45 protein-coding genes are annotated in these 55138 nt (G+C 64.9%); 22 read left to right on the top strand and 23 right to left on the bottom strand.

Annotated features, from left to right (window positions below):
* Positions 1–238: 238 nt before the first annotated feature.
* The 3 genes from ACM42_RS15200 (at position 239) to ACM42_RS15190 (ending at position 6471) form a co-directional block, all read left to right on the top strand.
* Positions 239–1933 (top strand): methyl-accepting chemotaxis protein, encoded by a 1695-nt coding sequence (locus ACM42_RS15200; RefSeq protein ID WP_271528688.1) that lies wholly within the window; start codon positions 239–241, stop codon positions 1931–1933.
* Positions 1934–2102: 169 nt separating this feature from the next.
* Positions 2103–5282 carry an efflux RND transporter permease subunit gene (locus ACM42_RS15195; RefSeq protein ID WP_271528687.1) on the top strand — a complete coding sequence of 1060 codons (3180 nt, stop codon included), beginning with the start codon at positions 2103–2105 and terminating at the stop codon, positions 5280–5282.
* Positions 5269–6471: an efflux RND transporter periplasmic adaptor subunit gene (locus tag ACM42_RS15190; protein ID WP_271528686.1), complete on the top strand. Its 1203-nt coding sequence runs from the start codon at positions 5269–5271 to the stop codon at positions 6469–6471. The genes ACM42_RS15195 and ACM42_RS15190 overlap by 14 nt, the downstream gene beginning before the upstream one ends.
* A 132-nt stretch (positions 6472–6603) precedes the next feature.
* Here ACM42_RS15190 and ACM42_RS15185 read toward each other — a convergent pair whose 3' ends face one another.
* Positions 6604–8109, bottom strand: a complete 1506-nt coding sequence (locus ACM42_RS15185; RefSeq protein WP_271528685.1) for an acetyl-CoA acetyltransferase — start codon at positions 8107–8109, stop codon at positions 6604–6606.
* Between the two features lie 135 nt (positions 8110–8244).
* The gene (locus ACM42_RS15180; RefSeq protein WP_271528684.1) at positions 8245–9378 is read right to left on the bottom strand and encodes a nitronate monooxygenase; all 1134 of its coding nucleotides are present in this window, start codon (positions 9376–9378) and stop codon (positions 8245–8247) included.
* 252 nt (positions 9379–9630) lie between these two features.
* Between ACM42_RS15180 and ACM42_RS15175 the strand changes: the two genes are divergently transcribed.
* Positions 9631–11286 (top strand): flavin-containing monooxygenase, encoded by a 1656-nt coding sequence (locus ACM42_RS15175; protein ID WP_271528683.1) that lies wholly within the window; start codon positions 9631–9633, stop codon positions 11284–11286.
* 181 nt (positions 11287–11467) lie between these two features.
* On the top strand, positions 11468–12343 hold the full coding sequence (yghU, locus tag ACM42_RS15170; RefSeq protein WP_028178342.1) for a glutathione-dependent disulfide-bond oxidoreductase: 876 nt from the start codon (positions 11468–11470) through the stop codon (positions 12341–12343).
* 73 nt (positions 12344–12416) lie between these two features.
* Here the strand turns inward: yghU and ACM42_RS15165 are convergent, their stop codons facing one another.
* The 4 genes from ACM42_RS15165 to ACM42_RS15150 all read right to left on the bottom strand — a co-directional run bounded on the left by ACM42_RS15165 (position 12417) and on the right by ACM42_RS15150 (position 15953).
* Positions 12417–13034 (bottom strand): flavin reductase family protein, encoded by a 618-nt coding sequence (locus ACM42_RS15165; protein ID WP_271528682.1) that lies wholly within the window; start codon positions 13032–13034, stop codon positions 12417–12419.
* Positions 13035–13099: 65 nt separating this feature from the next.
* Positions 13100–14377 carry an acyl-CoA dehydrogenase family protein gene (locus ACM42_RS15160; protein WP_271528681.1) on the bottom strand — a complete coding sequence of 426 codons (1278 nt, stop codon included), beginning with the start codon at positions 14375–14377 and terminating at the stop codon, positions 13100–13102.
* A gap of 285 nt (positions 14378–14662) precedes the next feature.
* A complete protein-coding gene (locus ACM42_RS15155) occupies positions 14663–15043 on the bottom strand; it encodes a VOC family protein (RefSeq protein ID WP_271528680.1) in 381 nt (126 codons plus the stop codon).
* A 130-nt stretch (positions 15044–15173) separates the two neighbouring features.
* Positions 15174–15953, bottom strand: a complete 780-nt coding sequence (locus ACM42_RS15150) for an SDR family NAD(P)-dependent oxidoreductase (protein ID WP_271528679.1) — start codon at positions 15951–15953, stop codon at positions 15174–15176.
* Between the two features lie 179 nt (positions 15954–16132).
* On the opposite strand from ACM42_RS15150, the gene ACM42_RS15145 reads away from it, so the two are divergent.
* The 3 genes from ACM42_RS15145 to ACM42_RS15135 are packed head-to-tail and all read left to right on the top strand — an operon-like array spanning position 16133 to position 18285.
* Entirely contained in the window at positions 16133–16921 is a 789-nt protein-coding gene (locus ACM42_RS15145) for an enoyl-CoA hydratase/isomerase (protein WP_271528678.1), read from the top strand.
* Positions 16918–17904 carry a phosphotransferase family protein gene (locus ACM42_RS15140; protein ID WP_271528677.1) on the top strand — a complete coding sequence of 329 codons (987 nt, stop codon included), beginning with the start codon at positions 16918–16920 and terminating at the stop codon, positions 17902–17904. The genes ACM42_RS15145 and ACM42_RS15140 overlap by 4 nt, the downstream gene beginning before the upstream one ends.
* A gap of 3 nt (positions 17905–17907) precedes the next feature.
* A complete protein-coding gene (locus ACM42_RS15135) occupies positions 17908–18285 on the top strand; it encodes a DUF6285 domain-containing protein (RefSeq protein ID WP_271528676.1) in 378 nt (125 codons plus the stop codon).
* A gap of 249 nt (positions 18286–18534) precedes the next feature.
* On the opposite strand, the gene ACM42_RS15130 is transcribed toward ACM42_RS15135, so the two are convergent.
* Positions 18535–19314: an enoyl-CoA hydratase-related protein gene (locus ACM42_RS15130; protein WP_271528675.1), complete on the bottom strand. Its 780-nt coding sequence runs from the start codon at positions 19312–19314 to the stop codon at positions 18535–18537.
* A 213-nt stretch (positions 19315–19527) separates the two neighbouring features.
* Here ACM42_RS15130 and ACM42_RS15125 point away from each other — a divergent pair, with 213 nt between their 5' ends.
* Positions 19528–20802: an acyl-CoA dehydrogenase family protein gene (locus tag ACM42_RS15125; protein ID WP_271528674.1), complete on the top strand. Its 1275-nt coding sequence runs from the start codon at positions 19528–19530 to the stop codon at positions 20800–20802.
* A 143-nt stretch (positions 20803–20945) separates the two neighbouring features.
* On the opposite strand, the gene ACM42_RS15120 is transcribed toward ACM42_RS15125, so the two are convergent.
* Positions 20946–22523 carry a fatty acid--CoA ligase gene (locus tag ACM42_RS15120; protein WP_271528673.1) on the bottom strand — a complete coding sequence of 526 codons (1578 nt, stop codon included), beginning with the start codon at positions 22521–22523 and terminating at the stop codon, positions 20946–20948.
* 282 nt (positions 22524–22805) lie between these two features.
* Positions 22806–23678 carry an SDR family oxidoreductase gene (locus ACM42_RS15115; RefSeq protein ID WP_271528672.1) on the bottom strand — a complete coding sequence of 291 codons (873 nt, stop codon included), beginning with the start codon at positions 23676–23678 and terminating at the stop codon, positions 22806–22808.
* 105 nt (positions 23679–23783) lie between these two features.
* On the opposite strand from ACM42_RS15115, the gene ACM42_RS15110 reads away from it, so the two are divergent.
* The 5 genes from ACM42_RS15110 to ACM42_RS15090 all read left to right on the top strand — a co-directional run bounded on the left by ACM42_RS15110 (position 23784) and on the right by ACM42_RS15090 (position 28303).
* Positions 23784–24593: a crotonase/enoyl-CoA hydratase family protein gene (locus ACM42_RS15110; RefSeq protein WP_271528671.1), complete on the top strand. Its 810-nt coding sequence runs from the start codon at positions 23784–23786 to the stop codon at positions 24591–24593.
* Between the two features lie 138 nt (positions 24594–24731).
* Entirely contained in the window at positions 24732–26276 is a 1545-nt protein-coding gene (locus ACM42_RS15105) for an acyl-CoA synthetase (RefSeq protein ID WP_271528670.1), read from the top strand.
* A 97-nt stretch (positions 26277–26373) separates the two neighbouring features.
* Positions 26374–27177, top strand: a complete 804-nt coding sequence (locus ACM42_RS15100) for an enoyl-CoA hydratase/isomerase family protein (RefSeq protein ID WP_271528669.1) — start codon at positions 26374–26376, stop codon at positions 27175–27177.
* Positions 27178–27349: 172 nt separating this feature from the next.
* Positions 27350–27754 carry a YccF domain-containing protein gene (locus tag ACM42_RS15095; protein ID WP_028178328.1) on the top strand — a complete coding sequence of 135 codons (405 nt, stop codon included), beginning with the start codon at positions 27350–27352 and terminating at the stop codon, positions 27752–27754.
* Positions 27755–27925: 171 nt separating this feature from the next.
* Positions 27926–28303, top strand: a complete 378-nt coding sequence (locus ACM42_RS15090; RefSeq protein WP_271528668.1) for a hypothetical protein — start codon at positions 27926–27928, stop codon at positions 28301–28303.
* A gap of 142 nt (positions 28304–28445) precedes the next feature.
* Here the strand turns inward: ACM42_RS15090 and ACM42_RS15085 are convergent, their stop codons facing one another.
* From ACM42_RS15085 to ACM42_RS15070, 4 genes are all read right to left on the bottom strand, one after another.
* Complete coding sequence (locus ACM42_RS15085) at positions 28446–30944, bottom strand: hypothetical protein (RefSeq protein WP_271528667.1); 2499 nt, start codon at positions 30942–30944, stop codon at positions 28446–28448.
* 483 nt (positions 30945–31427) lie between these two features.
* Positions 31428–31937, bottom strand: coding sequence for a hypothetical protein (locus tag ACM42_RS15080; protein ID WP_271528666.1), 510 nt, complete (start codon positions 31935–31937; stop codon positions 31428–31430).
* A 284-nt stretch (positions 31938–32221) separates the two neighbouring features.
* Complete coding sequence (locus ACM42_RS15075) at positions 32222–32692, bottom strand: hypothetical protein (protein ID WP_271528665.1); 471 nt, start codon at positions 32690–32692, stop codon at positions 32222–32224.
* A gap of 319 nt (positions 32693–33011) precedes the next feature.
* On the bottom strand, positions 33012–33656 hold the full coding sequence (locus ACM42_RS15070) for a cation transporter (RefSeq protein ID WP_271528664.1): 645 nt from the start codon (positions 33654–33656) through the stop codon (positions 33012–33014).
* 1081 nt (positions 33657–34737) lie between these two features.
* On the opposite strand from ACM42_RS15070, the gene ppc reads away from it, so the two are divergent.
* Entirely contained in the window at positions 34738–37536 is a 2799-nt protein-coding gene (ppc, locus tag ACM42_RS15065; RefSeq protein ID WP_271528663.1) for a phosphoenolpyruvate carboxylase, read from the top strand.
* 155 nt (positions 37537–37691) lie between these two features.
* Here ppc and ACM42_RS15060 read toward each other — a convergent pair whose 3' ends face one another.
* From ACM42_RS15060 to ACM42_RS15045, 4 genes are all read right to left on the bottom strand, one after another.
* Positions 37692–38855, bottom strand: a complete 1164-nt coding sequence (locus tag ACM42_RS15060) for an SMP-30/gluconolactonase/LRE family protein (RefSeq protein ID WP_271528662.1) — start codon at positions 38853–38855, stop codon at positions 37692–37694.
* A 116-nt stretch (positions 38856–38971) separates the two neighbouring features.
* Positions 38972–39886, bottom strand: a complete 915-nt coding sequence (locus ACM42_RS15055) for an SDR family oxidoreductase (RefSeq protein WP_131867235.1) — start codon at positions 39884–39886, stop codon at positions 38972–38974.
* Between the two features lie 158 nt (positions 39887–40044).
* Positions 40045–41184, bottom strand: a complete 1140-nt coding sequence (locus tag ACM42_RS15050; RefSeq protein ID WP_271528661.1) for a thiolase C-terminal domain-containing protein — start codon at positions 41182–41184, stop codon at positions 40045–40047.
* 3 nt (positions 41185–41187) lie between these two features.
* Positions 41188–41601 (bottom strand): Zn-ribbon domain-containing OB-fold protein, encoded by a 414-nt coding sequence (locus ACM42_RS15045; protein ID WP_271528660.1) that lies wholly within the window; start codon positions 41599–41601, stop codon positions 41188–41190.
* 178 nt (positions 41602–41779) lie between these two features.
* Here ACM42_RS15045 and ACM42_RS15040 point away from each other — a divergent pair, with 178 nt between their 5' ends.
* The 5 genes from ACM42_RS15040 to ACM42_RS15020 all read left to right on the top strand — a co-directional run bounded on the left by ACM42_RS15040 (position 41780) and on the right by ACM42_RS15020 (position 46666).
* Positions 41780–43129, top strand: coding sequence for an amidase (locus tag ACM42_RS15040; RefSeq protein WP_271528659.1), 1350 nt, complete (start codon positions 41780–41782; stop codon positions 43127–43129).
* Positions 43122–43808: a DUF2848 domain-containing protein gene (locus ACM42_RS15035; protein WP_271528658.1), complete on the top strand. Its 687-nt coding sequence runs from the start codon at positions 43122–43124 to the stop codon at positions 43806–43808. Before ACM42_RS15040 ends, ACM42_RS15035 begins: the two co-directional genes overlap by 8 nt.
* Positions 43809–43957: 149 nt before the next feature.
* Complete coding sequence (locus ACM42_RS15030; RefSeq protein ID WP_271528657.1) at positions 43958–44704, top strand: 2OG-Fe(II) oxygenase; 747 nt, start codon at positions 43958–43960, stop codon at positions 44702–44704.
* 9 nt (positions 44705–44713) lie between these two features.
* A complete protein-coding gene (alkB, locus tag ACM42_RS15025; protein WP_271528656.1) occupies positions 44714–45367 on the top strand; it encodes a DNA oxidative demethylase AlkB in 654 nt (217 codons plus the stop codon).
* 54 nt (positions 45368–45421) lie between these two features.
* Positions 45422–46666, top strand: coding sequence for an MFS transporter (locus ACM42_RS15020; RefSeq protein ID WP_271528655.1), 1245 nt, complete (start codon positions 45422–45424; stop codon positions 46664–46666).
* Here the strand turns inward: ACM42_RS15020 and ACM42_RS15015 are convergent.
* The 6 genes from ACM42_RS15015 to hpaH all read right to left on the bottom strand — a co-directional run bounded on the left by ACM42_RS15015 (position 46644) and on the right by hpaH (position 53195).
* On the bottom strand, positions 46644–48272 hold the full coding sequence (locus ACM42_RS15015) for a thiamine pyrophosphate-dependent enzyme (RefSeq protein ID WP_271528654.1): 1629 nt from the start codon (positions 48270–48272) through the stop codon (positions 46644–46646). The genes ACM42_RS15020 and ACM42_RS15015 overlap by 23 nt on opposite strands.
* A 25-nt stretch (positions 48273–48297) precedes the next feature.
* Positions 48298–49167 (bottom strand): fumarylacetoacetate hydrolase family protein, encoded by an 870-nt coding sequence (locus ACM42_RS15010; protein WP_271528652.1) that lies wholly within the window; start codon positions 49165–49167, stop codon positions 48298–48300.
* A gap of 169 nt (positions 49168–49336) precedes the next feature.
* Complete coding sequence (hpaD, locus tag ACM42_RS15005; RefSeq protein ID WP_271528651.1) at positions 49337–50320, bottom strand: 3,4-dihydroxyphenylacetate 2,3-dioxygenase; 984 nt, start codon at positions 50318–50320, stop codon at positions 49337–49339.
* Positions 50321–50427: 107 nt separating this feature from the next.
* Positions 50428–51966 carry a 5-carboxymethyl-2-hydroxymuconate semialdehyde dehydrogenase gene (hpaE, locus tag ACM42_RS15000; protein ID WP_271528650.1) on the bottom strand — a complete coding sequence of 513 codons (1539 nt, stop codon included), beginning with the start codon at positions 51964–51966 and terminating at the stop codon, positions 50428–50430.
* Positions 51959–52357 carry a 5-carboxymethyl-2-hydroxymuconate Delta-isomerase gene (locus ACM42_RS14995; RefSeq protein WP_271528649.1) on the bottom strand — a complete coding sequence of 133 codons (399 nt, stop codon included), beginning with the start codon at positions 52355–52357 and terminating at the stop codon, positions 51959–51961. Before ACM42_RS14995 ends, hpaE begins: the two co-directional genes overlap by 8 nt.
* Positions 52358–52388: 31 nt before the next feature.
* Positions 52389–53195 carry a 2-oxo-hept-4-ene-1,7-dioate hydratase gene (hpaH, locus tag ACM42_RS14990; protein ID WP_271528648.1) on the bottom strand — a complete coding sequence of 269 codons (807 nt, stop codon included), beginning with the start codon at positions 53193–53195 and terminating at the stop codon, positions 52389–52391.
* A 111-nt stretch (positions 53196–53306) separates the two neighbouring features.
* Between hpaH and hpaR the strand changes: the two genes are divergently transcribed.
* Both hpaR and ACM42_RS14980 read left to right on the top strand, forming a co-directional pair.
* Complete coding sequence (gene hpaR, locus ACM42_RS14985; protein WP_271528647.1) at positions 53307–53837, top strand: homoprotocatechuate degradation operon regulator HpaR; 531 nt, start codon at positions 53307–53309, stop codon at positions 53835–53837.
* 117 nt (positions 53838–53954) lie between these two features.
* A complete protein-coding gene (locus tag ACM42_RS14980) occupies positions 53955–55040 on the top strand; it encodes a malate/lactate/ureidoglycolate dehydrogenase (RefSeq protein WP_271528646.1) in 1086 nt (361 codons plus the stop codon).
* The last annotated feature ends 98 nt before the right edge of the window (positions 55041–55138 follow it).

Below are 55138 nucleotides of genomic sequence, written 5' to 3'. Positions count from 1 at the left end.
TGCGTAAAGCGCGGTCCATCTATCAAGCCCCCGAGCGGCGCCGAAAGCGCCGCTCTTCCTTTCGGTAGCATGATGTCGCTTGAAGGAAGCATTCTGCGCCTTTGCCAGTAATCTTACGGGCGCGCCGTTTCATGGACGGTTAAACTGAATTTACGAATGTTGGGCGAGGGCAGCCCAGCAAGGGGCGGGGTTCCCATTGAAATGATTTCACACTGAATCGGTCTTTTTGGGGGATCCGATGCGCAAGAATTTTCCGGTCACGGCCGTCGAATATCCCGTCAGTGACGAGACGCTGATCGTTTCGCGAACCGATCTCAAGGGCAAGCTCACCTACTTCAATGAGGATTTCATTGCCGCTGCCGGTTTCACGTCAGCGGAACTCATGGGCCAGCCGCACAACATCGTCCGCCACCCCGACATGCCGCCGGAGGCGTTCGACAATCTCTGGGACACGCTGAAGGCCGGCAAGCCCTGGCTCGGCGCAGTGAAGAACCGTCGCAAGAACGGCGACTTCTACTGGGTGCTGGCGACGGCCTCGCCGATCCGCGAGAACGGTCAGGTCAAGGGCTATACCTCGATCCGCACCAAGCTGCCGGCCGACCAGCGCAAGCTCGCCGAGGAGGTCTACGCTGCAATCCGCGAGAAGAAGCCGCATGGCTATCGCATCGACGCCGGCATCATCCGCCGCCGCTCGCTGCTCGACCGCTTCAGCATCTTCACCGGGACGCTGAAGGCGCGCCTGGTCACGACGATGGTGCTCCAGGCGCTGTTCATGCTCGTGCTCGGCATCGGCGGTGCGCTCTCCACCGGCGGCTCGACCGGTCTGATCCTGTCGCTGCTGGCTGTCGTCGGTGCCGCCATCGTCGGCTTCACCGGCCTTGCAACCATGCGTGCGATCGGGGGGCCGATGCGGCAGCTCAATGACACTTTGATCAACCTCGTGCAGGACAAGTTCGACAACCGCATCGTGATCGAGCGCGACGACGAGATCGGCGAGGCGCTGCGCAACCTTCAAACCGTGCAAACCATCATCCGCTTCAGCCGCGACGAGGTGCAGGCGGTGCAGCGCCGGGCCGAAGGACAGCGCAAAGCCGACATGACGAAGCTTGCCGACGGTTTCGAGGCCGCGATCGGCGAGATCGTCGAGACCGTGTCGTCGGCCGCAACCGAGCTCGAGGCCTCGGCCTCGACGCTGTCCTCGACCGCGGGCCGGGCGCAGGAATTGGCGACGGCGGTCGCGACCGGCTCGGAAGCAGCGTCGACCAATGTCCATTCGGTCGCTTCGGCCGCCGAAGAGATGTCGTCCTCGGTGCGCGAGATCGGCCGGCAGGTGCAGGATTCCTCCCGGATCGCGAACGAGGCGGTCAGTCAGGCCCACGCGACCACCGAACGTGTCAGCGAATTGTCGCGGGCCGCATCGCGGATCGGCGACGTCGTGGAGCTCATCAACGCGATTGCCGGCCAGACCAACCTGCTGGCGCTCAATGCCACGATCGAGGCGGCGCGCGCGGGCGAGGCCGGTCGCGGCTTCGCGGTGGTGGCCTCCGAGGTCAAGGCGCTGGCCGAGCAAACGGCCAAAGCCACCGGCGAGATCGGCCAGCAGATCGGCGGCATTCAGGCGGCGACGCAGGATTCCGTCAGCGCCATCGGCGAGATCAGCGGCACCATCGCGCGTCTGTCGGAGATCGCCTCGGCGATCGCAGCGGCCGTCGAGCAGCAGGGCGCGGCGACGCAGGAGATCGCGCGCAACGTTCAGGAAGCGGCCCGGGGAACGCAGCAGGTGTCGTCCAATGTCGGCGACGTCCAGCGCGGTGCGTCCGAAACCGGCTCGGCGTCGTCGCAGGTGCTGACTGCGGCGCAGATGCTGTCGCGTGACTCCAACCGCCTCAAGCTCGAGGTCGGCAAGTTCCTGAACTCGGTCCGCGCCGCCTGAGGCGCGCGGCCGCATGGCTGCGATGTCGGTTTCGCAGTGCGGTAGCAGGGAAGTGAATGCGGGATAGCCGGCGGGGATTAGCGTTTCCGGCGGTGCTCAGGTAAAGGGGGAAGGGGATCGCCGTGGGGGCGGATTCCATATCCTCGCTTGACCTGGAATTGCCTGGCGCATGATTGCTCTGGTCCGTATTGCCCTGAGCCGGCCTTATACATTCGTGGTGCTGGCGCTGCTGCTGCTGATTATCGGACCGCTCGCGGCGCTGCGAACCCCGACTGACATCTTCCCGGATATCCGTATTCCCGTCATCGGCGTGGTCTGGCAGTACACCGGGCTGCCGCCGGACCAGATGTCCGGCCGCATCACCACCCCGTTCCAGCGCGCGCTGACGACCACGGTCAACGACATCGAGCATATCGTCGCCAATTCCTACAACGGCTTTGGCATCATCAAGATCTTCTTCCAGCCCAACGTCGACATCCGTACCGCCAACGCGCAGGTCACCGCGATCTCGCAGACGCTGCTCAAGCAGATGCCGCCGGGCGCGACGCCACCCTTGATCCTGAACTACTCGGCGTCCACCGTGCCGATCATTCAGGTGGCCCTGTCGGGCGACGGGCTCACCGAGCAGAATCTCGCCGATATCGGCATCAACCAGCTTCGTACGCCCTTGGTCACGGTGCCGGGCGCGGCGATTCCCTATCCGTTCGGCGGCAAGCAGCGCCAGGTCCAGATCGACCTCAATCCTACCGCGCTCCAGGCCCGCGGCCTCTCGGGCCAGGACGTCGCCAACGCGCTGGCCGCCCAGAATCTGATCACACCGGTCGGCACCCAGAAGATCGGCCAGTTCGAGTACAACATCCAGCTCAACAACTCGCCGCTCCGGATCGACGAACTCGGCAATCTGCCGATCAAGACCGTCAACGGCGCCATGGTCTATGTGCGCGACGTCGCCACGGTGCGCGATGGCAATCCACCGCAGACCAACATCGTCCATGTCGACGGCAACCGCTCGGTGCTGATGATGGTGCTGAAGGCGGGCGCGACCTCGACGCTCGATATCATCGCCGGCATCAAGCAGAAGGTCATCGACGTCAAGGATCAGCTGCCCGACGCACTGAAGATCGGCTTCATCGGTGATCAGTCGGTGTTCGTTCGCGGCGCGATTCAAGGTGTCGCCTTCGAGGGCGTGATCGCGGCGTTGCTCACCAGCGTCATGATCCTGCTGTTCCTCGGCAGCTGGCGCTCGACCATCATCATCGCGGTCTCGATCCCGCTGTCGGTGCTGGGCGCCATCATCATGCTGTCGGCGATCGGCGAGACGCTGAACATCATGACGCTCGGCGGCCTCGCGCTCGCCGTCGGCATCCTCGTCGACGACGCCACGGTCACGATCGAGAACATCAACTACCATCTGGAGCAGGGCAAGCCGGTCGAGCAGTCCATCCTCGACGGCGCCAACCAGATCGTGACGCCGGCCTTCGTTTCGCTGCTCTGCATCTGCATCGTGTTCGTGCCGATGTTCTTCCTCACCGGCGTCGCGCGCTTCCTGTTCGTGCCGATGGCGGAAGCCGTGATGTTCGCGATGATCTGGTCGTTCATCCTGTCGCGCACGCTGGTGCCGACCATGGCGAACTATCTGCTCAAGGCGCATGTCCATCACGAGGGCGGGCCGCCGAAGTCGCGCAATCCGCTGGTCTGGTTCCAACGTGGCTTCGAGACGCGGTTCGAGCGCATCCGCGGTGGTTATCGCGGCCTCCTTGGCCTGGCGTTGGCGCACCGGCCGGTGTTCGTCATCGGTTTCATCTGCATCGTCGGCGCGTCCTTCGCGCTGGTGCCGTTCCTCGGCCGCAACTTCTTCCCATCCGTCGATGCCGGCAACATCCTGATGCATGTCCGCACCCAGGTCGGCACCCGAGTCGAGGAGACCGCGAACCAGCTCGCCGATGTCCAGAAGGCGGTGCGCAAGCTGATCCCGGGCGAGATCGAGACCATGACCGACAACATCGGCATGCCGATCTCCGGCATCAACATGACCTACAACAACACCGGCGTGATCGGCCCGCAGGACGGCGACATTCAGATCAAGCTGAAGGAAGGCCACAAGCCGACCGAAGAGCATGTCCGCGTGCTGCGCGAGCAATTGCCGCGCCTGTTTCCCGGCGTGAGTTTCGCGTTCCTGCCCGCCGACATCGTCAGCCAGATCCTGAATTTCGGCGCGCCGGCGCCGATCGACCTGCAAATCCGCGGCGCCAATGTCAGCGCGAATTTCGCTTATGCCAACAGCCTGCTGGCGAAGGTCCGCAAGATTCCCGGCGTTGCCGATGCGCGCATCCAGCAGTCGCCGAACAACCCGACCTTCAACATCGATGTCGACCGCACCCGCGCGCAATATGTCGGCCTGACCGAGCGCGACGTCACCAACAGCCTGGTGGTCAATCTCGCCGGCTCCTCGCAGGTGGCGCCGACCTACTATCTCAACCCCGATAACGGCGTGTCCTACTCGATCGTGATGCAGACGCCGCAATACCAGATCGACTCGCTCAGTGCGCTGCAGACCCTGCCGATCACCGCGGCCGGCAACGCGCAGTCGCCGATTCTCGGCGGCATCGCCGACATCAAGCGCTCGACCTCGAGTGCGGTCGTCTCGCAATACGACATTCAGTCCATGGTGCAGATCTTTGCGACGACCTCGGGCCGCGATCTCGGCGCGATTGCCACCGACATCCGCCAGCTGATCGCCGACACCGCCAATGAGGTGCCGAAGGGCTCGTCCGTGGTGCTGCTCGGCCAGGTGCAGACCATGAACAGCGCCTTCACCGGCCTGCTGTTCGGCCTGCTCGGGGCCGTCGTGCTGATCTACTTCCTGATCGTCGTGAACTTCCAGTCCTGGTCCGACCCGTTCGTGATCATCACCGCGTTGCCGGCCGCGCTCGCCGGCATCGTCTGGATGCTGTTCATGACCGAGACCACGTTGTCGGTGCCGGCGCTGACAGGCGCCATCATGTGCATGGGCGTTGCCACCGCCAACAGCGTGCTCGTGATCTCCTTTGCCCGCGAGCGTTACGAGGACCTCGGCGATCCCATCGCCGCCGCGCTCGAAGCCGGCTTCGTCCGGTTCCGCCCGGTGCTGATGACCGCGCTCGCCATGATCATCGGCATGGCGCCAATGGCGCTGGGGCTGGGGGAGGGCGGCGAGCAGAATGCACCGCTCGGCCGCGCCGTGATCGGCGGCCTGATCTTTGCAACATTCGCCACGCTGATGTTTGTTCCCGTGGTGTTCAGCATGGTTCACAAGAAACAAGGCGCCAAAGCCGCCGCCTCATTGGAGACTCCGCATGTCGCCCACTGAACCCCGCTCCCCGGTGTCGCACCGGAAACTGGGCATCTTCGGCGTGGTGGCGCTGATTGCGGCAGGCCTTGTCGTCGGCACCGGCATCCGTGCCCGCGAGGAGCAGGGCTCCAAGCTGAAAGAATGGACCGACGACCAGGCCGTTCCCAGCGTGGCGGTGACGCTGCCCAATGCCAAGGACCTCAATGCCACCATCGAGCTGCCGGGCCGGCTGGAAGCCTACTACCGGGCTCCGATCTTCGCGCGCGTGTCGGGCTATTTGAAGAGCTGGAGCGCCGACATCGGCGCGCGCGTCAAGGCCGGCCAGGTGATTGCCGAGATCGAGGCGCCCGATCTCGATCAGCAGCTGCTGCAAGCCCGCGCCGACCTCGCCAGCCAGCAGGCCAGCGCCAGGCTGTCGGAAGCAACGCTGAACCGGCGCAAGACGCTGGTCGCCTCCAACTTCGTCTCCGCGCAGGAGATCGACGAGCGCACTGCCGATCTCTCCAACAAGAAGGCCGCCGTCAATTCGGGGCAGGCCAATGTCGAGCGGCTGGAAGCGCTCGCCGGCTACAAGAAGATCACAGCGCCGTTCGACGGCGTCGTCACCGCGCGCGACACCGACGTCGGCGCGCTCATCAATGCCGGCGGCGGCTCGGGCCCGGCGATGTTCGTGATCTCGGACATCACCAAGCTGCGCGTCTACGTCAACGTGCCCCAGAATTACGTGCCGGCGATCAAGATCGGGGCCAAGGCGATCATCACGCTGCCGGAATATCCCAACCGGACTTTTCAGGCGACGGTGGAGGCTTCATCGCAGGCCGTCGACGTCGCCTCCGGGACGACGCGCATGCAGCTCGGGCTCGACAATTCCAGAGGAGAGTTGATGCCCGGCGGCTATGCCAGCGTGAAGCTCAGCCTCCAGCGCGACTCCGCGCCGCTCAGCATCCCCGCCAGCGCCCTGATCTTCAACGGCAGCGGCCTGCGCGTCGCGACGGTCGGTGCGGACGACAAGGTGCTGTTCAAGCCGGTCACCATCGCGCGCGATCTCGGCCGCGAAATCGAGCTCGCGTCGGGTATCGCGCCGGACGATCGCGTCATCGCCGCCCCGCCGGATGGTCTGTCGGATGGCGACGCGGTTCGCGTCGTCGGGGCCGGCGCCAAAGGCAAGCCGGCAACGGCGTCCGAGAAGCAGGCGCCGAGGAGCTAGGACGGTCCGTGCCCCGGACGCAGCGCACCACGAAGTGGTGCGCTGCTGAGCCGGGGCCCATCTCTCCTCGAAGCTGGATCCCGGCTCTGCGGAGCGGCACTTCGCGCCGCACCGCGTCCGGGACACGAGAGCTTACGCCAGCCGCCACTCCGGCACGCCATCCGCGGTCATCGCGATCTCGCCGATTGAGCCGACCGGCGTGCGATCCATGTCGAGCAGGTGCGCCAGCGTCGCCGCATCGCTCGCCGGAATCCGCGCCAGCGTGCGCCGGTCATCTTCGGTGCGCAGCATCACCACGCCGTGCTCGACATCGCCGCCGCGCCCATAGAGCACCGTAAAGCTCTCGACCTTGCCTTTGCCTCCGGCTTCGGTGACGAACTCCGGCACCGCGCGCTTGTTGCGGTCGGCCTCGGCCTGCACGCTCGTCTCCTGAATCAACGCTTCGCGTGGCGCCGTCTTCGAAACAACGAGCGCATGGTGCTTGGTGACGAAGCCGCCCTGGCCGTAGAGCAGGCCGAGCCCGGCGCCGTCGCGCAGCCGCCGCACCATCGCGCAGGCCGCATGCGTCATGTAGGTGTTGAGCGGCGCCCCGAAGAAGGTGAGCCCGCCGGTCACGGTCGGCTGCACGTCCGCGCCCAGGCCAAGCGTCCGCCGCGCCATCTTGGGCACGCAGGGGAAGCAGCTATAGAGCTCGATCGCGTCGAACTGTCTGCCGTCGCCGCCGGCGAGGTCCATCACGGCCTTCAGCACCGCGTTCTGCGGATGGCTCTCGTAGAACTGGTCGCGCAGGAGATAATCACGCGGTTCTTCGGCCGAGGCGCCGCCGAGCGGGTAGACCAGCCTGTTCTCGGGAATCCCGGCCGCGCGCGCCTTGGCAAGGCTGGTGAGCAGCAGCGCGCCTCCCATGTTGACGCTCGGGTTGGCGACCATGAGCTTGTTGTAGGGCCAGGCGATCAGGCGGTTGGCGGCGGTCGGCGTCGTGATCTCTTCAGGCGCATAGCGCCGCTTCAGCCAGGCATTCGGATTTTGCGCGGCGGCTTCCGAATAGCGCGACCACAGCACACCGGACTCCGCCATCGCCTCACGCGGCGTCTGGCCCCAATGCGCGGAGGAGGCCGCCTCATAGAACGGATAGACCGTGACGGGGCGGAATACGCCGAGCTTGACCGCCAGCGGCTTCTGGAACGCCGCGCCGCGCTTGGGCTCCTCGACATCATGCGCGAACGGGGTCCATGGCAGCTTGACGCTCGCACGTTCCGCCTTGGTCGCGGTCGACTGCGCCTCCGCCCCGCAGACTGCCGCGACGCTGCATTCGCCGCGTGCGATGCGCTTTGCCGCCTCGTGGATATAGCGGATCGGGCTCTCGCCGCCGACCGGACCGTAATAGCAGTGCGCAGGCGCGATCCCGAGCCGTTGCGCCAAAAGCTGCTCCGGATCGCGATAACGCCAGCTCAGGAAGTTGACGACGTCGAGCGACTGCACCTCGCCGAGCAGTTTTGCGCCCGCATCGGCCTCGGCGCGCCGGAGCGCCTGTTCGAGCAGATCGAGCGGTTCCAGGCCTTCCGTGATCTCCTTGGGGCGGTCGACGATCTCGCCGATGCCGACGATGACGGGGATGCGGTCTGGGGAAATTGTCATTGTTCTTGCTTCTTCTCTCTCAGATATATTCGACCTCATCCAGGAGCCTGCGAAGCAGGCGTCTCGAAGGATGGGCCGCGGGCTCTCATGGTTCGAGACGGCGCTTGCGCGCCTCCTCACCATGAGGGTCTGCACCTACTCCGCCACCAGCGCATTCATGTGCTCGACGGCCTCCGCAAACTCTTCCTTGAACTCCTGCACCACGCTGCCTGCCGACTTCACGCTGTCGACCAGGCCGACGCCCTGGCCGACGAAGTAGCTCACGAGATCGCGCGCTTTGGCGTTGCCGCCTGCCGCCGCGCGGTCGATCGAATGGAAGGCGTCGCGGCTGATGATGCTTTGCAGCGGCATCGGCAGCGCACCGGGGCTTTCGGGCGCACGGTCCCAGGCATCGGTCCAGACCGAGCGGAGTTGCCGGGCCGGCTTGCCGGTGCGGCCCTTCGAGCGCACGGCGTCGCGCGAGGAGGCCGCGATCATCTTCTCGCGAAAGATCTCCGTGGTCTCCGCCTCGACGGTCGCAAGCCACACCGAGCCTGTCCAGGCGCCGGCCGCGCCCATCGCCATGCAGGCGGCCATCTGCCGTCCCGTCATGATGCCGCCGGCCGCCAGCACCGGCACGTCGCGGATCGTCTTGATTGCCTTGATCACCTCCGGCACCAGCACCATGGTCGAGACCTCGCCGCAATGGCCGCCGGCCTCGGTGCCCTGCACCACGAGGATGTCGACGCCGGCTGCGACCTGGCGTAGCGCGTGCTCCTTGGCGCCGACCAGTGCCGCAACGGGGACGCTGTGTTTCCTGCCCATCTCGATCATCGCCTTCGGCGGCACGCCCAGCGCGTTGGCGATCAGGCGGATCGGATGACGAAAAGAGACTTCGAGCAGCTCAAGCGCCGTCTTCGCATCGAACGGCTGCGGCTGGTCGTCCGCGACCTCCGTGGTGGTGAGTTCGATGTCGTACTTCTTCAGGAGATCGCGCGTATAGTTGCGATGCTCTTGCGGTACCCGCGCTTCCAGGCTCTTCCAAGTGACGTCCTTCTCGCCCGCGGTCGAGATGTTTTCGGGGATCAGCACGTCGATGCCGTAGGGCTTGCCGTCGACATGCGCGTCGATCCATGTCAGCTCGCGTTCGAGCGTCTCCGGCGTGTGCACGGTCGCGCCCAGCACGCCAAAGCCGCCGGCGCGGCTGACGGCGGCAACGACGTCGCGGCAATGGCTGAAAGCGAGCAGCGGGAACTCGATGCCCAGCATGTCGCAGATCGGCGATTTCATGACCCTCTCCCGGCAGCAGCCTTCGCGTTGCTGTTCTTGCTTTGCGTGCGAAGCCGCTCGACGCTAGCGCATCGCCATCCGCGATGCCAAGCAGGATTTGGTCGCGCATCTTGCGTGCAGGCGCCGCGAAGCGGACGAGCCATTCCGCTGCATAAAATAAGCGGCCCAGAGCCGCCCGATTTGCCTCTTGCGCTTTCGAGAGCGACAGCAAATGCTGGCTGATAACAACAGAAAATCAGGGAGCGCCAGCCAATGTCGTCAGCGCAATCGAACCCGGCCCGCGCCGCCGAAGCTTACGACGTGGTCGTCGTCGGCGCCGGCTTTGCCGGCCTGTACATGCTGCATCGCCTGCGCGGGCTCGGCTTCTCCGCACGCGTCTACGAGCAGGGCGGCGGCGTCGGCGGCACCTGGTACTGGAATCGCTATCCCGGCGCGCGCTGCGACGTCGAGAGCATGCAATATTCCTACTCGTTCTCCGAGGAGCTCCAGCAGGAATGGGACTGGAGCGAGCGCTATGCGCCGCAACCAGAGATCCTGAAATATGCCAACCACGTCGCCGACCGCTTTGATCTGCGCCGCGACATCCAGTTCAACACGCGCGTCGAGCGCGCCGCGTTCGACGAGTGCGCGACATGCTGGTCGGTGACGACCTCGGACGGCAAGACGGTCGAAGCCAAATTCGTCGTGCTTGCCACAGGTTGTCTCTCGAACGCGCGCAAGCCGGACATCAAGGGCCTGGAGAGCTTCAAGGGGCCCGTCTACCACACCGGCAACTGGCCGCATGAAGAGGTCGACTTCACGGGCCTGCGCGTTGGCCTGATCGGGACGGGATCATCGGGCATCCAGTCGGCTCCCATCATCGCCGAGCAGGCGAGACATCTCACGGTGTTCCAGCGCACCGCGAATTTCTCCGTTCCCGCCCGCAACGCCGCGCTCACGTGTGAGGAGCGCAGCGCGTTCCGCAAGAACTATCCGGAGATCCGTCGCTTCGCCCGCAAGGTCGCCCGCAATGGCATCTATACCGAACATCCAGATCGTGGCGCGCTCGATGACAATGACGATGTCAGGCGCGCCAAGTATTCGGCGCGCTGGGAGCGGGGCGGGCTCACCTTCATGTATGCCTATAACAATCTCGGCCTCGACCGGGCCGCGAACAACACCGCGGCGGATTTCGTGCGCGGCAAGATCGCCGAGATCGTGAAGGATCCCGGCACCGCGAAGCTGCTTCAGCCGAACAGCCACCCGATCGGCACCAAGCGCATCTGCGTCGACACTGATTATTTCGCGACCTTCAACCGGCCCAACGTTTCGTTGGTGGACATCAAGACCAATCCGATTCAAGAGATCACCGCAAATGCCATGCGTGTCGCCGGGAAGGACCACGAGGTCGATGCGCTGGTGCTGGCGACCGGCTTCGACGCCATGACCGGCTCGGTCGCCAGGATCGACATTCTGGGCCGCGGCGGGCAGACGCTGAACCAGAAATGGGCGGAAGGCCCCAAGACCTTGCTCGGCCTGATGAGCGCGGGCTTTCCGAACCTCTTCATCATCACCGGGCCCGGCAGCCCGTCGGTGCTCTCGAACATGATCGTGTCGATCGAGCAGCATGTCGACTGGATCGCCGAGTGCCTGACCCACATGCGCATGCGCCGCCTCACGACGATCGAGGCGAGCGGGGAGGCCGAGGACAAATGGGTCGCGCACGTCAACGAGGTCGCCGAGGGCACGCTCTATCCGCAGGCCAATTCCTGGTACATGGGCGCCAACATCCCGGGCAAGCCGCGCATCTTCATGCCCTATATCGGCGGCGTCGGCGTCTACCGGCGGATCTGCGACGAGGTCGCGGCGAAGGGATATGAAGGATTTGTGATGGAGCACGGGCAGCAGCCGCAGGCGGCGGCGTCCTAGATGACGCTCGTCATTCCGGGGCCGCGGAAGCGAGAAACCCCGGCGCCCCGGAATGACGTCGGGGAGGGGGTGCCATGACGAAACGTAGAGTTGCCCCGCCGGGCAATGCATTTCCGGGGCCTTGTCATCGGCCGTTCGCGGTCTAATTAATGCAGACGCATCTTTTTGCCGGAGTCCTCGCATGACCGACGCCCCCGCCTACGTGCCGCCCAAAGTCTGGACCTGGAACAAGGAGAATGGCGGGCAGTTCGCCAGTATCAATCGCCCGATCGCCGGCCCGACCCACGACAAGGAGCTGCCGGTCGGCAAGCACCCCTTGCAGCTCTATTCGCTGGCGACGCCGAACGGGGTGAAGGTGACGGTGATGCTGGAGGAGCTTTTGGCGCTCGGCCACAAGGGCGCTGAATACGACGCCTGGCTGATCAAGATCGGCAACGGCGATCAGTTCGGCAGCGGCTTCGTCGATATCAATCCGAACTCGAAAATCCCGGCGCTGATGGACCGCTCCGGTCCGGAGCCGATCCGCGTGTTCGAGTCCGGCTCGATCCTGTTCTACTTGGCCGAGAAGTTCGGCGCCTTCCTGCCGAAGGACATCAAGACACGCACCGAGGCGATGTCCTGGCTGTTCTGGCAGATGGGCAGCGCGCCCTATCTCGGCGGCGGCTTCGGCCATTTCTATGCGTACGCGCCGTTCAAGATCGAATACGCCATCGATCGTTTCGCGATGGAGGTCAAACGCCAGCTCGACGTGCTCGACCGCCGCCTCGCCGACAACGAATATCTCGCAGGCAAGGAATACACCATTGCCGACATCGCGGTGTGGCCCTGGTATGGCGCGCTCGCCAAGGGGCTGGTCTATGGCGCTGGCGAATTCCTTTCGGTGCAGGACTACAAGAACGTGCAGCGCTGGACCGACCAGATCGCCAAGCGCCCAGCCGTGAAGCGCGGCCGCATGGTCAACCGCATCTCCGGCGATCCCGCCAGCCAGCTCCACGAACGCCACGACGCGAGCGATTTCGAGACCAAGACACAGGACAAGCTCGCGCCTGCGACGTAAGGCGGCGCGCTCTTTCTTCACCTCGCCCCGCTCGCGGCAGGGCGAGGGGCGCACCTCGTGCGCAGCGCGACGGCTACTTCCCCTTCACGCCCTCCGCCGCCGGGAACACCACGCGATCATCAGTACGGCAATAGCGGTCGGCGAACATGCGGCCGATCGGGTGATAGCGGTCCATGTGCACCCGCATCGCCTCGGGATCCCACAGCTCGTCGCGGATGTGGAAGTGGATGCCCTCGCCCATGATCAGGCGGCGATCGTCGTTGACGTCGATCAGCTTCCAGAGCTTGCACTCCATCGCCCACGGCGTGTCGGCCAGTCGCGGCACGGCGATGCTGGTCGATGGCGCGAGCTTTAGCCCGAGATAGTCGGGCTCGCCGATCTCAGGCGGAAAATCGCCGCTGCTCTCGTGCATCGCTCTTGCCAGCGGCTCGTCGGCGAGGTTGACCACGAACTCGCCGGTCCGCTGGATGTTGAGGAACGTGTCCTTGTCCTGACCGTTCGGCTTGCGGTTGGCCGCGAACATGCAGAGCGGCGGATCCTCGCAGAAGGCGTTGAAGAAGCTGAACGGGGCGGCGTTGACCACGCCGGTCGGCCCGAGCGAGGTCACCCACGCGATCGGCCGCGGCAAAATGAAGGAGGTCAGCACCTTGTAGCGCTCGCGTGGCGTCAGGTCGCTGGCGGCGTAGTCCATGATGGCTCCGTGCGAGGTCTTTGCCTCTCCCCGCAAGCGGGGAGAGGTAACAGAGAGAAGGCGGATCACGCCATGCTCAACTCGTGCCGTCCGACCACCATCCAGTGCACCTCGTCCGGACCGTCGGCGAAGCGCAGGTGACGCACGTCCTGATACATTTCGGCGAGCGGGGTCCAGTGCGAGATGCCGGTGGCGCCATGCATCTGGATCGCCTGGTCGATGATCTTGCAGGCGCGCTCCGGCACCATGGCCTTGACCATGGAGACCCAGACGCGGGCTTCCTTGTTGCCGAGCACGTCCATCGCCTTGGCAGCCTTCAGCACCATCAGCCGCATCGCCTCGATCTCGCAGCGCGCCTGTGCGATGATCTGCATGTTGCCGCCGAGATGGGCGATCTTCTTGCCGAAGGCTTCGCGGGTGAGGCCACGCTGCACCATGAGGTCGAGCGCCTTCTCGGCCTTGCCGATGGTACGCATGCAGTGATGGATGCGGCCCGGTCCGAGGCGGAGCTGCGAGATCTCGAAGCCGCGGCCTTCGCCGAGCAGGATGTTCTCCTTCGGCACGCGCACGTTGTTGAAGCGCATATGCATGTGGCCGCGCGGGGCGTGGTCCTGGCCGAACACGTACATGGGGCCGAGCACTTCGACGCCGGGCGTGTCGCGCGGCACCAGGATCTGCGACTGCTGCTTGCTCGGCGCTGCATCCGGATTGGTCTTCACCATCACGATCAGGATCTTGCAGCGGGGATCGCCGAGACCGGAGATGTAGTATTTCTCGCCGTTGATGACCCATTCGTCGCCGACGAGCTTGGCCGTGGTCGAGATGTTCTTGGCGTCGGAGGAGGCGACGTTCGGCTCGGTCATGACATAGGCCGAGCGGATCTCGCCGTTGAGCAGCGGCTTCAGCCACTTCTCCTTCTGCTCCTTGGTGCCGACGCGCTCCAGCACCTCCATGTTGCCGGTGTCGGGCGCTGAGCAGTTCATGGTCTCGGACGCCAGCGGGCTCTTGCCGAGCTCGGCCGCGATATAGGCATAGTCGAGATTCTTCAGGCCCTGGCCGGTCTCGTCATCGGGCAGGAAGAAGTTCCAGAGACCTTCCTGCTTCGCCTTGTTCTTGGCCTTCTCCAGCACCTCGAGCTGCTTCGGCGTGAAGCTCCAGCGATCCTCCTTGCCTTCGCCCGCCTTGGCGAACTCGATCGACATCGGCTCGACGGTGTCGCGGATGAACTTCTTGACGTGATCATAGAGCGGCCGGACCTGATCGGACATCCTGAGGTCGTTGAGCTCGTCGCCGGGATTGAGGGTGTAGTTGGTGGTGCGGGGAATGTAGGCGTGTTTTGTCATTGTTCCTCCCGGAGCGCTAGCATTGTGCTGAACGCGAGAATAGTCGCAGCGCCGTCAAAGTGCGAGCGCGCTTTTGTCACGCGAGCCATGCCACGCGATGCAATATCGCGAGGTCGTTTGAAATGTTGTTTGAATGATGCCGAAGGTTGGATGTGCCCGCGCCACAACTGTCATCGCCCGACTTGATCGGGCGTTCCAGTATTCCAGAGACGGTCGTGATTGAACCGAGAGGCCGCGGCGTACTGGATGCCCCGGTCAAGCCGGGGCATGACAGCGGTGGCTTAGTCAGTTCGGCATGCGGTGCATCGCGCAGATCTTGTTGCCGTCGAGGTCGCGCAGGTAAGCCAGATACAGCTTGCCGCCCGGGCCCTGGCGAATGCCGGGCGGATCCTCGATCGATGTCGCACCGGCGGCGACTCCGGCCTCATGCCATTTGTCGACCTGCTCGGGTGAGTTGCAGGCAAAGCCGATCGTGCCGCCATTGGCGCAGGTCGCCGGTTCGCCGTTGATCGGCTTCGACACCGAGAACACGCCGGTCTTGGTGATGTAGAAGATGCGATGGCCGTCGACCCTGGCCGGCCGCACTTCGAGCGTGCCGAGCAGCTGGTCGTAGAATGCCTTGGCCTTGTCCAGGTCGTTCGTGCCGATCATGACGTGTGAGAACATTTGCCCATTCCCTTCTGCGCTCACAAACCAGAAACCGTAGGGTGGGCAAAGCGCAGTGTGCCCACCACCACACTCGCAGATGCTTGTGATGGGCACGGTGCAAGAGCGCCGCTGCCCACCCTGCGAGATCTCAAAACGCCGTATAGCCGCCGTCGATCACGAACGTATCGGCGGTGTGATACGACGACGCCTTGCTCATCAGATACACCGCGATGCCGCCGAAATCGGATGCCTCGCCGAAGCGCCGCATCGGAATGCGCGGCATGACGTTGGCGACGAACTTGTCGTTGGCCATGAGTCCTGCCGTCATGTCACTCTTGATCCATCCCGGCAGGATCGCATTCGCGGTGACCCCGTGGCGCGCCAGCTCGACGCCGAGTGCGCGCACCAGCGCGTTGATCGCCGCCTTGGTCGCCGCATAATGCTCGTTGCGCGCAGTGCCGAAAATCGAGGCGAGGCTCGAGGTCGCCACGAGACGGCCGAAGGGATCGCCGGCATTGGCGCGCTCGGTCATGTGCTTCGCCGCGGCCTGGAACGCGTGGAACACGCCGTCGAGATTGGTCGCGAACATCGTGCGCCATTCCTCCTCGGTGCGCTCGATGAAGGCGCGCCGGCCGCCGCCGCCGATGCCGGCATTGGCGAAGCAGCCGTCGACCCGGCCGAACGTATCGAGTGTCGCCTTCATCGCGGAATTGACCGAGGCCGGGTCGGTGACGTCACAGACGCGGGTGTCGACCTTGCCGGCAAGGCCGGCCATGCTCGCGGCAGCGGTCTTGTTCTTGTCGGCATTTCGGCCCCAGATCGAGACGTTGCAGCCCTGGGCCGCGAGCGCCTGCGCAATGCCGAGCCCGATGCCGCCATTGCCGCCGGTGATCACGGCCACGCGGCCGGAGAGGTCGAAAAGGTTCATGCGCGTTTCCTGTCCTTGGCAAGACTTCCTGGCATGAGCAGCATCAGCCGCTGCGCACAAGATTGCTTGCTATGCTGCGATCACCATGGACAAGGTCGCGACAAAAATCAAATATGCGGCCCGGCAAAAGTAAATTCCGGTCTGCGAAACTGACTCGGGCCGCAACTGACGAGGAAACCATGCAGTTCAAACACGTCACGCTCGATTTCGATGGCGCGGTCGCGATCCTCAAGCTCGACCATCAGGAGGTGATGAACGCGGTCTCCGTGGACATGCTGGGCGGTCTTGCCGAGGCGCTCGATGCGATCGAGGAGAAGAAGGACGAGGTGCGCTGCGTGGTACTGACCGGCGCAGGCCGCGCCTTCTGCACCGGTGCGAATCTCCAGGGCCGCAACAACCAGTCGAAGAAGACCAAGGCCGGCCTGACGCTGGAGACCGGCTTCCACCCCTTCCTGCGCCGCATCCGCAATCTGCATTGCCCGATCGTCACCGCGGTCAACGGTCCCGCCGCGGGCGCCGGCATGAGCTTCGCGCTGCTCGGCGACATGATCCTGTGCGCGCGCTCGTCCTATTTCCTGCAAGCCTTCCGCCGCATCGGCCTCGTGCCGGATTGCGGCTCGACCTGGCTCTTGCCGCGCCTCGTCGGCCGGGCACGCTCGATCGAATTGTCGCTGATGGGTGAGCGCCTTCCGGCCGAGAAGGCGCTGGAATGGGGCCTCGTCAACCGCGTCTACGATGACGGCGTGCTGATGGAAGAGGCGATGAAGCTCGCGCGCGAGCTCGCCAGCGGCCCGACGGTCGCACTGTCCCTGATCCGCAAGCTCTATTGGGACAGCCCGGAAAATTCCTTCGAGGATCAGCTCAATCTCGAGTTCCAGTGCCAGCTCCGTGCCGGCGACACCCAGGATTTTCGCGAGGGCGTCGGCGCGTTTCTCGAGAAGCGCCCCGCGCAGTTCAGGGGCAAATGATCGAGGACGAGCTCTCGCGCAGCGTCGGGCGCTGGTGCAGCGGGGCGACCGGCGTCACGGGCGCGGCCAAGCTGTCCGGCGGCGCCAGCCAGGAAACCTGGCGCTTCGATATCGTGCATCCTGATGGACCGATCGGCGCGATCCTGCGCCGCTCGCCGAAGGGCTATGGCGCAGCACCAACGCGCGCCGCGGGTCTTGCCGCGGAAGCGCAGCTGATGCAGCTCGCCTATGAGGCCGGCGTGCCGTCACCGCGCGTGATGCATGTGCTCGTGCCGGAGGACGATCTCGGCACCGGCTTCATCATGCAGCGGGTCGAGGGCGAGACTATCGCGCGCAAGATCCTGCGCGACGACGAATACGCCACGGCGCGGCCGCTTCTGGCGCGGCAGATCGGCGGCATTCTTGCGGCCCTTCACAGGCTGCCGCAGGACGGATTGCCCGAGCTGCGCAGCCGGGGTGCGACCCAGGAGATCGCCGAGTTCGAGCGCGACTATCGCAGCCTGAACTGGCCCAAGCCCGTGTTCGAACTGGCGCTGCGCTGGCTGCGCGACCACGATCCCGGTCCCGCGGCCGAGACCACGCTGGTGCATGGCGATTTCCGCAACGGCAATCTCATCATCGGCGCCGACGGTGTGCGTGCCGTGCTCGACTGGGAGCTCGCCCATCTCGGCGATCCCATGGAGGATCTCGGCTGGGTCTGTGTGAACTCCTGGCGCTTCGGGGAGATCGACAAGCCGGTCGGCGGTTTTGGCACACGCGAGGAGCTGTTCGCCGGCTACGAGGCGGCGGGCCGAAAAGTCGATCCCGAGCGCGTCAAGTTCTGGGAAGTGATGGGCACGCTGCGCTGGGGCATCATGTGCGGCGGCATGATGCAGCGATTTCGCGAGGGCCCGGACCATTCCATGGAGCGGGCCATGATCGGCCGCCGTGCCTCCGAGACCGAGATCGATCTGTTGCGGCTGCTGGCGCCGCGCGGGAGCTGACGCATGCAGGACGAACCGACACCGATCGAGCTGACGAAAGCGGTCGCCGATTTCCTCCGCAACGACATCGCGCCGCTGATCTCCGGCCACCAGGCCTTCAAGCTGCGCGTTGCCATCAACATCCTCGATCTCGTGACGCGGCAACTGACGCGGGAGGAGGGGAGCGATGCTGCGGAAGTGGAGCGCCTGCGCGCGCTGCTCGGCATCGACGGCTCGGTGACGGAGCTCAATCGCGCACTGGCCGAGCGGATCGCCAAGGGCGAAATGGATCTCGCAACGCCGGGACTAGCCGAGCACCTCTGGGCCACCACGATGGACAAGCTCGCCGTCGACCAGCCCAACTACGCCTCGTACAAGCGGGAGCTATCGCGAGGCGGTTAAGCCTCTCCCCGTCATTGCGAGGAGCCCTTGCGACGAAGCAATCCAAACTGCCTCTGCGGCGCGATTCTGGATTGCTTCGCTGCGCTTGCAATGACGATGTTGAGACGGCTGCGCCACTCTCTCCTCCGTCATTCCGGGGCGTCGCGAAGCGACGAGCCCGGAATCCATTCATCCACCGTCTCTGATGTTCGATGGATTCCGGGCTCGCGCCCAGGCGGGCGCGCCCCGGAATGACCGCGCAAAGCGCGGTCACTTCCCCGCCCATTTCGGCGGCCGCTTCTCCGAGAACGCCTTCGGGCCCTCGATGTAGTCCTGCGAAGCGACCATCGCCTTGACCGCCGGATACTCGCGCTGGTCCTCGATCGCCTGCTCCAGCGACACCCCAAGCCCCCTCTGGATCGCCTGCTTCGAGGCCCGGATCGACATCGGCGAATTCTTGGCGATCATCTCCGCCCAGCGCAGCGCGGCCGCGAGCGCCTCGCCCTGCGGCACCACCTCGTTGACGAAGCCGAGCTCGAGCCCTTCCCTGGCGCTGACATGGCGCGCGGTGAGGATCATGCCCATGGCGCGCTTGAGCCCGATCTGGCGCGGCAGGCGGTGCAGGCCGCCGGCGAGGGCGGCGAGGCCGACGCGCGGCTCGGGCAGGGCGAAGGTCGCGTTCTCCGACGCAATGATCAGGTCGCAGGCGAGCGCGATCTCGAAGCCGCCGCCCATCGCGACGCCATTGACCGCAGCGATGATCGGCTTGTCGCAGTCGAACCGCGAGGTCAGGCCGGCAAAGCCGCCCTTGTCCCAGCCGCGCTTGCCGCCCGCCGCCTGCCACTTCAGGTCGTTGCCCGCGCAGAACGCCTTGTCGCCGCTGCCCGTGACGATGGCGATCCACTGCTCGGGGTCCGCGGAAAAATCGTCAAACACCTTCTGAAGCTCGAAATGCGCATCGGTGTGCAGCGCGTTGTAGACCTCGGGCCGCGACAGCGTGACGATCGTGATCGGCCCCTTGCGTTCCACCTTTGAGAATTTCAGCTCCATCGCGCGCTCCCGCATTTTCTCGTGAAGGAATATTTGACGACATACTACCGCGCGCTGGCGGCAGAGCACCATCGAATTGCGCAATGCGCCTTGCGCGCGCCACACGCCTCGGCTTGCTTGACTTGCACGCGCTCTTCTCACCTTAATCGTGCGAAGCATGAGTGCGCCTAGCGCCTTAACGCAAAACGACAAAATCAATCCGGGAGAGAAGCTTTGGATTTCTCATTGCCTGCCGATCTCGTCGCCTATCTCGGAGAGCTCGACCGTTTCATCGAACGAGAGATCAAGCCGCTGGAAGAGGCGGACGACAATATCCGCTTCTTCGACCACCGCCGCGAATGGGCACGTACCGATTTCGAGAATGGCGGGCTGCCGCGTCACGAATGGGAAGCGCTGCTGCGGAAGGCCAAGGATCTCGCCGACGCTGCCGGCCATCTGCGCTTTCCGGTGCCGAAGCAATATGGCGGCAAGGACGGCTCCAACCTCTGGATGGCCGTGATCCGCGAGCACTTCGCTGCAAAGGGGCTCGGCCTGCACAACGATCTCCAGAACGAGCACTCCATCGTCGGCAATTTCCCCGTCGTCACCATGCTCGACCGCTATGGCCGCGATGACCAGAAGGCGATGATCGACGGTTCGATCAAGGGCCAGTACCGCATCACCTTTGGCCTGACCGAGCCGCATCACGGCTCGGACGCGACCCACATGGAGACGCGCGCGGTGCCGGCGACGCGGGACAACGTCAAGGGCTGGATCATCAATGGCGAGAAGATGTGGACCACCGGCATGCACGTCGCGACGCACTGTGCGCTGTTCGCGCGCACGAGCGGCAATGACGGCGATGCCCGCGGCATCACCTGCTTCCTGGTGCCCGCGAAGAGCCATGGCGTGAAGGTCGAGGAGTACATGTGGACCTTCAACATGCCGACCGATCATCCGCGCGTCAGCTTCACCGACGTCTTCGTGCCGGAGGATGCGCTGTTCGGCGAAGTCGGCCGTGGCCTGTCGCTGGCACAGTGCTTCGTGCACCAGAACCGCATCCGCCAGGCGGCGAGCTCGCTGGGCGCGGCCGTCTACTGCATCAATGAGAGCGTCAAATACGCGCGCGAGCGAAAACCGTTCGGCAGGGCGCTCGCCGAGAATCAGGCGATTCAGTTCCCGCTGGTCGAGCTCGCGACGCAAGCCGAAATGCTGCGCCTTCTGATCCGCAAGACCGCCTGGGAGATGGACCAGCTCACCGAGGAGCAGGTCGAGCGTACGCTGTCCGACCGCGTCTCCATGTGCAACTACTGGGCAAACCGCCTCTGCTGCGAATCCGCCGATCGTGCCATGCAGGTCCACGGCGGCATGGGCTATTCACGCCACAAGCCGTTCGAGCACATCTACCGCCACCACCGCCGCTACCGCATCACCGAAGGCAGCGAGGAGATCCAGATGCGCAAGGTTGCGGGATTCCTGTTCGGCTATATGGGGCCGGGGAAGCACTGAGACTTGCGCGGATCTCTCCGCACGGTCGTCCATAACCCCAGGGAGCGGTTTGGGGCGAGCCGGGCATTCCAAGTCTTCGCAAAACCACTTCCTGTGATTGGGTCCCGGGTTCGCGCTACGCGCGCCCCGGGACGACAGCGGGGCTAATTCACCCTTCGATCCTTCCCCGCCCAATAGGGCTCGCGCAATTGCCGCCGCAGGATCTTGCCGCTCGGATTCCGCGGCAGCGCCGGCAGGAACTCCACGCTCTTCGGCGTCTTGTAGCCGGCGATGCGCTCGCGGGTGAAGTTGATGATGTCGGTGGCGGTCGCCTGCTTGCCCGGCTTCATCACCACCACCGCCTTCACCGCCTCGCCCCATTTGTCGTCGGGCACGCCGATGACGGCAGCTTCGGCCACATCAGGATGGTCGCACAGCGCGCTCTCGACCTCGGCGGGGTAGATGTTCTCGCCGCCCGAGATGATCATGTCCTTGATGCGGTCGTGAATGTAGAGATAGCCGTCCTCGTCCATGTAGCCGGCATCACCGGTGCGCAGCCAGCCGTCACTGCGCAGCGTCGCAGCGGTCGCTTCAGGCAGGTTCCAGTAGCCCGCCATGTTCGAGCCCGAGCGCGTTGCGATCTCGCCGACCTGGCGCGGCGGCAGCGGCTTGCCGTCCACGTCCAGGATGGCGATCTCGACGCCCGGCAGTGCCTTGCCGGCCGAGCGCATCCGCTCGAGCCCTTCGACGTGATCCTCCGGCGGCAGCGCGACGATCGTTCCTGTCGTCTCGGTCATGCCGTACATCTGCACGAAGCCGCATTTGAAGACCTCGATGCATTCCTTCAGTAGCGCCGCGGGAATCGGCGAGGCGCCGTAGAGCATGTATTTCAGCCGCGAGAAATCCACGGTTCTCGCGCGCGGCTGCCGCACCACGAACTGCATCGCCGCCGGCACCATGAACAATTTCGTGATGCCCGATTGCTCGAAGAAGTCCAGAACCTTGGTCGGATCGAACTCGCGCGCGATCACGCCGCGGGCGCCGTGATAGAGTCCCATCACGCCCCAGCCGGAGCCGCCGATGTGGAAGATCGGCATCGCGACCAGCGAGACGTCGTCGGTCGACCACCGGTTCCACTCCGGCCTGTCCTCGGCATTGCCTGTCTGCACCAGGTTGAGGAAGTTCGCGTGGCTCAGCATCGCGCCCTTCGGCTTGCCTGTGGTGCCGGAGGTGTAGAGCTGGATCGCGATGTCCCTGGTGTCGATCGGCACCTTCGGATCGTTCCCGCTCTGCGCATCGCGCCAGGCCGTAAAATCCTGCCATTCCGGCGCGCCGCCCTCGGTGGTGATGATGGTGCGCACGCCCGGCAGCCGGTCCCTGATCTGGCGGACCAGCGTGACGAACTCCGGCCCGACGAACAGCACCGGCGCCCTGCAGTCGTCGACGATGAAGGCGACTTCGGGCCCTGCGAGCCGCCAGTTCACCGGCGCCATGACGACGCCGGCTTTCATCGCGCCCATCAGCAGCTCGAAATAGAGATCGCTGTTCTTGCCGAGATAGGCGATGCGGTCGCCCTTCTTCACGCCCATTGCAAGAAGTGCGTTTGCGACCTTGTTGGTCTTGATATCGAACTCTGCAAAGCTGGTGGTGCGGCCCTCGAACTCGTAGGCGATGGCGTTGCCGCGGCTCTTCGCGCGCTCGCGCACCATGTCGGCGAGATTCGCCAATGGCTGTGTGGACATGTTTCTCCCGTGACGTCTTGTTTTTTGTGCCTGGGAGTGTGGCGTCATCCGCAAACAAAGACAATACGAGAGAGGGCACACTGTCGTCCCGGACAAGCGCAGCGAAGCGGAGCGCAGATCCGGGATCCATAGCCACAGGAAGTTGTTTGGCGAGTCTCGGAGTTACCTGTCTCGCCCTACACTTCTCACTGTGGTCATGGGTCCCCGCGTTCGCGGGGACGACAGCTGAGGGTGGAGAGGACGTGTTAGTCCCTCACGTAGCCACACTCTCGCGAAACGACATCACCCCCGCTTCGCCCGGTCCTTCTCGTTCTGCGCCATGATGCTCTCGCGCGCGGTCTTCCAGTCGTCGTCGCTCCAGTCGCGGAGCTGGTAGAAATTGCCGCCCATGGCGAGCGCCTGGGCGCCGTCCATGGCGATGGTCTCGCCGTTGATCCAGTCGCAGCCGCCGGAGATCAGGAACACCGCGAGGTTCTGCAGCTCCTCCATGGTGCCGACGCGGCCCATCGGGTTCATCGCCTTGGTGCGCGCGCCGGCCTCGTCACCGGGCTTGATGCGCTTGCTCATGCCCTCGGTCGGGATTTCGCCCGGCGCGATGGTGTTGAGGCGGATGCCGTAGCGGCCCCATTCGGTCGCCAGCGACATCGTCATGGCGTGGATCGCCGACTTGCTCATCGCCGACGGCACCACATAGGGCGAGCCGTTGCGTACCCAGGTCACGGTGATGGAGACGACGTTGCCGGGCTGCTTCAAAGCGATCCAGCGTTTGCCGATCGCATGCGTCACGTAGAACGTGCCGTGCATGACGATGTTGGCGACCGCGTCGAAGCCGCGCGGCGACAGCTCCTCGGTGCGCGAGATGAAGTTGCCGGCGGCGTTGTTGATGAGGTCGGTCAGCGGAGCCTCGCGGAAGATGTTCTCCACCATCTCCTCGACCGCGAGCGCGTTGCGGATGTCGACGCCGTGGCTGGTGACGCGGCCGCCATGGCGATCCATCAGCTCGGTCGCGGTCTCGTCGCAGACGATCTTGCGCCGGCCGCAAATGTGCACGTCGGCGCCGAGCTGGAGGAAGCGCGCCGCCATCGACTTGCCGAGACCCGTGCCGCCGCCGGTCACGAGAATGCTCCGGCCGGCGAGAAGATTTTCCTTGAACATGGCTGTTTCCCCCGTAGGGATTGTCAGTTAATTGGTCGATTGACTAAATCCGGCCGCCAGCGTCCTGTAAAGCGGCACTGAACAAGAACAGGGGAGAATTCGTCCATGGAAGAGCGCGTCTCGATCTCGATCTCGGAAGGCGTCGCCGACGTGCGGTTGGTGCGCGCGGACAAGATGAACGCGCTCGATCAGGCGATGTTCGAGGCCCTTGTCGCCGCAACCGAGCGGCTTTCCAGGGAGAAAGGCCTGCGCGCCGTCGTGCTCTCGGGCGAAGGCCGCGCCTTCTGCGCCGGGCTCGACATGGGGCGTTTCGCCGCCATGAAGGAGAAGGGCGGCAACGGAATTCCGGGTGGCGAAAATCGCGATCTCACCAAGCGCACGCATGGCCAGGCGAACTTTCCGCAAGCCGCCGTGTGGGGGTGGCGCCAGCTCCCGGTGCCCGTGATCGCGGCCGTGCATGGCGTCGCCTTCGGCGGCGGCTTCCAGCTCTCGCTCGGCGCCGACATGCGCTTTCTCTCGGCGGACGCGCGGATGTCCATCATGGAGATCAAGTGGGGCCTTGTGCCTGATATGGCGGGCACGCCGATCCTGGCCTCGCTCGTGCGCGACGACATCCTGCGCGATCTCACCTACACCGGCCGCATCTTCTCCGCCCAGGAGGCGATGACCTACGGCCTCGCCACGCGCATCTGTGACGACCCGCGCGCGAGCGCCCTCGAAGCCGCGCGCGAGATCGCCGGCAAGAGCCCCGATGCGATCCGGGCGGCCAAGCGGATGCTCAACAATCTCGCGGTCGATCCGGGCCCGGCGCTGCTCGCCGAGTCCGTCGAGCAGCAGAATCTGATCGGCAGCCCGAACCAGACCGAGGCGGTCCGCGCCAATCTGGAGAAGCGCGCGCCGAAGTTCGCGGATTAGTCTCTCCGTCATGGCCGGGCTTGTCCCGGCCATCCACGTTCTTAGCCCAAGGCGACGAGGCAAGGACGTGGATCACCGGGACAGGCCCGGTGATGACGACCAACCAAGACCGTCGCTGAACAACAAAGAAAAACAACAATGAGCGAAACGTCCAACTTCCTCGGCATCGTCTCCGGCGAGCGCCGCCGTGCCCACGCCGAGGTCGCAGACCGTAGCGACCGCATCGCCTCCGGCCTCGCCAAGCTCGGCGTCAAGCCTGGCGATTGCGTCTGCATGCTGATGCGCAACGACATCGCCTTCCTCGAAGCCGCCTACGCGGCGATGCGGCTCGGCGCCTATGGCGTGCCCATCAACTGGCACTTCAAGCCGGAGGAGATCAACTATATCCTCGAGGACTCCCGCGCATCGGTGCTGATCGGCCATGCCGACCTGCTGCACGGCTTGCGCGATGCGATACCGAAGGGTGTCACTGTCCTCAGCGTGCCGACGCCACCTGAGATCCTGTCCACCTACAAGATCGATCCCGATCGTCTGACCACGCCGGACTTCGCGATCGGTCTCGAATCCTGGCTCGCGCAGCACCGGCCCTATGACGGCCCGGTGGTGCCACAGCCGATGAACATGATCTACACGTCGGGCACGACAGGCCATCCCAAGGGCGTGCGCCGCAACGCGCCGACGCCGGAGCAGGCGGCGGCCGGCGAGCGCATGCGCGCGATGATCTATGGGCTCAAGCCCGGCGCCCGCGCGCTGCTGCCGGGCCCGCTCTATCATTCCGCGCCGAACTCCTTCGGCATCCGCGCCGGCAAGCTCGGCGGGGTACTGGTGCTGATGCCGCGCTTCGAGGCGGAGGAATTCCTGGAAGCGATCGAGCGATACAAGATCGACACCATCTTCATGGTGCCGACCATGTTCATCCGCCTGATGAAGCTGCCGGAGAAGGTGCGCAAGCAGTACGACGTCTCCTCGCTGCGCCACGTCATCCATGCCGCCGCGCCATGTCCGGCCGACGTCAAGCGCGCGATGATCGAATGGTGGGGGCCGGTGATCCACGAATTCTACGGCTCGACCGAATCCAGCGCCGTCACCTTCGCCACCTCCGAGGACGCACTGAAGAAGCCCGGCACCGTCGGCAGGATATCGCCCGGCGCCGAGTTGCGCTTCCTGGGCGAGGACGGCCGCGTGCTGGGCGTCGGCGAAATCGGCGAGATCTATTCGCGCATGGCCGGGATGGCCGATTTCACCTATCACAACAAGCCGGAGAAGCGCGCCGAGATCGATCGCGACGGCTTCATCACCTCCGGCGACGTCGGCTACATCGACGAGGATGGCTACGTCTTCATCTGCGATCGCAAGCGCGATATGGTGATCTCGGGCGGCGTCAACATCTACCCGGCCGAGATCGAGTCGGTGCTGCATGCCGTGGCCGGTGTGCATGATTGCGCCGTGTTCGGCATCCCCGATGCCGAATTCGGTGAGGCGCTGATGGCGGTCGTCGAGCCGCAAGCCGGTGTCACGCTCGATGAAGCCGAAGTCCGCGCGCGACTGAAGAGCTCGCTCGCCGACTACAAGGTGCCCAAGCACATCGAGATCCGCAGCAGCTTGCCGCGCGAAGACTCCGGCAAGATCTTCAAGCGCCGCCTGCGCGATCCCTATTGGGAGCAGGCGGGTCGGCGGATTTGACACTTCGTAGCCCGGGTGAGCGAAGCGATACCCGGGACGATGAGAGTAAAGTCCCGGATGTCGCTTCGCTCATCCAGGCTACAATGGAGGGGCTCCCATGAGCGATGCGGCAAGCGAGACCAACGAAGTCCTCTACGAGGTCGCAGACCACATCGCGACCATCACGCTGAACGCGCCGGAGCGCATGAACACGATCTCCGGCCCGATGCTGAATGATCTCGCGCGGCTCCTGACCGAAGCCAATGAAGATCGCAACGTCCGCGTCGTGATCCTCACCGGCAAGGGCAGGGCGTTCTGTGCCGGCCTCGACCTGCGCAAGGAGCGCGACGGCAACGGCCTTAGCGCCGCGTCCTCGCCGACCACGATCAACCTCCGCAACACCCCGCCGACGGTCCTGCACGCGATGGACAAGCCCACCATCTGCGCCGTCAACGGCGGCGCGGCCGGCTATGGCATGGACACCGCGCTCGGCTGCGACATCCGCATCATGGCGGAGTCCGCAAAGCTCGCCGCAGCTTTCGTCAAGCGCGGCGTGGTGCCGGAATCCGGCGGCACCTGGCTGTTGCCGCGCATGCTCGGCTGGGCCAAGGCTTCCGAGCTGATTTTTACCGGCCGCACGCTGAGCGCGCGCGAATGCCTGAAATGGGGCCTCGCCAACGAGGTCGTGCCGGATGCCGAACTGATGAGCCGCGCCACGGCGATCGCGCGCGAAATCGCCGCCAACGCGCCGCTGGCGGTGCAGGCCTCCAAGCGCATGATGCGAATGGGCCTCAACGAAAACTTCTCCGACCACGTCCACCACGTCTATCTGCAGCTCCTGCCGCTGTTTAAGACTGAGGACATGGGCGAGGGCATGAAGGCCTTCATGGAGAAGCGCGTGCCGAAATTCGAGGGGCGGTAGCCGGAGCCCGGATCGAGCGACTTGTCCGCCGTTGCTCGATGAGCCAAGGCGGAAGCGCATTCCGGACCAAGCCCCCCGGATCGCGCCGTGCGCCACATGGCCTACGTTGCCGTCTTAGCAGGGACAGATTTCGCGCCTATATAAGCGGGATCATCGACCTGCGGATAAAACCATGGCCCCCGTCTCCATTCTCCTCAACATCCTCTGGATCCTGATCGGCGGCGCCTGGATGGCGTTCGGCTGGCTGGTGGCTGCCATCATCATGGCCATCACCATCATCGGCCTGCCCTGGGCGCGGGCGGCGTTCAACATCGCCGTCTACACGCTGCTGCCGTTCGGCTCGCGGGCGGTGCGCCGCGACGAAGTCACCGGCATGAGCGATATCGGCACCGGCCCGCTCGGGGTGATCGGCAACATCATCTGGTTCGTGCTCGCCGGCTGGTGGCTGGCGCTCGGCCATGTCCTGACCGCGCTGGTCCTCGCGGTCACCATCATCGGCATTCCCTTCGCCTGGGCGCATCTCAAGCTCGCGGGCATCGCGCTCTGGCCGATCGGCAAGGTGATCGTGCCGGCCTAGGGGCGCGTGGGCCCGTCAATGTCGGCTACCGGTAGCAGAGTGGAAGTCGTCAGCTCGAGGGGCATTGGCGGCTGATGACCCTTTGCGGACGTTAGCCAAAAGCGGGCGAGCCAGTAACGAACCCTTCGGTTGGCACAACTAGATGTAGTGAACTCCACGTCAGGGAACGCCATGACGGCTGCTGAACACCTCGGGATAGTCTCTGCGGCCGTGCTCGCCGCCTCTGCGTTCATGGTGTCGCGCGCTCAGCGGTTCTTTGGTCGAAAGCTATCGCTAGAGGAAGCGCTTTCGGTCGGATGGGTGGCTTGGTCGATCTTTATGGCGGGGTTCGTGGTCTACATTGGACTGAAGCTCCCACTGGGTCTTACTCGCGAGGCGGACGCCCTAGCCATCGGTGTCGCCGGTTGCTTGTCCCTGGTTGCCATTTTGTGGTTGGCGCGGGCGGTCACAGACTGGAGCCGAAGCGTGAAAATATCGATCTTTGCTCTGTTCCTTCTTACGCTGGTGGTGGTCTCCCTCACGCTGGACTTGTCGCGCTCTCAAGTCTGAGACCCAGCGCACTTCCGCTTGTGGCCCGTTCGAGACATCCAGCGATATCCGCTCTGTGGCCGCTATCGGGGAAAGCGGAAGTCCCCCGGCGCGCGCAATTTTGGGCGCAGACTGGCACGGCTATCCAGTTGCCGCGGGTCGGTTACCGGCTTCTCGCACGAGCGTTCGCGCGCCATCGCTCGGGGAGGCTCTGCGGCGAGGCGGCCGGTTTCCACTGCAGGGACACGACCCAGTTGTCGAAGACCGTGTTGAAGCTCCCGGACTGGTACGAGAAGTTCTCGTACGCCGGCCAAAAGTAACCGGCATCGGCTGCGTAGGTAAAGAGCGTCCAGGTATGGGGCTTCTTCCAGAACGCGTTGCCGCCGTCCGGGTCCCCGTCGAGGGCGCTGAAGTCGAGGAAGAGCCAGAGAGGTGCATTCTTGGTGCCGAGGTTCGTATCCGGCGAGTTGAACTGCAGCGCGTTCCAGTAGATCCCAGGTCCGGCTCCGGGATCAGCATCGTCCACGAGCTTCTGCAGCCGCCAATAGAAGCTCGCGTCGCCGGTCATAGTGGTCTCGCCGGTGAACGTGATCAGGCCAGCCTGCGGGCCTGACTGGATGATGCCGCTGATGGAGGTGGTCCCGCTGATTGTTCCGCTCCCTTGTAATATGCCGCCGGGAGCAGGCGTATCGGTGCCGGTCGCTGCAATGGTGACCGGGCCCGAGACCGTCCCACCGTTCATGAACAGTGTGCCCGACTCGCCGACAACAACCGCACCGGTCACCGTGCCGGCGACCTCCAGCGTCGCCGCGTAGGATACCAGCACCTCGCCGGCACCCGTTGCTGATCCACCGGTACCGCCGGCAATCAGCGTACCCCCATTGACCCTGATCAGACCGGAAAGCGTGCCGCTGCTGTCTGCACTCAGGGTCAGCGTGCCGGGACCGAAGATCGTCAGGCCCGCCGATCCCTCGATGGCGGCTGCGATCTGCGAACTACCGCCGCTAGCATTGGTGTAGATCAGGCCTTCTGCCGCGCCGAACGAAAGGCTCGCAGTAGCGATGCTGCCGCCGTTCATGATGAGGCCCGCGGCGTCGCCGCTCGCCTGGCTTCCGACCAGAATGCTCGCATCGCCGCCCGTAATCGCCCCGCCGTTCACTTCGAGCGCCGCCACCTGCGGTACACCGCCGCTCTCGACCGCCTGGCTGTCGACGACCTCGTAGACGGCATCGGCGGGAACGTCGTTGATGCCGACATCCGTCGAGGACACGGTCGCCGCGCTCGCGAAGCCCTCGGAGGACGAATACGTCAGGAACTTGCCCGAGCTGGCCGCGTCGTCGTCCTCTCCGAGAATGTAGGGAGCGACGATCCCGTTCGTGACGATGGGCAGGTTTGCTCCCGTTCCTGCCACGAACACCTGTTGCGTCAGCCCAAGCTGGGCCATGCCGCCGCCCGGCACGATAACAAGAGTTCCGCCGGGGTTGCGGACAATGTTCGTCAGGGTACCGTCGTCATTGCCCCCGACTACGACGCGATAGTTGCCGCTTCCGGAAAGCTGCAAGGCGCCTCCCGTAGGGCCGATGACGAACGTCGCCAGAGATCCCGAGGCGATCTGCACATCGACCGTCGCGCCGTCCGAACGAAGCTCGAGTATTCCGCCGTTCGTCACCATCACCCTGAAGCTGCCAAATGGTGTGCCGGATGTCCGGGTACTTGCCAGCGTCCCGGCGCCTACGATGTTGTGTCCTATCAGCTGGTTCGTGTTGGTGAGCAGGAGCGTGCCTTCGCCGTATTTGTGGAGGCCGCCCAGCCCGGAGATCGGCGCGACCACGGTCAGCGTGCCGCCGTTCGTGTTGATGACCTTAGGCTGGTTGATCGTCCAAGTGCTGGGTTCATATCCGGATGTCGAGGGCAGCGCCAACGGCGAGATCGCCCAGGCTTGCCCCTGCCAGAGCACGGCGTAGACGCCCCACCCGGTGAGCGCGTCGGTGACGACCTGGCTGTAGTCTTCGGAGGGGAGCGGCTGATTTTCCAGCGTCCATCCGCTGGGCATCTGCGCGATCTGGACGGTCTGCGGATTGCTGGACGGGAGGTTGGGTACGTTCTCGAACGAGGCGGGGAAAGCGTTGTTGATGGTGATCGTGCCGCCCGTCAGGTTCACCGTGAGCGGCGCGAGGACATGGCCGCCGCTATTTTCCATGTATCCCTTCGTCGTCTGGGAAACGGAAAACCAGCCAACCGCGAAATTGGCCAAGACAATCGTCTGCGGACTCTCGGACACGTTCGGGGCCAACTGATCGGCGAGCCACGCGAGGTCCGGATTGGAAGTGCTCGTCAACTGATAGAGATCAGGCCCGATTCCGCAGGCCGACAGATAGTCGGCCATCCCGCTCGTCATGCCGTCCACGAAGCTGCCGCTCTCTCTCGACGTCCGCATCAAGCCCGCGACCACCCTTTCCAGGTTGATCGCCACGGGGTCGTCCTCGCCGTTGTAGACCACAGGAGCAACCTGCGTGAAGCCGTTTGCCGACAGCCAGTAAAGGCCCATGACCATCGACGTCGGGCCGCAATAGGCTTCACCGTCCCCCGGCAGGCTCTGCCCGAAGGGCCCGAAATCGGTCTGGATGATCGAAGGCGTGCTCTTGATGGGGTCTTTCCACATGGGGCTGGTCCACTCCTGTCCGACACGGGCCACGGTACGCGCTTGAGCCGCAGGTCAATGTCCCGTCAATTGCGGAACACAACTTGTGGATACTTTAGCGAGTCGGTGCGGTCTAAGAGTGTAGAGCGGAATCTTGAAAATGCGCAAGCTGGGTCTGCAGCTTGGCCGGCAGGGACGGCTTCGGAGTTCAAGCGTGGGCCGCCGAGCGGCAGCATGTTCATCCTGAGTGGCGCATATCTGCCACCAGCGGCGATGTCCGGCGGCAGGGCCTGATAACAGGTGGTGTCGCGGCCGGTCCGCGTAACGCGAACGTCTACTTCTGAGGCGTGCTGCGAATCCTGGAAGTGGCACCTTTGTGATATGGCGACCGGCTCTGAAGATGTCCGTTCATTGGGGTAGACCGGAAGTACCCGACTGACTGCTAAAACGGCGCCTTTGACCCGAAGCGGACCTTAGGGATGCAGGTCTCTAACCACCCGGCCTTCATTTTGATCGAAAGGTTAGTTCGAGTTCGGTCCTGAGCGGAGCCAAGCCGGATACGTCATTGAGTGGTGTAACACTGATCGTGTAGAGACCCTCATCCAAAGGAGGCAACCGAGCGAGATGGCGAGCGATGAAGGAAGCACCCAACGCGGAGTGGTCCGTCCGAGTTGTGGGTATTGTCATAGTCGATTCTGAATCTTGAATAATCACGCGAAATGCCGTCGGCACTTTGCCGTGTGGCATCGCCTCGTTGATCGGTTGAACGATTGGTCCGCCAAGAAGACTTGCGGAAAGGATCCTCTCCTCTTGCCATGTGAAGTAGACCATGAGGTTGAGCTCATGACCGTGCTTTCGGATGATGCGGGCCGGAAAAGTGGCGGGCATTCCCTCGACTAGCCGCACCGGCACAGTGAATGGGGGGATGTCACCGTGTACCCACTTCAAGTATTGCTCATAGGGCGACTCGCCATAGACCCAGCCTCCGGCAACTCGGAAGACGGCGACGGCCATCAAGACAAATGCTATCGCGCCGAGCGTTCGGGTACATGATAGTGCTGACATTCTCAGGTTGTTTCATGGCATCACTAACCTTGGGTAAACACCCCGCGACTGATTTGCGATTGGCTTGGCAGAGGCGGCTGAATGGCCGCTTCTGGCCCGAACGCGACGTTGGGAGCGTGCCGCGATGGTAGGTAGACCGGATACTCCAACCAATCGAACCGGATGGTGCTTCTGCCCCACGGCGGACCACGCGCTCAGATTGTCGACTTCGATCTGCCGGGCCAGAAGCGTCCTCAGATTTCGCAACCGGTCAAATTCAATGCCTTGCGCAAGCCACCAAACGCCTTGAGCCGACAGGGCTCGATATCGTTGGCGGCCTTTGAATGCTGGAAATTGGCAGTTCGCTTGATAGCGGTTGCCTTTGGCTTCGGCTTGGGACGTTCAGCAGTCGCGATCTTCTTCGAATGGTGCCGATGACGGGCGATCGTTTCCGGCTCGGGCGAACCGAAATGGATGTTTTCTGGCGGAGCAACGGAGGGTTCGACCAAAGCAGCCTGTGTCGGCATCTCGCTGCTCACAGCGACGACGACGTCAAGGCGATCGGCCTTCGCCAATGCGTCATGTGAAGCAGAGATGCCTGCGTTTTGCTCGGCAAGCGGCTGGACGATCGTGACCGAGCGACGCGGTGGAGCTCTCAGCTCCATTGCTGAGAGAATTCCTACACTCAGCAGGATCAGGAGGCCCAACAACGCCATTCTCAGCATAATGCGCCTCTAACCTAAGTTAGTGCCGCTGAAAATTCTCCGCTGCAATAAGGCAACTTGTCGGCGGCTGCCGCCTCGCGGCGAATCATTTGCCCGACAGGGTTAACGTCGATGATGCTCCTGCACGTGCCGAAAATGCCGCCGCTCAGATCGGTTTCCGTGAGCAGACCGTATCTGGTCGCGGAAGATGGTCTGTTAGGGGCCCGTGTCTGACCTCAGCACACACAGCCCCGCCACAGCGGCTTCCAGGATGGAAGCCGACCGGGTCACGCAAGCTGACGATGGCAGCCTTCGATCCAAAGAGACTCGGGCGGCTCAACTATTCAGCCGCCGCCAGTCGGCCGATCCGCAGCTCTCCGATGGCATGCCGGACGACGACCATCGCCCCTTGGAGCGCGAGCAACGACATGACTGTCGCCACGATGATGTCAGGCCAACCCGTGCCGGTCCCGAACACGCCAGCCGCCGCCAACAGCACAGCGAGGTTGCCCAACACATCGTTACGGGTGCAGATCCATGCGGATCGCATGTTCGCATCACCCTGGCGATAAGCCCAAAGCAGTCCGAACGAAGCTGCGTTGGCGGCGAGAGCGGCAGCGCCGACGGTGCCCATCGCAAAAGCACTCGGAAGCGTTCCGTGGAGGATATGCCAGATGACAGACGCCACGACCCATACGCCAAACAGGGCCATCGTGGCGCCCTTCGCAAGCGCGGCGCCCGCTCGATAGCGGAGCGCCATGCCGACGACGAGCAGGCTGATGGCGTAGTTGGCGGCGTCCCCGAGGAAGTCGAGAGAGTCGGCTTGCAGCGAAGCCGAACCGGCAGCGAGACCCGCAACCGCTTCGACGGCAAACATCGCGCTGTTGATCGCAAGCACAGTCCAGAGCACCCGCCGGTAGGCGGCATCCCGCGTCTTGTTCCCGCCCAGGTTCAAGGGCGGTGGAGCGCAACAGCAGTCATTCATGGGGCGAGGATAAGATGGATCGAGGCATGTTGCTAGTCCACGGCAAATCGCCCCTTGGCCCGAATGAGATCTGCGCGACTCGTCGCCTCATCCCGACATGCGGCCGCGCCCAGTCGGTCGGGCGTGCACACAATTCCTCGCATTGCCCGACAGGCGAAACACGCCACATACAGGTCAACGGGCAGGGGTGTAAAATATTCTGATTGACCGAATTCGTGACTTCGGTTAAACAGCAGGACATCCCGGCCCGTCAAAGGGCGTTTCGCGATCGTCACGATACGTCGGCCGGGATGCGATGCACGCGGCGGCGCCGGCGCGTGACGGGGTGACAGGGCGGGCAAGGCCCGTGAGTCATCGCGATCCGCGCGATCGACACGGCGCCGTCACAGCGTCTCTTCCGGCGTCGGGGGCGAGCACGCCCGAGCTTCCGAATGGTTTGGGAGGAGACGTCCGCGGACGGCAAAAGCGTGTGGTCCTGACGCCCGGGGTCTGTGCGTCAAGGCTTGCGGTGGTGAAGCGGCCCGACCGGGCGCGCGCATCAGTCATCCGCAAGGCGACGGGGGCAATAGTGCATCGCTCCCCGGGGAGAGCACGCCATAAGCCGTAAAACCATTGCGCAGGGAAGGCCGGGACGTCCCGGCAACACCTGTGGTCACCCCGCGTGCGTTTTCCGCGTGCGGACCCTGGGTGCCAGCCGGCGCCCGGCCTTCCCTGCGCCCTTTCATTTCGATGAGGGCGAAACGGACAGCAAAGCTCGGGCGCACCGGCCGCGAGGACCGCGAGACTATGTCCATTGGTGAGATTCCAGCAATCTCTCGTGCCCCGGACGCAGCGCAGCGCGCCGCTTCTTCGCGGCGTGATGCGCTGCAGAGCCGGGGCCCATGTTGCGGCAATGTGCTCTGTGGCTTCTGGGTCCCGGCTCGGCGCAGCAACGCTTGCGGCGTTGCTGCTTGTCCGGGACACGCGATCATCACCCCAGCCCTGCCGCGACGCCACCAAGTTCATCTTGCACTGCGGCAGAAAAATATCGCACACTCGCCGTTGCCGGGCATCCAAGCGAGCTCGAACCAAGGAGCGAGCCATGTCCCTCCAGACCGTACCATCCGACAGCACTGAACCCCGCCCCAACCGCCCTGAGGACGTCCAGGCGCTGGAGGCCGACGCGCGGCTGCGGGACGACATCCGCCTGCTCGGGCGCATTCTCGGCGACACCGTGCGCGACCAGGAGGGCGCCGACGTGTTCGACCTGGTCGAACGCATCCGACAGACCTCGATCCGGTTCCACCGCGACGAGGACCGGCTCGCCCGCCGTGAGCTCGAGCAGATCCTCGACAGCATGTCGATCTCCGAGACGGTGCGGATCGTCCGTGCCTTCAGCTATTTCTCGCACCTCGCCAACATCGCCGAGGACCAGAACAACATCCGCCAGATGCGCGCGCGCAGCGCCGCCAAGAACGGCGGCGCCGGGGTGCTGGCCGAGACGTTGGCGCATGCCAAGGCGGCGGGCATTGGTCCCGATCAGCTCCGCAACTTCTTCAAGACCGCGCTGGTCAGCCCGGTGCTGACCGCGCATCCGACCGAAGTCCGCCGCAAGAGCACCATGGACCGCGAGATGGAGGTCGCTGGCCTGCTCGACCGCCGCGAGCGGGTCGCGTTGACCGCGGAGGAGGCTGATGCCAGCGACGAGCAGCTTCGCCGCGAGGTGCTGACGCTGTGGCAGACCAATCTCTTGCGCCGGACCAAGCTGACCGTGCTCGACGAGGTCGCCAACGGCCTGTCCTTCTACGACTACACCTTCCTGCGCGAAGTGCCGCGGCTGGTGAACGCGCTCGAAGACAAGCTGGAGGAGGGCGGCGCGCAGGTGGCGAGCGAGCTCGCCTCGTTCCTGCGCATGGGCAGCTGGATCGGCGGCGACCGCGACGGCAACCCCTTCGTCACCGCCGACGTCATGCGCGGCACGCTGCGGCTGCAGTCGAGCCGGGTGATGCAGTTCTATCTGAACGAGCTGCACGTGCTCGGCTCCGAGCTGTCGATCGCGGCCCATCTCGCCGATGTCTCCGAGGAACTGCGCAACCTGGCGGAGCGCTCGCCGGACACCTCGCCGCACCGGAGCGGCGAGCCCTATCGTCTCGCGGTGTCCGGCATCTATGCCCGGCTCACCGCAACCGCCGAAATGCTGGAGGTCGAGATCACACGCCGGCCGGTCGGCAAAGCGGCGCCTTACGCCAGCGTCAAGGAGCTGCAGGCCGATCTCGACGTGCTGCACCGCTCGCTGATCTCCAACAATGCCCGCGTCATCGCCCGCGGCCGGCTGCGGCTGCTGCGCCGCGCGGTGGACTGCTTCGGCTTCCATCTCGCCCGGCTCGACATCCGCCAGAACTCGGCCGTGCACGAACGCACCATCGCCGAGCTGATGGACGCCGCCAATCCCGGCATGTCCTATCTTGCGCTCGGCGAGGACGCGCGCATTTCGCTGCTCACCAACGAATTGCGCTCAACGCGCGCGCTGGTCTCGCCATTCGTCAAGTACAGCGACGAGACCATGGGCGAGCTCAACGTGTTCCATGCCGCCGCGGAAGCGCACGCGAAGTTCGGCTCGGACGCCATTCCCCAATGCATCATCTCGATGTGCAAGGGCATGTCCGACCTGCTGGAAGTGGCCGTGCTGCTCAAGGAGGTCGGCCTCGTCCATCCCTCCGGCCGCAGCGCCATCAACATCGTGCCGCTGTTCGAGACCATCGAAGATCTGCAGGCCTCATCCGGCATCATGGATCGCATGCTGTCGCTGCACGACTACCGCCGGCTGGTCGACAGCCGCGGCAGCGTGCAGGAGGTCATGCTCGGCTATTCCGACTCGAACAAGGACGGCGGCTTCGTCACCTCGGGGTGGGAGCTCTACAAGGCCGAGATCGGTCTCGTCGAGGTGTTCGAGCGCCACCACGTGCGGCTGCGCCTGTTCCACGGCCGTGGCGGTTCGGTTGGCCGCGGCGGCGGGCCGAGCTATGACGCCATCATCGCGCAGCCCGGCGGCGCCGTGAATGGCCAGATCCGCATCACCGAGCAGGGCGAGATCATCTCGTCGAAATATTCCAACGCCGAAGTCGGCCGCAATAATCTGGAGGTCCTCGCCGCGGCGACGCTGGAAGCAAGCCTCCTGCATCCGCGCCAGAGCGCGCCGCGCCGCGAATATCTGACCGCGATGGACGAGCTCTCGAGCCTCGCCTTCAAGGCGTATCGCGGCCTGGTCTACGAGACCGACGGCTTTGTCGACTATTTCTGGGCTTCCACCGTCATCAACGAGATCGCGACGCTGAACATCGGCAGCCGCCCGGCCTCGCGCAAGAAGACCCGCGCGATCGAGGACCTTCGCGCCATCCCCTGGGTGTTCTCCTGGGCGCAATGCCGCCTGATGCTGCCGGGCTGGTACGGCTTCGGCAGCGCGGTCGAGCAGTGGATCGCCGAGCATCCCGATAAGGGCATGCCGTTCCTGAAGGAGCTCTACCAGGAATGGCCGTTCTTCCGCATGCTGTTGTCGAACATGGACATGGTGCTGGCGAAGAGCTCGATCGCGATCGCCTCGCGCTATGCCGAGCTCGTGCCCGATGAAGCCCTGCGCGAAAAGATCTTCGGCCGCATCCGCCGCGAATGGCATTCCTGCATCGAGACACTGTTGGACATCATGGGCCAGGACCGCCTGCTCCAGGGCAACCCGCTCCTGGAACGCTCCGTGCGCCACCGCTTCCCCTATCTCGACCCGCTCAACCACGTGCAGGTCGAGCTGCTCAAAGAGCACCGCGCACAGAACCCGGACGAGCAGGTGCTGCGCGGCATTCAGCTGACGATCAACGGCATCTCGGCGGGGTTGCGGAATACGGGGTAGGGATAGCAAGTAGAAGGCGTGCCGCCCGTTCTCGCTACCCCACCCGCTAAAGCATGATCCGGAAAAGTGCGCAGCGGTTTTCCGAAAAAGATCATGCTTGAACGACAACCTAAAGCGCGATGACGATTCATCCAAAGCGCATCGCGCTTAGCCGGTCATGGCTTCAACGCGCCCTGCACACTGGTGTAGACCGCATAGAGCGACGTCGAGCCGCAAATATAGAGCCTGTTTCGCTGCTGTCCGCCGAAGCACAGGTTGGCCACGGTTTCCGGAATATGGATCTTGCCGAGCAAGTCGCCTGACGGCGTATAGCAGCGCACGCCGTCTTCGTTGGGATCGCCCCAGCCGACCGAACACCAGACCCGCCCTTCGGTGTCACAGCGGACGCCGTCGGTGATGCTCGGTTTTGGCATGTCCGCAAAGACCTTGCTGTTCGATACCTTCCCCGCTGCCACGTCGAGGTCGAACACGCGGATATGCGATGGGTTGTCCGGTCCGTCCGTAAACCCGGTCTCGCAGACGTAGAGCTTCTTCTCGTCGGGCGAGATCGTGATGCCGTTGGGTTCCACGAAATCGTCGACGACGACCTTGACGTCTCCGGACTTCGGGTCAACCCGGTAGACGTTCTTCTTCTCCTGCTCGGGTTCGGCCTTGATTCCCTCATAAAAGCCGCCGATGCCGTAAGCGGGGTCCGTGAACCAGATCGCGCCGTCGGCAGTGACGACCGCATCGTTCGGCGAGTTCAGTCGCTTGCCGTTGAACTTGTCGGCGATGACGGTGATCGAGCCGTCGAGTTCGGTTCGCGTCACGCGCCGGCCGCTGTGCTCGCATGTGATCAGGCGTCCTTCGCGGTCGATGGTGTTGCCGTTCGAGTTCATCGATGGCTGCCGGTAGACGCTGAGATGGCCGTCGTCCTCCGAGAAGCGCATGATGCGGTTGTTCGGAATGTCGCTGAACAACAGGTACCGCCCTGCTGCGAAATACACCGGTCCCTCGGCCCAGCGGAAACCGGTCGCGACCCGCTCGACGGCCATCGTGCCGGCGAAGGCCGGAAAACCGGAGGGCCCGAACGATGGCGGCCCCTTCTTGGCGGATTCCAGGTGAGCGTCCGGGTAGCGGCTGCCCGGCAACGGTCCCAGGGGCAATGGCGCCGTCGATATCGTCGGCGCGCCTGTCTGGCCCAGGGGCGCGACGGACGCCGCGCCGGCGGCGCTGATGGTCACGCCCGTCGCCGCGACCGCGGCGGCGCCCTTCAACAGGGTACGGCGGGCGAGAACGGGCTCGCGGGCATCGATCGTGATGGGCAGGGATGTCGTCATGGTCGCCTCCCGATTTTTTCGTTGGGAGCGAACCATCGGCCCGCAATCGGGCGTAAAGCGGGCGATCTCCGGCCGGACAACCGGAGATCGCAGTGCAGCAATAGCCGGAAAGCCGTCTAGACCGGATCCCAGGTGAAGATGTCGGCGGAGCGGTCGAGCTTGTAGAACGAACCCTTCAGTGCCGGCATGCCGTGTTCGGCGATCGACTGCGGCGTCCAGCCTTCGCTCCGCTGCACCGAGCGGATCGGGCGGTTCTGGCTGAACAGGAAGATCTCGTTCATGCGCACGCCGAAGATCTGGCCGGTGACGTCCTTGGCGGAATCGCCGAGCAGATAGCCGCAGAGCGGGGCGATCTTCTCGGGTCCCATCTGCTTGATCTTCTCGACACGCGCCTTCTCGGCCTCGGTCTCGGTCGGGATGGTTCCGATCATGCGGGTCCAGGCGAAGGGCGAGACGCAGTTGGAGCGCACGTTGAAGCGGCCCATGTCGAGCGCGATGGACTTGGAGAGCCCGACGATGCCGAGCTTGGCGGCGGCGTAGTTGGCCTGGCCGAAATTGCCGATCAGGCCCGAGGTCGAGGTGAAGTGCACGAAGGAGCCCGACTCCTGCTCGCGGAAGACGCGGGCCGCGGCGTGGCTGACGTAGAACGAGCCCATCAGATGCACCTTGATGACGGCCTCGAACGCCTCCACGCTCATCTTGTGGAAGATCATGTCGCGCAGGATGCCGGCATTGTTGACGACGCCGTCGAGCCGGCCGAAATGATCGGTCGCGGTCTTCACGATCTTGCTGGCGGGGATCGCTTCCGCGACCGACTCGAAATTGGCGACCGCCGTGCCGCCGCGCTTCTTGATCTCCTCGACCACCTCCTCGGCCGGAGCAGCGTTCGCGCCGGCGCCGTCCGCGGCGCTGCCGGGATCGTTGACGACGACCTTGGCGCCCTCCGCCGCGCACAGCAGTGCGATCTCGCGCCCGATGCCGCGGCCTGCGCCGGTGACGATGATGACCTTGTCTTGTAGTGATTTCGTCATGTGGGTTCTCCGCTATCCATTCCAAATTCCGTCGTCATTCCGGGGCGCGCCTCTTGGCGCGAGCTCTGGTGCGCGGTTGCGCACCTGAGAATCCATGCTCCCGATTGTGGTTATGGATTCCGGGCCTGCGCCTTCGGCGCATCCCGGAATGACAGTCACTACCTCTCGTTCGTAAACACGATCGTGCCGCTTGCGGCGAACATGCCGCCGACGCCGTGGCACACCGAAATCTTCGCGTTCGGTACCTGCGCCGGCGCGATGCCGCGCATCTGGCGGATGCTCTCCTGGAGCGCGTACATGCCATACATGCCCGAATGCATGTAGCTCAGTCCGCCGCCATTGGTATTGAGCGGGAGCTTGCCGCCGGGACGCGTGTTGCCGTCCGCGATGAACTGGCCGGTTTCCTCGTACGGCATGAAGCCGAGATCGCCGAGCCCAAACAGGGGCAGGTGTGCAAACGCGTCGTAGATCATGAGATGGTCGACGTCCTCATGCGCAATGCCGGCCTCCTTGAACGCCAGCGGCCCTGCGACCTTGAACGCGCGCGAGGAATTGAACGTCTCCATCTGGCTGACCATCGGCGTCTCCACGCTCTCGCCGGTGCCCATGATGTAGACGGGCTTGCGCGGAAAGTCCTTGGCGCGGTCCGCGGAGGTCAGGATCAGCGCGCCACCGCCGTCGGTGACGAGGCAGCACTGCAGCAGGCGGAACGGATAGGCGATCATGCGCGAGTTGAGCACGTCGGCGACCGTGATCGGCTCCTTCATCATCGCGCGCGGATTCTTCGCCGCCCACTCCCGCTGCATTACCGCAACCGAGGCGAGCTGCTCGTGGGTGATGCCATAGGTCTTCATGAAGCGCAGCACGGGGATCGGAAACATGCTGGGCGGACCGTAGACGCCATAGGGCGCCTCGAACTGGCCGTTGAGGCTGTCCGGCGGGGTCGAGCGCGGCAGCTTGCCGATCATCGACTTGCCGCTCTCGGCGTGGGTGATCAGCACGGTCTTGCACAGGCCGGCCTCGATCGCCGCGGCGGCATGGCGAACGTGCAGCATGAACGAGCAGCCGCCGACCGAGGTGCCGTCAACCCAGGTCGGCTTGATGCCGAGATAGTGGCAGACCTGCTGCGGCGTCTCGACGGCGGTGGCAAAGCCGTCGATGTCGGACAGCTTCAGCCCGGCGTCCGCAATGGCGTTGAGTGCGGCGTCCGCATGGAGCTGGAGCTGCGAGGCGTTGGGGATGACGCCGAGTTCGGTGGTCTCGGCCGCGCCGACGACGGCAACCTGGTTCTTGCGCATCGCTTACCCCTTTGCCGGACGGAAGACGGGGAGGGTGATCTTGTCGTCGAGCTCCTGGAAGGCGACCTCGAGCTTCATGTCGAGCTCGAGCGCCTCCGGCGTCTGCGGGCAATCGATGATGTTGCTCATCATCCGCGGGCCCTCGTCGAGCTCGACCACGGCGATGGCGTAAGGCGGCGTGAAGCCCGGCGCGGCGGGGCGATGGTTGATCACGTAGCTGTAGAGAAAGCCCTTGCCGCTTGCCTTGAAGATGCTGACCTTGCGCGAGGCGCAGGAGGGGCAGAACGGGCGTGGCGGAAAGTAGACATGCGCGCAGGCGTCGCAGCGCTGCAGGCGCAATTCGCCCACTTTCGTGCCATCCCAGAAATGCTGGGTCTCCGGCGTCGGTTTCGGTCGCGCGCGCTGCGGTTCGGCCATGTTGGGGGCTCCTCCCAAAAGACAGGCTTCCCGCCTGGCTGTTTCGATCTTGATGCGACAATCGACTATAGTGCGTCAACGGTCCAGCAATGCGCATGCATGCCATCATGCGCACAATGCTTGTGTCGAACTGAGCCAGCGCTATAGATTGCGCGCGCCAATATTCCGTGAGACAGACATGCCCAATTTTCCGACACTGGCGAAGCTCGCCGAAGACCTCGAAAGCGGCCGCACGACCTCGCGCAAGCTGGTCGAGGCGTGCATCGCCAGGATCGCCGATCCCGCCGGCGAAGGCCAGCGCGCCTTCATCCATGTCGACAAGGACGCCGCGCTGGCGGCGGCCGATGCTATGGACGGCTTGCGCAAGGCCAAGGCGGCGCCGTCGCGCTATGCCGGCATTCCGATCTCGATCAAGGACCTCTTCGACATCAAGGGCCAGGTGACGCGCGCCGGCTCGCGCGCGCTCGACGATTCCCCGCCGGCCGAGCAGGACGCCGCGACGGTGGCGCGGCTGCGCAGGGCCGGCTTCGTCGTGATCGGCCGCACCAACATGACCGAGTTCGCCTATTCCGGCATCGGCATCAATCCGCATTACGGTACGCCGAAGGGCGTCTGGAACCGGGCCGAAGGCCATGTGCCCGGCGGCTCCTCCTCGGGCGCGGCAGTTTCGGTGCTGGACGGCATGGCGCATGGCGCGCTCGGCACCGACACCGGCGGCTCCTGCCGGATTCCGGCTGCCTTCAACGGCATCGTCGGCTACAAGCCGACTCAGCGCCGCGTGCCGCTCGACGGCTCCGTGCCGCTCTCGTTCTCGCTCGACAGCATCGGCCCTCTGGCACGATCGGTCAGCTGCTGTGCCATACTCGACGCCGTGCTCGCGAACGAGCCTATCATCGCATTGAAGCCGCGGCCGATCCAGGGCATGCGGCTCGCGGTGCCCACTACGATCGCGCTTGACGACCTCGACACGGAAGTGGCCACGACCTTCGAGCGCGCCCTGAAGACGCTTGCCGATCACGGCGCCATCATCGAGCGCATCGAGATGGCGGAGTTCCACGATGTCGGCCCGATGAACGCCAAAGGCGGTTTTGCGGCCTCTGAAAGCTATGCCTGGCATCGCTATCTCATCACGGCGAAAGGCGATGTCTATGATCCCAGGGTCGCCGTGCGCATCATGCGCGGCGAGGCACAGAGCGCGGCCGATTACATCGATCTTCTCAACGAGCGCCGCTCGCTGATCGCCCGCGTCAATGCGCGCATTTCGTCCTATGACGCGCTGGTGCTGCCGACCACCGCCAACACGCCGCCGAAGATCGCCGATCTCGCCGACGACAAGGCCTTCACCACCCAAAACCTGCGCGCGCTGCGCAACTGCACCCTGATCAACATGATCGATGGCTGCGCCATCTCGATCCCTGCACATCGTGAGGGCGAGGTCCCGGTCGGCCTGATGCTGGCGGGGACGGGCGGATCAGACCGTCGCATTTTCGAGCTTGCTGCCGGCATGGAGGCCGTCATTCGTGTTTGACCTGACTTTCACCGTCGATGCCCAGGACACCACCACGCCGCTGACGCTGGCGATCGACCAGATGGTCATCGCCGGCTGGACCGGCCGCGATCCCGTCGCCCGCGACAAGCACATCGCCGAACTCGAGGCGGTCGGCATCGCACGCCCGGCCTCGACGCCGATCTACTATCGCGCTTCGGCGCGGCGACTGACCCAGGAAGACCGCATCGAATGCACCGGCGGCGACTCCAGTGGCGAGGTCGAGTTCGTGCTGATCGGCTGGCAGGGCCGCATCTTCGTCGGCTGCGGCTCCGACCACACCGACCGCAAGGTCGAGGCCTACAGCGTCACGGTATCCAAGCAGATGTGCGACAAGCCCATCGCCTCCACCCTGTGGGAGCTGGAGGACGTCATCGGCCACTGGGACAGGATGATCCTGCGCTCCTATGCCACGATCAAAGGCGAGCGCGTGCTCTACCAGGAAGGCACGCTCGACGCGATGCTGCCGGTCACCGAGCTCATCGCGCGCGGCTTTCCGGGCGGAAGTTTCCCCGACGGCTGCGCCATGTTCGGCGGCACCTTCGCCGCCAAGGGCGGCATCCGCCCCGCCGACCGCTTCGACTTCGAGTTGGAGGACCCCGTGCTGAAGCGCACGATCAAGCACGGCTACGACGTGGTGACGCTGCCGGTGCGGGGCTGACGTCTCCGCTGTCATTGCGAGGAGCCCTTGCGACGCAGCAATCCAGACTGGTTCCGCCGAGGGATTCCGGATTGCGTCGCTGCGCAATGACGGGGAGAGAGTCGGAAATCGGGTGGCGGGGTGAACGTTGGGCTGCAAAGGTGATTGCTATGACAATGACCGCGCGAAAATCAGCCCAATCCTTCGCTCCCGACCTCGCCGCCCGCGTCGACGCCCTCGGCTGGCCGCAGATCACTGCCGAGCTCGACGCCCAGGGCTGCGCCGTTCTGAAGGGCCTGCTCACGCCCGATCAATGCCGCGCCATCGTCGCGCTCTATCCCGATGACGCGCACTTCCGCAGCCGCATCGTCATGGGCCGGCACGGCTTTGGCCGCGGCGAGTACAAGTACTTCGCCTATCCGCTGCCCGACCTGATCGCGCAGCTCCGCCCGGCGCTCTACGCGCATCTGCAGGACGTCGCCAACCGCTGGAACGAGGCGATGGGGATCGACATCCGCTATCCCGGAGAACATGCGGCCTTTCTGAAGCGTTGCCATGAGGCCGGACAGGCGCGGCCGACGCCGCTGCTGTTGCAATACGAAGCCGGCGACTACAATTGCCTGCACCAGGACCTCTATGGCGAGCACGTGTTCCCGCTCCAGGTCGCGATCCTGCTCTCCGAGCCGGGCCGCGATTTCACCGGCGGCGAGTTCGTGCTGACCGAGCAGCGCCCGCGGATGCAGTCCCGCGCCGAGGTCGTGCCGCTTGCGCAGGGCGATGCGGTCGCCTTCGCTGTGCATCACCGTCCGGTGCAGGGGACACGCGGCACCTACCGCGTTAATCTGCGCCATGGCGTCAGCCGCGTCAGGTCCGGCCGGCGCCACACGCTGGGCGTGATCTTTCATGATGCCAAATGAGCGCTGCGATTGACGGGTGATCTATTTGACAATGTTGCCGAAGCACAGCCGTTGCGCGAGGAGATCGCCGACGGCGCCGTGCTGCTGCGCGGCTTCGTCAAGCCGATCGAGAGCGAGCTGATCGAAGCGGTCCGCGCCATCGTGGCACAATCTCCGTTCCGGCGGATGACCACGCCCGGCGGCTACCAGATGTCGGTGGCGATGACCAATTGCGGCGAGCGCGGCTGGATCACCGATCACACCGGCTATCGCTACGATCCCGTCGATCCGCGCACCGGCGCGCCATGGCCGGCGATGCCGCCTGTGTTCCGAGCTCTCGCGCGCCGCGCTGCGGAGCAGGGCGGTTTCGCCGGCTTCGCGCCCGACGCCTGCCTCGTCAACCGCTACGAGCCAGGTACCCGATTGTCGCTGCACCAGGACAAGGACGAGCTGGACTATTCGGCGCCGATCGTCTCGGTCTCGCTCGGCCTGCCCGCGACCTTCCTGTTCGGCGGCCTGGCGCGCAGCGACAAGCCGCGCCGCTTCCGGCTCGTCCATGGCGACGTCGTGGTCTGGGGCGGGCCGAGCAGGCTCACCTATCACGGCGTGGCGCCGCTCGCCGACGGAGAGCACGCGCTGCTCGGACGGCGGCGCATCAACTTGACCTTCCGCAAGGTGCTCTGAGGCATTCCCAAGAGGCGCCCCTGTCGTCTAAGCTTCTGCGAGGGGGGCGGCGACATGACGACTGTACAGGTCTCGACCGGGGCGGGCACGAGCGCATCGCGCACGGGGCTCTATCTGGCCGTGCTGCAACTCGTGTTCACGCTGGGCTGGACGACCTATGTCGTCTACCTGCCGAAGCTCGCGGCGGACGTCGGCCTTGCGCCGGCGGCCGTGATCCTCATCCTGATGCTGGACCAGGCGATCTTCACCATCGCCGATACCGCGATGGGGATCGCGGCCGACAAGCTCGCGCCCGTCGTCGGGCGGCTCGGCCTGTTCGTCGGCGTGCTGGCGGCGATCTCCTGCGCCGCCTTCGTCGCGCTCCCCTTCGTGGCCGGCATCGGTGCCGGCGCGCAGGTCTGGTTCATCGTGCTGATCGTGGTCTGGTCAATCGCGTCGTCGGCCCTGCGTGCGCCACCGCTGACCCTGCTCGGCAAATACCGTGCCCGGCCGCAGGTGCCGTTCCTCGCGGCATTGGCCATGCTGGGCTATGGCGTCGCCGGCGCCGTATCGCCCTATCTCGGCGTGGTGCTGCGCGAGCACGATGCGCGGCTGCCATTCGTGATATCGAGCGCGGTGCTGCTGCTGACGGCGCTGGGGCTGTCGCGGATCGAGCATGACGTGGTGCGCGACGCCCCGCCGCCGACGCCGGCCGAGGCGGCCAAACCGCTTGGTCTCGTCCCGATCGCCTTCATCGTCGCGATGGTCGCGCTGGCACTCGGCTACCAGCTGCACTTTGCCATGAACAGCGCGCCGTTCTATCTGCGCTTTGCCAAGCCGGATGAGCTGCAATGGCTGATGCCGGTGTTCTGGATCGGCTTCAACATCGCGATGTTTCCGGCAAGCCTCGTCGTCAAGCATCGCGGCGGCCTGATCGTGATGGGCGCCGCCGGACTGTTCGGTGCGGTGGCGATTATCGTGGCGGAGCTTGCCGGCAGCCTCAATACGCTGATCGTCGCCCAGTTCCTCGCCGGCGCTGCGTGGGGCTGCATGCTGATGAGCGCGGTCTCGGCCGCGCTTGCGATCGGCTCGACCGGCGCGGAGGGAAAGGTCACGGGCCTCGTGTTCTCGGCGCTCGCGCTAGGCACCTTCGCGCGCATGGCGGCGGTCGCGGGCGGCCTGCAGAAGATGCCGGACTTCGCACCGCTGCTGCACTGGGCCCCCGTCGCCTGCTGGTCGGTTGCAGGCGCCGGCCTGTTGGTGATTGCAGCCGCCCGGCTCCAGGGCGGTGTTCAGCTCAAGGCTTCGGCGGGTGGATGAATGCCCAGGGGCTCACTTCCGAATCCCTGGTCACCTCGACCGAGACCAGATACGGCCCACCATGGGCCAGTGCCTTCTCCAGCGCGGCCTTGAACTGATCCGGCGCGGTGACGCGCGCAGCCTTGACGCCAAAGGACTCCGCGAGCCTGACGAAATCCGGATTGACGAGGTCCGATGCCACCACGCGGCCGTCGAAACGTTCGCGCTGGTCGCGGCGGACGTTGCCATAGGCGTTGTTGTTGAACACCAGCGTCACCACGCCGATGTTGAACTGCACGGCGGTCGAAAGCTCCTGCACGCCGAACATGAAGCCGCCGTCGCCGGTGATGGCGACCACCGGCTTGTCGGGGTTGGCGACTTTTGCGCCGAGCGCGGTCGGAAAGCCCGAGCCGAGCGTGCCCTGGTAGCCCGAGGTGATGAAGGTGCGCGGCTGGTAGACCGGGAAGCCGTACCAGGAAGCGAAGCCGACTTGCGACAGTTCATCCGTGACGATCGCATTCGCCGGCAGCACCTCGCGCAGGATGTCGAGATAGGCCATCTGCGGCTGGATGCGCTGGATCTCGGCTTGCGCGGTCGCGGTCGCCTCGCGGATCGCCTCCCGCCGGCCACGGGTGCGCGCATAGCCGGCTTTCTTCACGGCCGCGACGAGATCGGCCGTACCGGCCTTGGCGTCGGCGACGATGGCGGCATCGGAGATGATCCGGCGCATCTCGGCCGGGTCGATATCGATCCGAATGGATTTCAGTCCACTCGGTTGATAGGGCCAGCGAAAGCCCGAGGCCGGCAGCTCCGCGCGGGTGCCGATCGCGATCATCAGATCGGTCGTCGGCCACAGTCTGTAGGCCGCCGCCATGGTGAGACCGAGCTCATGCGCGTTCGAGACGATGCCGCGGCCGCTGCGGAACGCGACCACGGGCGCATCGATCATCTCGGCGAGCTCGAGGATCTCCTCGCCCGCCTCGATCGCGCCGCTGCCGACGAAGATCATCGGTGCCTTGCTGGTCTTGATGAGTGCGGCCGCCTGCCTGACCAGGTCGGGATCGGGCCGCGGCGCGGGCAGCGGCTCCAGCACTTGAGCAGCCGCCGTCTCCGCGCGCTGGGTGAAGACGTCCCAGGGCATCTCCACCGAGGCAGGGCCGCGCCGTCCCGACATCATCTCCTGGAACGCGCGCGCCACGATCGTCGGCGCGTTGCCGGGATATTCGATCCGGTCCGCCCATTTCACATAGGTGCGCAAGGTCGCCAGCTGATCCGGCATCTCGTGCAGATGGCCGCGTCCCTTGCCGAGGAACTGCGTCGGCACCTGGCCCGTCACGCACAGCACCGGCTCGTTGCAGCCGAACGCAGTCAGCAGTGCCGCGCTGGCATTGAGCACGCCCGGGCCGGGCACCACGCTGAACACGCCGGGCCTGCCGCTGGAGCGCGCGTAGCCGAATGCCATGTAGCCGCAGGCCTGCTCGTGCCGTGCGCCGATCACCTTGAGCTGGGCCTGATGGAAGGCGTCGAACAGGCCGTAGACCTGCGCGCCGGGCAGGCCAAACACGGTGTCGACGCCATGGGCGACCAGGCCGCTTACGATCGCTTCGCCGCCGGTGAGGGTGGTCATCTGGCTATTCCACTTCGATGATTGTTCAGGCTTCGTCGACGACGCCGTTGCGCAAGCGGCCGATGCCCTCGGCCTCGACCTCGACGACGTCGCCGGGCTTCAGGTACCGCGGCGGATCGAACCGCGCACCCGCGCCGGTCGGCGTGCCCGTGACGATGATATCGCCGGGGACGAGGGTTGCGAAGGTCGAGATATAGTTCACGAGATAGCGGAACGGAAACATCAACCGGCTGGTGCGATCGTCCTGCCTGAGTTCGCCGTTGACATGCGTGGTGAGACGAATGTCCGCAATCTGCGATTCCGATGTGTAGGGCACGAGCCACGGGCCGAGGCTGCCGCTGGAATCGAAGTTCTTGCCCTGGGTGACGTTGAACTTGGCGTGGCGCAGCCAGTCGCGCACCGAGCCCTCGTTACAGAGCGTCAGCGCGGCAATGTGATCGAGCGCGGCGCTTTCCGGAATGTGCCGGCCTTGCTTGCCGATCACCAGCACGATCTCGCCCTCATAGTCGAGCTGCGCGGACGCGCGCGGGCGCACCAGCGGCGTGTCGTGCCCGACGAAGGAGCGCGGTGAGCGCATGAACATGCTCGGATATTTCGGCGCGTCCTGGCCGTCCTTGTACTCGGCGTTGCGGTCAGGATAGTTGACGCCGATGCAGATGATTTTCTCCGGCGCGGGCACCGGCGGCAGCCAGGTGATCTCGCTGAGCGCGTGATCAGGTGCGCGGCCGGCAGCCTCTTCGGCAAAGCTCAAGAGCTTTCCGGCCGCGATCACCTCGCGCAGCGTTGGATAGTCCTTGCCGTAACGCGCGGAGAGATCGACGAGGCCGCCGTCTACGACGGCGCCGTAGCGGGTTGCACCATTGACGGAGTAGGTGGCGAGGCGAGGGAGTTTCATAGGCAATCTCTCTGTCGTCCCTGCGAAAGCAGGGACCCATACCGCGTGATCTATCGATAGTGCGCGAGGGCGATCCCGAACGACCACACTCCGCCAAACCGCACCCTGTGGTTATGGGTCCCTGCTTTCGCAGGGACGACGGGGAGGGAGGCCGCGCCTGTAACCGTCATCAATCCGCCACCAGCACGTCGGCCACGAATTTCGGCTCGCGCACGGCCTGGCCCGTGAACGGCGAGCCCTGCTCGAACCAGGAGCGCGGGGCGGGCGCGCCCCACAATGTCTGGCGGCGCGGATCGCGCAGCGACCAGCGCAGCGGTTCGTGGTCGTGATCCCCCGTGAAATAGTCGCTGGTGTAGAGTTCGAGCCGGTGCCCATCGGGATCGCGCACATAGAGGAAGAACGCGTTCGAGATGCCGTGGCGTCCCGGCCCGCGCTCGATGTTCTTCACGAAACCTTGCGTCGCCATGACGTCGCAGAGATGGATGATGTTCATCGCCGTTGGCGTCCAATAGGCGAAATGGTGCAGGCGCGGACCCTTGCCGTTGGTGATGGCGAAATCATGGACGTTGCCCTTGCGATGCATCCAGGCCGCGGCGATGCGCCCGTTCGGGCCGTCCTCCTCGGCGTATTCGGTGAGACGGAAGCCGAGCCGGGCGTAGAATTCCATCGTGTCCTGCACTTCGGCAGCGAAGACGTTGAAATGGTCGAGCCGCTGCGGATGGCAGCCCCGGTAGAGGTCGTAGCGGCGGAGCAAATGCGGCCGCCGGTCCATCGAGGCGTAGAGCTCGATCTGGAAGCCGAAGGGATCGGTGAATTGCAGCGTGCGGCCCTGGAACGGTTGGTCGACGAAGGCGTAGGCCAGGCCGTTCTCGGAGAGAAAGGCGGCGGCCTTGTCGAGATCCTTGTCGTTGCCGACCTTGAAGCCGAGCCGCGCGCAGGCCGGCGCAGCCGCCTTGCGCAGGACGAGCGAGTGATGCTGGTGCTCCTCGGCCGCGCGCAGGTAAACGACATTGTCGTCGGCGTCCTCGACATGCAGGCCGACGGTGGTCTCGTAGAACTCGCGGCTCAGCTTCAGATCGGTGACGTCGAGCACGACGTGGCTGGAGCGGATGATGTTGAACGGCGGCTCGAAGACGTGTTGCGGTACCGGCATGTGCGTTTCCCCTCAATAGGCCCGGTCATTCCGGGGCGGTCCGTCAGGACCGAACCCGGAATCTCGAGGTTCCGGGTTCGCTTCGCGCTCCGGAACGACTGCTTTCCTCAAATTCCCAGCTTCTGAATCTTGTGCGTGCCCCGCGCCAGCGAGACGTGCTTGGTTTCCATGTAGAAGTCGAACGAGTAATCTCCACCGTCGCGGCCGATGCCTGAGGCCTTCATGCCGCCGAACGGCGTCGGCAGATGGCGGACGTTTTCCGAGTTCAGCCAGATCATGCCGGCTTCCAGCGCATCGGCCACGCGCAGCGCCCGGCCCATGTCGTTGGTCCAGACATAGCCGGTCAGGCCATAGCGGATGTCGTTGGCGATCTCGATCGCGTCCGTCTCGTCGCGGAACGGCAGCACGGTGAGGAACGGCCCGAACACCTCCTCCTGCGCCACGCGCATCTTGCCATGCGCGCCGGTCACCAGCGTCGGCTCGACATAGTGTCCGCCGCCGGGGCCGTCATAGGCCTTGCCGCCGACCGCGATCGTCGCGCCGTCCTGGCGCGCGACGTCGAAATAGGAGCAGACCTTTGCGAGGTGCCGCTCGTGGATCAGCGGTCCGATCTCGGTTGAGGGATCGAGGGGATGGCCGACCTTCAACGCCTTCACGCGCGCGGTCAGCTTCTCCACGAATCTCTCGGCGATGCTCTGCTGGATCAGCAGGCGGCTCGACGATGTGCAGCGCTCGCCATTGAGTGAGTAGATCATGAACACGACGGCATCGAGCGCGCGGTCGAGATCGGCATCGTCGAACACGATGACGGGATTCTTGCCGCCGAGCTCGAAATGGACGCGCTTCAGGGTCGGCGCACCCTGCATCATGATGGCCGAGCCCGTCGCGCTCTCGCCGACGAAGCCGATCGCCTTGATGGCGGGATGCTCGGTCAGCGCCTTGCCGGCCTCTTCACCGAAGCCGTGGACGGTGTTGAGCACGCCATCGGGCACGCCGGCTTCCTTCACGAGCTTCGCCAGAATGGAGGCCGTCACCGGCGACCATTCGGCCGGCTTGTGCACGACGGTGCAGCCCGCAGCGAGGGCCGGGGCGATCTTCCAGGTCGAGAGCATGAACGGCGTGTTCCACGGCGTGATCACGCCGACGGGGCCGATCGGCACGCGGGTGGAGACGTTCCAGTGCTCGTCGCTCGGCGTGTTGAGGCCGTCGCGCGCCTCCGCGCATTTGTCGGCGAAGAAGCGGAAATTCTCGGCGGCGCGGATCGCGGCCTTGGCCATGAAGCGATAGGCCTGACCGGTGTCGATGCATTCGAGCACCGCGATATCCTCGGCATTGTCCTCGATCGCATCGGCGACCCGGTGCAGCAGCTTGCGCCGCATCGCCGGTCCCATGTCGCGCCAGGATTTGAAGGCGAGCGCAGCCGCGGTTGCCGCAGCGTCGATGTCCTCGGCATTGCCGCGGGCGACGCTTGCCAGCGTCGCGCCATCGACCGGCGATTTCGTCTCAAACCTCTCGCCTGATATCGACGGCACGATCTTGCCGTCGATCATGTGGCCGATGCCGTCCGCGCGCAGCGTCTTCAAGAGCGGCGCGGCGCGGTCGCGGTTGGTCTGGAACACATCGGCTTTCGGCATGGGCTTATCCATGGGCGGCCTCCGCTTTCAGGGCGTCGTGGATGTTGTTGCGCTTCCAGCTGGTGTCCTTGTCGTTGATCTGCATGTCGAACGACAGGGCGAACCTGCTGGCGGCAAAGACGGGATCGAGATGTCTTGAGAGCGCCTCGAAGACGTGCTCGCCAGCGTTCTGACGCGTTTCGAGATCGCGGCCCTCGCCGATGCGCAGCACCATGTCGAGAAAGCCGTAATCCTGGCGGGCGTCCGCGATCGCATAATGCTCGCACCTGACGGCGCGAACGCGGATGCCGCCGAGGGGGAAGATGCCGGTCTCGCTGGCTGCCTTGCGCACGACCTCACATACCGTGCCGATGTCGAGGCGGTCATCGAGATTGGCCGAATATTCGATCGTGAAATGCGGCATCGCGGTTTCACTCCCTGTCTTCTTGTTCGCCTTAAGCGAAGTAGCAGCTCACCGAGCCGTAGGCGCCATAATCGGCCTGAATTGTGTCGCCCTTGCGAGTCTCGATCGGACGGATGAAGGAGCCCGCGAGGACGACCTGGCCCGGCTCCAGCGCAAGGCCGAGCGGCGCGATCTTGTTGGCGAGCCAGGCCACGGCCGTGGCGGGATGATTGAGCACGCCGGCGGCAAGGCCCGTCTCTTCCAGCTGGCCGTTCTTGAAACAGAGCGCGCCGATCCAGCGCAGGTCCGCGTCCAGCGGGCGGATCGGCCGTCCTCCGAGCACGATGCCGGCATTCGCCGCGTTGTCGGCGATGGTGTCGAAAATCTTTCGCGTCGTTTTCGTCGCGGGATCAACGCGTTCGATCCGCGTGTCCAGGATCTCCAGCGCCGGCACGACGAAGTCGGTGGCGTTGAGGACGTCGAACATCGTGCAATTGGGTCCAGAGAGTCGCTGGCTCATGACGAAGGCGAGTTCGGCCTCGACGCGCGTCGCGATGAAACGCTCGGTCGGAACGATCCCGCCATCGGCGAAGAACATGTCGTCGAGCAGCACGCCGGAATCCGGCTCGTCGATACTGAGCGCGCTCTGCATCGCCTTCGAGGTCAGGCCGATCTTGTGGCCCTTGACGATGCGCCCTTCGGCGATCTTGACCTCGACCCAGGCCTTCTGAATCGCGTAGGCATCGGCGATGGTGATCTCGGGAAAATCCTGTGACAGCTGCCGGATCTGCGTGCGGGTCTTCTCCGCCTGGTGCAGACGTCTCGCGCAAGCTCGGATATCGTCGTTGGAAAGCGCCATCTTTAGTCTGACAAATCGTGGTGTCCGGAGATACTTAACATGTTAAGTGAATGCGTCAAACACAATTCGGGCTTGCTGCACTGCAAACATTCTGCGGCTTGAAGGGGCGTCATGACGAAGAAACCCGCCGATCCCGCCAACGGAGGCACGCCTGCCGCAGGACCCGCCGCAAGACAGGTGCCGATGCGCGACTTCTCGCGCTCGCTGCCGATGTCGCTGCTGCGGGCGCGCGAGGCGGTGATGCGGCAGTTTCGTCCCTCGCTGCGCGAGTACGGTTTGACCGAGCAGCAATGGCGCATCCTGCGCGCGCTCGCTTCCATCGAGGCGGTCGAGGTCACGGAACTCGCGCGCACGGCGTTCCTGCTGGGGCCGAGCCTGTCGCGCATTCTGCGCGATCTGGAGGCGCGCAACCTGATCGAGCGCAAGACCGCCAAGGCGGATCAACGCCGCAGCATGGTCTCGATCTCGAAAGAGGGTGTGAAGCTGATGGCCTCCGTCGCGCCGACGTCCGAAGCGATCTACGCGGAGATCACGCGTCGCTTTGGCACACGCAAGCTTGCCGAATTGCAGGAGATGCTCGGCGAGCTCGAACGGAGTCTTGCGGGACTCGGCGCCAGCGAGGAAGCAAGTCCCGAGGAGTGAAAGCAGATATGCGCTCCCATGCGGCAGCGGCCATGGACATGGTCGCGTTTTTTCGCTCAAGTGCCGCCGAAGCCGATCGCTGCAAAGTCGGCGCCGGGGAGAGGCAGACAGGCCGTCATGGTCACCATTCAGGTCCATAAGCTGATCGACTTCGTCACCGAAGTCTTCGCGCATGCGCAGTCCTCTCCGGAGGAGGCCAGGCGTATCGCCACCTATCTGACCACGGCGAACCTGACCGGCCATGACAGCCACGGCGTGATCCGCGTTCCCGTCTACATCCGCTGGCAGAAGACCGGATCGGTCGTCCCAAATCAGAACGCGGAGGTCGTGCTCGACACGCCCTCGCTCGCGGTGATCGACGGCAAGTTCGGCTATGGCCAGACCGTGACGCCGCAGGCGGTCCAGATCGGCATCGAGAAGTGCAGGAAGGCTGGGCTTGCCGCGGTCGCACTGCGCAACGCCGGTCATATCGGCCGCGTCGGCGACTGGGCCGAGATGGCCGCGGCCGAAGGTCTCGTCTCCGTGCATTTCGTCAATGCCGCGGGCTCGCTGCTGGTCGCCCCGTTCGGCGGCGTCGAGAAGCGGCTGTCGACTGCGCCGTATTGCGTCGGCATCCCGCGTGAGGGCCAGGACCCGATCGTGCTGGATTTTGCGACCTCGGTCGTCGCCGAGGGCAAGGTGCTGGTCGCGAGCCGCGGCGGCAAGAAGCTGCCCAAGGGCGCACTGGTGGATTCCGACGGGACCTTGAGCGAGGATCCGGCCGTGCTTTACGGCCCCTACACGCCGGACGGGCCGCGCGATCATACCAAGGGAACGGGCGCGATCCGCGCCTTCGGCGAGCACAAGGGATCGGGGCTCGCCTTCATGTGCGAGCTCTTGGGCGGCGCGCTGACCGGAACCGGCGCCACCTCGGGCGGGCGGCGCTTTGCCAACGGCATGCTGGCGTTCTATGTCGATCCGAAGGTGGTCGACACCTCGAACATTTTCGACGCCGAAGTCTCGCGCTACGTTGATTTCATCCGCGCCACCAAGCCGATGGCCGGGGTCGATCAGGTGCTGATTCCGGGCGATCCGGAGCGAAAGACCCGCGCTGAGCGGACCCGGAACGGCATCCCCTTGCCGGATGACACCTGGGCGGCAATAGTGAACACCGCCCGTGAGGTCGGCGTCAGCGAAGTCAGCATCCAGAGGGCGACGGCTTAGAGCGTTTCGTCATTGCGAGGCGCGCCAGTGACGGAGCAGTCCAGAGTGCCATCGCGGAGAAATTCTGGATTGCTTCGCGGAGCCCGTCATCGGGCCGC

This window comes from Bradyrhizobium sp. CCBAU 25338 (assembly GCF_028128965.1).
In the GTDB taxonomy this organism is placed as follows: domain Bacteria; phylum Pseudomonadota; class Alphaproteobacteria; order Rhizobiales; family Xanthobacteraceae; genus Bradyrhizobium; species Bradyrhizobium liaoningense.
The sequence above is the reverse complement of the archived record's forward strand: the minus strand, read 5'-3'. Positions and strand labels throughout refer to the sequence as shown.

What these genes read in the sequence shown, in the direction of transcription:
- ACM42_RS15200 (WP_271528688.1), top strand. Translation starts at nt 239, where the DNA reads ATGCGCAAGAATTTTCCGGTCACGGCCGTCGAATATCCCGTCAGTGAC.
- ACM42_RS15195 (WP_271528687.1), top strand. Translation starts at nt 2,103, where the DNA reads ATGATTGCTCTGGTCCGTATTGCCCTGAGCCGGCCTTATACATTCGTG.
- ACM42_RS15190 (WP_271528686.1), top strand. Translation starts at nt 5,269, where the DNA reads ATGTCGCCCACTGAACCCCGCTCCCCGGTGTCGCACCGGAAACTGGGC.
- ACM42_RS15185 (WP_271528685.1), bottom strand. Translation starts at nt 8,109, where the DNA reads ATGACAATTTCCCCAGACCGCATCCCCGTCATCGTCGGCATCGGCGAG.
- ACM42_RS15180 (WP_271528684.1), bottom strand. Translation starts at nt 9,378, where the DNA reads ATGAAATCGCCGATCTGCGACATGCTGGGCATCGAGTTCCCGCTGCTC.
- ACM42_RS15175 (WP_271528683.1), top strand. Translation starts at nt 9,631, where the DNA reads ATGTCGTCAGCGCAATCGAACCCGGCCCGCGCCGCCGAAGCTTACGAC.
- yghU (WP_028178342.1), top strand. Translation starts at nt 11,468, where the DNA reads ATGACCGACGCCCCCGCCTACGTGCCGCCCAAAGTCTGGACCTGGAAC.
- ACM42_RS15165 (WP_271528682.1), bottom strand. Translation starts at nt 13,034, where the DNA reads ATGGACTACGCCGCCAGCGACCTGACGCCACGCGAGCGCTACAAGGTG.
- ACM42_RS15160 (WP_271528681.1), bottom strand. Translation starts at nt 14,377, where the DNA reads ATGACAAAACACGCCTACATTCCCCGCACCACCAACTACACCCTCAAT.
- ACM42_RS15155 (WP_271528680.1), bottom strand. Translation starts at nt 15,043, where the DNA reads ATGTTCTCACACGTCATGATCGGCACGAACGACCTGGACAAGGCCAAG.
- ACM42_RS15150 (WP_271528679.1), bottom strand. Translation starts at nt 15,953, where the DNA reads ATGAACCTTTTCGACCTCTCCGGCCGCGTGGCCGTGATCACCGGCGGC.
- ACM42_RS15145 (WP_271528678.1), top strand. Translation starts at nt 16,133, where the DNA reads ATGCAGTTCAAACACGTCACGCTCGATTTCGATGGCGCGGTCGCGATC.
- ACM42_RS15140 (WP_271528677.1), top strand. Translation starts at nt 16,918, where the DNA reads ATGATCGAGGACGAGCTCTCGCGCAGCGTCGGGCGCTGGTGCAGCGGG.
- ACM42_RS15135 (WP_271528676.1), top strand. Translation starts at nt 17,908, where the DNA reads ATGCAGGACGAACCGACACCGATCGAGCTGACGAAAGCGGTCGCCGAT.
- ACM42_RS15130 (WP_271528675.1), bottom strand. Translation starts at nt 19,314, where the DNA reads ATGGAGCTGAAATTCTCAAAGGTGGAACGCAAGGGGCCGATCACGATC.
- ACM42_RS15120 (WP_271528673.1), bottom strand. Translation starts at nt 22,523, where the DNA reads ATGTCCACACAGCCATTGGCGAATCTCGCCGACATGGTGCGCGAGCGC.
- ACM42_RS15115 (WP_271528672.1), bottom strand. Translation starts at nt 23,678, where the DNA reads ATGTTCAAGGAAAATCTTCTCGCCGGCCGGAGCATTCTCGTGACCGGC.
- ACM42_RS15110 (WP_271528671.1), top strand. Translation starts at nt 23,784, where the DNA reads ATGGAAGAGCGCGTCTCGATCTCGATCTCGGAAGGCGTCGCCGACGTG.
- ACM42_RS15105 (WP_271528670.1), top strand. Translation starts at nt 24,732, where the DNA reads ATGAGCGAAACGTCCAACTTCCTCGGCATCGTCTCCGGCGAGCGCCGC.
- ACM42_RS15100 (WP_271528669.1), top strand. Translation starts at nt 26,374, where the DNA reads ATGAGCGATGCGGCAAGCGAGACCAACGAAGTCCTCTACGAGGTCGCA.
- ACM42_RS15095 (WP_028178328.1), top strand. Translation starts at nt 27,350, where the DNA reads ATGGCCCCCGTCTCCATTCTCCTCAACATCCTCTGGATCCTGATCGGC.
- ACM42_RS15090 (WP_271528668.1), top strand. Translation starts at nt 27,926, where the DNA reads ATGACGGCTGCTGAACACCTCGGGATAGTCTCTGCGGCCGTGCTCGCC.
- ACM42_RS15085 (WP_271528667.1), bottom strand. Translation starts at nt 30,944, where the DNA reads ATGTGGAAAGACCCCATCAAGAGCACGCCTTCGATCATCCAGACCGAT.
- ACM42_RS15080 (WP_271528666.1), bottom strand. Translation starts at nt 31,937, where the DNA reads ATGGCCGTCGCCGTCTTCCGAGTTGCCGGAGGCTGGGTCTATGGCGAG.
- ACM42_RS15075 (WP_271528665.1), bottom strand. Translation starts at nt 32,692, where the DNA reads ATGCTGAGAATGGCGTTGTTGGGCCTCCTGATCCTGCTGAGTGTAGGA.
- ACM42_RS15070 (WP_271528664.1), bottom strand. Translation starts at nt 33,656, where the DNA reads ATGAATGACTGCTGTTGCGCTCCACCGCCCTTGAACCTGGGCGGGAAC.
- ppc (WP_271528663.1), top strand. Translation starts at nt 34,738, where the DNA reads ATGTCCCTCCAGACCGTACCATCCGACAGCACTGAACCCCGCCCCAAC.
- ACM42_RS15060 (WP_271528662.1), bottom strand. Translation starts at nt 38,855, where the DNA reads ATGACGACATCCCTGCCCATCACGATCGATGCCCGCGAGCCCGTTCTC.
- ACM42_RS15055 (WP_131867235.1), bottom strand. Translation starts at nt 39,886, where the DNA reads ATGACGAAATCACTACAAGACAAGGTCATCATCGTCACCGGCGCAGGC.
- ACM42_RS15050 (WP_271528661.1), bottom strand. Translation starts at nt 41,184, where the DNA reads ATGCGCAAGAACCAGGTTGCCGTCGTCGGCGCGGCCGAGACCACCGAA.
- ACM42_RS15045 (WP_271528660.1), bottom strand. Translation starts at nt 41,601, where the DNA reads ATGGCCGAACCGCAGCGCGCGCGACCGAAACCGACGCCGGAGACCCAG.
- ACM42_RS15040 (WP_271528659.1), top strand. Translation starts at nt 41,780, where the DNA reads ATGCCCAATTTTCCGACACTGGCGAAGCTCGCCGAAGACCTCGAAAGC.
- ACM42_RS15030 (WP_271528657.1), top strand. Translation starts at nt 43,958, where the DNA reads ATGACAATGACCGCGCGAAAATCAGCCCAATCCTTCGCTCCCGACCTC.
- ACM42_RS15020 (WP_271528655.1), top strand. Translation starts at nt 45,422, where the DNA reads ATGACGACTGTACAGGTCTCGACCGGGGCGGGCACGAGCGCATCGCGC.
- ACM42_RS15015 (WP_271528654.1), bottom strand. Translation starts at nt 48,272, where the DNA reads ATGACCACCCTCACCGGCGGCGAAGCGATCGTAAGCGGCCTGGTCGCC.
- ACM42_RS15010 (WP_271528652.1), bottom strand. Translation starts at nt 49,167, where the DNA reads ATGAAACTCCCTCGCCTCGCCACCTACTCCGTCAATGGTGCAACCCGC.
- hpaD (WP_271528651.1), bottom strand. Translation starts at nt 50,320, where the DNA reads ATGCCGGTACCGCAACACGTCTTCGAGCCGCCGTTCAACATCATCCGC.
- hpaE (WP_271528650.1), bottom strand. Translation starts at nt 51,966, where the DNA reads ATGGATAAGCCCATGCCGAAAGCCGATGTGTTCCAGACCAACCGCGAC.
- ACM42_RS14995 (WP_271528649.1), bottom strand. Translation starts at nt 52,357, where the DNA reads ATGCCGCATTTCACGATCGAATATTCGGCCAATCTCGATGACCGCCTC.
- hpaH (WP_271528648.1), bottom strand. Translation starts at nt 53,195, where the DNA reads ATGGCGCTTTCCAACGACGATATCCGAGCTTGCGCGAGACGTCTGCAC.
- hpaR (WP_271528647.1), top strand. Translation starts at nt 53,307, where the DNA reads ATGACGAAGAAACCCGCCGATCCCGCCAACGGAGGCACGCCTGCCGCA.
- ACM42_RS14980 (WP_271528646.1), top strand. Translation starts at nt 53,955, where the DNA reads ATGGTCACCATTCAGGTCCATAAGCTGATCGACTTCGTCACCGAAGTC.